Origin of the sequence: Polaromonas sp. A23, from assembly GCF_002001015.1 — a bacterium.
GTDB lineage: Bacteria > Pseudomonadota > Gammaproteobacteria > Burkholderiales > Burkholderiaceae_C > Polaromonas.
The window spans coordinates 112,443-161,117 of the sequence record NZ_MUNO01000005.1 but is presented as its reverse complement, the minus strand read 5'-3'; the positions used below and the strand labels follow the sequence as shown (position 1 = coordinate 161,117).

Below are 48,675 nucleotides of genomic sequence, written 5' to 3'. Positions count from 1 at the left end.
GTGTGATTTCGAGCCCCCGCGCCGCCTGCCCCGCCAGCGCCAGCGCGCCTGCTCGAAATCACACAGGGTGAAACTGAATACATCCGGCCGCCCAAACCGGTCTATCCGTCGCGCAGCAAAAACAGCGGTGAGACCGGTGTGGTCATCATTGCCGTCTACTACAGCACTGCCGGCCACGCTAAACGCGCCGAGGTCTTCAAGTCCAGCGGCTTCGAACGCCTGGACCGTGCTGCGCTGGAGGCCGTACTGGCCTCGCAGGTCACCCCCTTCAGAAGGGCTGGTGTCAATGAAGACACCCAGTTCCTGCTCAAAGCCCCGATTAATTTTGTTTTGGAGTAACTCATGAATTCACAATTCGGCTTGATGAACGTCTGGACGCAGGGCGACTTCGTCACCCGGGCGGTCGCCCTGTTGCTGATCGGCATGTCACTGGCGTCATGGATGGTCATCATCATCAAGACGCTGGATGTCCTGAAGTACAAGAAAATCGCCAATGTCGCTGAAGACTTCTGGCACAGCGAAGACTTCGCCGCCGGTCTGGGCAAACTGGGCAGCGACCCCGCCAACCCCTTCCGCCAGTTGGCCATCGAAGGGCGTGAAGCCACCGCCCACCACCGCAACACCAAGGCGCACCTGCATGATGCGCTGGACGTGAGCGACTGGGTCACGCGCAGCCTGCGCAACACCATGGACGAATTCACTTCGCGCCTGCAGTCGGGCCTGGCCATCCTCGCCTCGGTCGGCTCCACCGCGCCATTCATCGGCCTGTTCGGCACAGTCTGGGGCATCTACCACGCGCTGCTGAGCATCGGTACCGCCGGCCAGGCAACGATCGACAAAGTGGCAGGTCCCATCGGCGAGGCGCTGATCATGACGGCACTGGGTTTGGCGGTCGCCATTCCGGCGGTGCTGGGCTACAACGCGCTGGTGCGTGGCAACAAGGGCGTGCTGCAAAAGCTCAACCGCTTTGCACATGACCTGCACGCCTACTTTGTGACGGGCGCACGCGTCGGCGTCAGCGGGCAGGCCAATGTTGTGCCGATGAAAAAAGCCTGAGCAGGCAAAAGGATCCACCATGGCCTTTGGAACACAGGACGACACCGACGAGGTGATGAACGAGATCAACATGACGCCGCTGGTCGACGTGATGCTGGTCCTGTTGATCATCTTTATCATCACCGTGCCGGTGATGAAACACTCGGTCAACATTGACTTGCCGCGCGCGACCAACGAGGCGCAAAACGTCAAGCCCGAAACCGTGCGCCTGACCGTCGATGCCGACGGTGCCTATTACCTCAACGAGGCGAAGGTCGAAGACCCGGATCTGGCGCCGCGCTTCAAGGCAGCCGCAGCTCAGGAGCCGCAGCCGGAGCTGCACATCCGCGGCGACAAGTCGGTGCGTTACGAACGCGTGGCGCAAGCCATGGCTGCAGCGCAGCAAGCGGGACTGCGCAAAATCGGCTTCATCACAGAGCCCGTGACGCCCTGAATGAATGCCGGCAACACCTGCAAGCCTGGCCATCAAACCTGGCACTGAGCCAGGCTTTTTTCATGCGGCGTCCGAAGTGTGACCTCTCGTAAGTTTTCGAGAAAAGACCGCTTCTTTCTTGACTTTTAATTGAGAATAATTATCATTACGATAACGACATCCAACCGGTAAATCATCATGTCTTTTACCCTGACCGCCCCCTCCACCCTCCGTCTGCCTTCGCGCCAAGTTCAGCAGGAGACGGTATCTCCAAACGTCTCCAACCGAGGCGACTCCGGTTGCGCAGTTGACAGCACCGAGCTCCTGCGCGGCCAGAAGGCCGTGGACATCGTGCACAACGGCTCAACCTATCGCCTCCAGGCCACACGCCTGGGCAAACTCATCCTCACCAAGTAACAGGTTTCATCGTGGGACGATCCGAGACCGGCAACGGTCTCAAAGGTCGTTTTTGCCAGCCAGCCAGTCGCTTTCGGGCAGTTGTATTAGCCAGGCTTTTTTTCCACGCCGCCATGCAAAAAGCCGACCTTGCGTCGGCTTTCTTCTTAAATAGGCTTTCGCCCTCGTGTGGCGGTCGTCACGCGCTATCTGTTCGATAGCAAACCCCCTATCTACAACCCAATGGCAGCCAGGCCCGCACGCGCGATTTGTGCGTCTTCACTGGACTTCACGCCACTGACACCTATCGCACCCAGGCACTGGCCGTCTTTCAGGATAGGCACGCCGCCTTCGAGCAGGCCGTGCAGCGCTGGCGCGCTCAGGAATGAAAAGCGGCCGCCATTGACCATGTCTTCATAAATCTTGCTTTCGCGGCGCCCCATGGCCGAAGTGTTGGCCTTGGCCGGTGCGATATGGGCAGAAATCGGCGCAGCACCGTCCAGGCGCTGAAGGTGAAGCAGGTGTCCACCGTCATCGACAATGGCAATCGTCACTGCCCAGCTGTTTTTGGTCGCTTCGGCCACGGCGGCCGTTGCAATCGCCTGCACATCGGAAAATTCCAGCATTGTTTTTGATTTCATGATGATTTCAGTTATTGGCAAAAACGCCAAGCATACGCAACTTTTCGGCTGCCACCGTGTCCCATTACCACCCGTACGATTCCTATAACCCTGACAAAAGTGGCATCCGGATGGGGTTAATGCTTGAAAATCGCGGTAGACCCCTAAAATAACAGTGCCCGCATATGCAGGCCCATTGGAGAAGACTTCATGAATGACAATGTTCAAACGCTTGACCATGGCTACGTTGCCTCTGCGGAGCAGCGCAACCGCGTTCTGCGCAACACTTACTGGCTTCTGTCGCTGAGCCTGCTGCCTACCGTGCTGGGCGCATGGCTGGGCGTGGCCACAGGTATCACCGCCTCGCTGACGGGTGGCTTGGGACTGATCGTGTTCCTCGGCGGCGCATTCGGTTTCCTGTACGCCATTGAAAAGACCAAGAATTCCGCCGCTGGCGTGCCGGTGCTGCTGGCCTTCACTTTCTTCATGGGCCTGATGCTCTCGCGCATGATCGGCTTGATTCTGGGCTTCAAGAACGGCAGTGAGCTCATCATGATCGCCATGGGCGGCACCGCCGGCATCTTCTTTGTGATGGCCACTGTGGCCAGCGTCATCAAGCGTGACATCTCCGGCATGGGCAAATGGCTGTTTGTTGGCGCCCTGGTCGTGATGGTCGGCGGCATCATCAATGTGTTTGTCGGCTCCACCGCCGGCATGATGGCGCTTTCCGTGGCTGTCATCGGCATCTTCAGCGCCTACATGCTGTACGACCTCAAGCAGATCCTGGACGGCGGCGAAACCAACTACATCAGCGCCACGCTGGCCTTGTACCTGGACCTGTTCAATGTGTTCCAGGCGCTGCTGGCGCTGCTGGGCATCATGGGCGGCGAGCGCGACTAAGAAGCGCTTCACGCCACAACCAAAAGGGCCTTCGGGCCCTTTTTTCATGCCCTCACGGCCTGCGTCCGCACAAAACAGGCCCGTCGGCAGATGCTACATATTCAGTAGCGAACTATCGTTTCAGCATATGGGCCAAGGCCGTATTTTTCTTGAAAAATGGTGCGACACCGATTTGCGCTGCATCAAGCAATTCAGCGTTAACCCTTAAAAAGATGCTTACAAAATACATCTTCTGATTAAACTTTCCACAGACCCCCGGGCAATACAGATCAGGAGGTCTTTAAAGAAGAAAGAAGGTTGTATGCGTACCCGTCATTCAAGAAATTTTTCTCTGCTGGCGCTCGCCGCCGCGATAGCCCTGGCTACTGTAGGCGCTGCTGCAGCTCCGCCCACGGCGGTAGCCCAAGCCAGCGCAGCCCCCGTCCCGGCAGCAACGCAGGCCAAGGGCACTGTCAAGAAGTACACGCTCGAAACCGGCATCATCAACGGCAAGATGGTGTTCATCGATGACCGCGGCCAGGCCAACCCGGTACTGCGCGCCCATGTGGGCGACACGGTTGAAATCCGCCTCAAAAGCGGCGAAGGTGCGCAGCACGACATCGCCATCCCCGAGCTGAAGGTGCAGTCGCAAAAGTTCGATGCCGCCAGCGGTCCCACCACGGTACGTTTCACCGTCACGCAGGCCGGCAGCTTCACCTACTATTGCACCATCGCAGGCCACCGCCAGATCGGCATGGAAGGCACGTTTGAAGTGGCGGGTACCAGTGTGGCCAGCGCGGAGCCAAAAACTGCTGCGAAGACCACCGGCGTTCCCGGTGCCGAACTGTATGCCGCACCTGCGGTGCGGCCCGCCGATGCGGCCGCGGTGAGCGTGGCCATGGACCCGGCAGCTGTGCCCGCCCCGATTGGCGCCCGTGCGCCGCAGCATCTGAAATACCGCATCGAGACTGTGGAGCTGACCGGCAAGCTCGACAACGGCACCAGCTTCACTTACTGGACCTTTGACCGCAAGGTACCCGGCCCGATGCTGCGCGCCCGCATCGGCGACACGATTGAGCTGACCCTGGCCAATGCGCGGGACAGCAAGATGATCCATTCCATCGACCTTCACGCGGTGACCGGCGGCCACGGCGGCGGCGAACACACCCAGGTCGGTCCCGGCCAGGAAAAAACCATCACATTCAAGGCACTGAACGCCGGGCTGTATGTGTACCACTGCGCCACGCCGCTGGTGCCGCAGCACATCTCGGCCGGCATGTACGGCATGATCCTGGTCGAGCCCGAAGGCGGCCTGTCGAAAGTGGACCGCGAGTACTACGTGATGCAGGGCGATATGTACACCACCCGGCCGCACGGCGCCAAAACACACCAGGAGTTCGACCTGGACAAGCTGGCGGCCGAACTGCCTGACTACTACGTTTTCAACGGCGCGGTGGGCTCGCTGACCAAGGAGCACAAGCTCACCGCGAAGGTGGGCGAAACCGTGCGTATCTTCTTCGGTGTTGGCGGGCCCAACAAGATCTCTTCGTTCCACGTGATCGGCGAGATTTTCGACAAGGTCTACAGCGAAGGCTCGATCAGTTCGCCAAAACGCGACGTGCAGACCACGCTGGTCGCACCCGGCGGCGCGACGATTGTCGAGTTCAAGGTGGACTACCCAGGCAGCTACCTGCTGGTGGACCACGCACTGTCGCGTGCCGGCAAGGGTCTGGTCGGCATGCTGGAGGTCACCGGTGCCGCCGACGCGACCATCTACAAGGCAGACACGACAGGCAAGGCAGCCGCCACGCACTGAGTTGCCAGGCCCAAGGCCGAGCCCGGGCTGTCCGCTGTCATGGCGGGCAGCCTTTTTTCCTCATCTGCCTGGGCCGGCCTGCACCCGTTCAAACACGGCCATCGACTCCACATGCGCCGTATGCGGAAACATGTTGACCACGCCGGCCGCCGTGCAGCGGTAACCCGCGTCGTTGACCAGCACGCCGGCATCACGCGCCAGCGTCGCCGGGTTGCAGCTCACATACACGATGCGTTGAGGCGGCGTCCAGTCGCCGATCTGCAGGTTTTGCTGCCCGCCCGCATCGTCGCAAGGCACGCCGGTGACGATCTGCTGGTGCAAGGCGGCCAGCGCCTTGAACAACTCGTAGGCGCCTTCGCGCGGCGGATCGACCAGCCACTTGTTGGCAGTGCCGTCTTTCACCAGCATGCCGGGCGTCATCTCGAACAGGTTGCGTGCTACAAATTTAGTAGCTGCCAGCGCCCGCCCCTTCTGGGCTGAAGTCTTGTTTGATTGATAGTTTTCGCGTGACCGAGCCACCAGCACCTCGCTGCCTTCAATGCCCAGTACCTCACGGGCCTGCGTCGCCAGCGGAAGCGTGAAGTTGCCCAGGCCGCAAAACCAGTCGATCACGCGCTCATCCGGCTGCACGCCCAGCAAGCGCAAAGCGCGCGACACCAGCACCTGATTGATGTGCGGGTTGACCTGCGTGAAATCGGTGGGCCTGAAAGGCATGGTGATGCCGTAGGCGGGCAAGCCGTAGGCGAGCTGCTGCGCAGGATCGGTCAGCTCATCGAGCAGCTTGACTGTCTCCAGCCCGCCAGGCTGCAGCCACCACTGAATACCCGGGTGGGCCAGCGCAAAAGCACGCAGCTTTTCAAGGTCGCCCGCGGACAGCGGCTCCATGTGGCGCAGCACCATGGCCGTCACCGTGTCGCCGCAGGCCAGCTCGATCTGCGGCAGGGTTTCTTTCGCATCCATACCTGCAATCAGTGCGCGCAGGGGCAGCAGCAGATCACTCACATGGCGCGGCAACACGTGACACTCGCGCATGTCAGCCACGTAGCCACTCTTGCGCTCGTGAAAACCGACCAGAACCTCACCCTTCTTGCGCACATAACGCACCGACAGCCGCGCCCGGTAGCGATAGTTCCAGGCCGGGCCTTCAATGGGCCTGAGGATGGTTTCAGCCCTGAGCTTGCCGATGTGCCGCAGGTTGTCTTCCAGCACACGTTGCTTGACCGCCACCTGCGCGCCTACATGCAGGTGCTGCATCTTGCAGCCGCCGCAGGCGCCGGTGTGCAGGCCAAAATGCGGGCACTGCGGCCGCACGCGTTGTGATGACTCACGCAGCACCGCCATCAGGGTGGCTTTTTCGAAGCTGGGCTTTTTCCGGTACACGCTGGCACTGACGGTTTCGAACGGCAATGCGCCTTCAATAAACACCACCTTGCCATCTTCCCGGTGGGCAATGCCCTGGGCTTCGATGTCGAGCGATTCGATGGTGAGCAGGTCGGGCGGATAGTCCGCTGCGGCCAATGCCGATACCGCTCGTTCAGGTGTTTTGTTGCTATGCTGTTTTCTTCTGGACATCCCTCATTGTCTCAGGCTACGTTACGATTTTTGGCAGGTTCAACCAGCAGGAAAAACAAAGCCATGGAACTGCGTATCTGCATTGACGTGAACGACATGGACCGCGCCGTCGCGTTCTACACCGAAGGGCTCGGCCTTCACTGCGGCCGGCGTTTCCAGAGCGGGTTTGTCGAGCTGCTGGGCGCCGGCAGTCCGATCGACCTGCTGCTGCAGGCCGAAGGCAGCGCCCCGCTGCCCGACCAGCCCGACACGCGCAGCTTCCGGCGCCACTGGACGCCGGTGCACCTGGACTTCGTTGTCAGCGACATCGATGCGGCCGTCAAGCGGCTGCTACAGCACGGCGCGATACTCGAGCAACCCGTCACCGATCGGGTCTGGGGCCGCATTGCCGGCCTGGCGGACCCTTTTGGCCACGGCATCGACCTGCTGGAGTTCAACGATGGTGGCTACGACAACATCCCGTCCGGACAGGATGCGCTACCAACTTGATAGCTGCTTGCGTCCTTAAAACAAGGGCTGCAGGCCTATTTGGCACATAAGAACGGGGTTAAGCCCAAGTTTGGAGGTATTCATCGCAATGCGCTTCGTCGAGCGCCAGCTGGCCCAGCGCAATTCGCCTTGCGAGGCTCCCCTTCAGAAGCGGGCAACAAAAAGGGAGCCATGCGCAGCAGGCTCCCCCTTGGACATCACCACGGATGTCAGCTTACTTGGCAGGAAGAAACTTTGACGGATCTACCGGCTTGCCCTGGCGGCGGATTTCAAAGTGCAGCTTCACACGGTCAGCGTCGCTGGCGCCCATCTCTGCAATTTTCTGGCCCTTGCGCACCGACTGGTCTTCCTTGACCAGCAGCGTCTGGTTGTGCGCATAGGCCGTCAGGAAAGTGTTGTTGTGCTTGAGGATGATCAGGTTGCCATAGCCGCGCAGGCCGGCGCCGGCGTAGACCACGCGGCCGTCGGCCGAAGCCATGATGGGATCGCCGGCCTTGCCAGCGATATCCATGCCTTTGTTTTTTGCCTCGTCAAAGCCGGCCAGCACCGGGCCTTGCGCCGGCCAGATCCACGCGACCTCTTCGTCACTGCCTGAGCCCGCGGCGGGTGCAGAAGCCGCTGGTTTGGCAGCGCTGGCAGACTGGGTTGGTGCGCTGGAAGCGGAAGCCGGGCCGGTGGCTGCGGGCGTGGCCGAGCCAGAGGTCACGGGCCGGGCCACGGCGACGGAGGTTTCGACCGGCGGCGCCACACGCAGCACCTGGCCTACTTCAATCAGGTTCGGGTTTTCAAGATTGCTCCAGCGCCCGATGTCGCGCCAGTTCTGGCCTGTGTCCAGGCCAATGCGGATCAATGTGTCCCCGGGCTTGACCGTGTAATAACCTGGCTTGCCTGCGTTTTCATAGCCGGGCAGCAACTTGGGGTCAACAACCGCCGGCGCGGGACGCCCCATGCCGGCCCCACGATCTTCCACCGGCGCACGGCCACCGCTGCGGGTTCCGCAGGCTGCCAGCAGCAAAACGGAAGTAGCCAGCAGGCAAGACATGAGCAGACGGCCCGCCCGCTTTTGAGGGCGACGCGATTGATAGGCCGAAGAGAGAGAGGCTGCCATGGCTAACCCTGCTTGTTCATTCATTGCTTGATTCACCTTTTACAACTGCTGCGTGTCAATGTGGAAATTCAGCTGCGCCGTCGGCGCCATGAATGCTTTGGGTTCACGGTGGTTCAGCTGGTTCCCGATTTTAAAGGTACAAAGTGAACAGCCTCCAAAACAGTCTGTGTAACACCCTGTGGCGTCTTGTCCAGTACCACCAGCGCCTGGGCGCCTCCAGCCACATGCATGGGCGCCACCAGGCGCCCGCCGACAGCCAGTTGCTCGACCCAGGCCGGCGGAATGGCCTCGCCGCCCGCGGCAGCCACGATGGCCGCATAAGGCGCCCCCTTGGCATAACCCGCCATGCCGTCACCAAACAGCAGGTGCACGTTGGCCAGCCGGAAGACGCGCAGGTTCTCACGTGCCTTCTCGTGCAGGCCGCGCAGTCGCTCGATGCTGTAGACCTCACGGGCGAGCTCGCTGAGCACTGCCGCCTGGTAGCCGCAACCGGTACCGATTTCCAGCACACGGCCGAGCTTGCCGCCAGAACCCGCAGCGCCCTGGCGCAGCAACTCAAGCATGCGGGCCACCACATTGGGTTTTGAAATCGTCTGCCCCAGCCCGATAGGCAGGCTGGTGTCTTCGTAGGCCTGGTTGACCAGCGCGGTATCAACGAAGCGATGGCGTTCGACATGCCCCATGGCGGCAAGCACCTGCGCATCCGAAATTCCCTGCGCTGCAAGCTTTTGCACCATGCGCGCACGAACCGCTTTTGAATCCAGTCCGACGCCGCCGGGAACCACGGCTTTGACCTGTTTTTTGGAGTCAATAATGCCTGTAGCCCTTTCCGGATGGGCGCGACCAGCTACCTTTTTTGTAGCGGATGGCGTGCCCGCATCGGGTTCCAGACGAACCGGGAAACCGGGCCGTTTGGCGGCCACAGGCGAAACCGGCTTGGCGGAAGAACTGAAAGGCGGCTTCACCGGAGGCTTCATGCCGCCTGCACCGCGTTCTGCCCCGGTACCTGGTGAACGCTCTGCGTCAATTTGGCGGCCATCTGGGCCCAGTAGGGCAGGCGCTCATGGTCTGTGAGGTCCACCTGCAACGGCGTGATGGAGATGAAGCGCTGCCGAGTGGCAAAAAAATCGGTGCCCTCGCCCTCTTCCTTGGCCGGGCCGGCACCACCTATCCAGTACATGGTCTCGCCGCGCGGGCTGGTCTGCGTGATCACGCGCTCCGCAGCATGGCGCCGACCCAGCCGGCAAACCTTGAAGCCCTGGATCTGTTCATCGGGCAGGTTGGGAATGTTCACATTGAGCAGCCAGGGCGCCACAGTGGGTTGCGCACCTTCGGCAATCTTTTCGAGCGAAGGCATGAGTTGCTGCACCAGATCACGCGCGCGCCGGCCGGCGACGTCGATATGAGCCCAACCTTTTTCGGTTTGTGAAAAGGCAATCGAAGGGATGCCGAACAGGTAACCCTCCATGGCGGCCCCTACGGTGCCGGAGTAAATCGTGTCGTCGCCCATGTTGGCGCCGTTGTTGATGCCGGAAACCACCAGATCGGGCCGGTAACCCAGCAGGCCGGTGAGCGCAATATGCACGCAGTCGGCCGGTGTGCCGTTGATGTAGCGAAAACCGTTGGCGGCCGTCTGCACATACATCGGCGAATGCAGGGTCAGCGCATTCGATTTCGCGCTGTTGTTCTGCTCTGGAGCGACCACTTCAACGTCTGCAATGTCCTTGAGTGCTTCGTAGAGGGCGATGATGCCGGAGGCTTGGTAACCGTCGTCGTTGCAGATCAGGATTTTCATGGATTGATTTTAGGGCTTTAGGGAAGCGCTGAATAAGTCCTTGCGGATGTGCGGCAGCCGGATCGGGATGGGATGCAAGGCGAATGTCACAGCCAATAGCTGGCTATTGGCAAGAAATTCAACGCAGCAGATCGCCCGAGCCCGGCTGATCGCGCGCCGCAGGGGACTTGTTCAGCGCTTCCTCAGGTCTCTAGGGTGACAAACGACGCCGTTTTCGAGCGCAACCTCCCTATCATTCATTACCCCCACGTTTTTCACTTCGTGTAATGCTCTGCCCCCCGAGGGAGCTATTTTTCCTAGGGGCGGCTCGTCGGAAAAATGATTGCAGTTTGCGCCGCGACAACCAATAACGGAGACCCCTTATGCATGCCTGGCTTTGCGAAAACCCCACCGGCGTTGATGCCCTGCAATGGAAAGAGCTGCCCACGCCCCAACCCGCTGCTGGTGAAGTGCTGATCGAGATCAAAGCCGCCAGCCTGAACTTCCCCGACCTGCTGATCGTCCAGAACAAATACCAGATCAAGCCGCCATTGCCCTTTGTGCCCGGCTCCGAATACGCCGGCGTGGTCCAGGCCGTCGGAGAAGGTGTCAAGCATCTGAAGGTCGGCCAGAACGTGGCCTGCCTCTCGGGAACCGGCGGCTTTGGGACTCACACCATTGCACCCGCGGCCCTTTGCATGCCCCTGCCTGACGGGTTTCCTTATGTTGACGCTGCAGCCTTCATCATGATCTACGCCACGTCGCACCATGCGCTGGTGGACCGCGCGCAGCTCAAGGCCGGCGAGACGGTGCTGGTACTGGGCGCGGCAGGTGGTGTCGGTACCTCCGCCATCCAGATCGCCAAGGCCATGGGTGCCACAGTGATTGCAGCCGCGTCCACCGACGAAAAATGCGCCCTGTGCAAATCCATTGGCGCCGATTCCACCATCAACTACAGCACAGAGAACCTGCGCGAAGCCATCAAGGCACTCACCGGCGGCAAGGGGCCGGACGTGATTTATGACCCCGTAGGCGGCGACTTCGCCGAACCGGCCTTTCGCTCCATCGCCTGGCGCGGCCGTTACCTGGTGGTGGGCTTTGCGTCGGGGCCCATCCCCTCGCTGCCACTGAATCTGACACTGCTCAAAGGCGCCTCCATCGTTGGCGTGTTCTGGGGAGGTTTCGCCAAAAATGAACCCAAAGCCAGCGCCGCAGCCATGGCCGAACTGGCGCAGTGGTATGCACAGGGCAAGATCAAGCCCGTCATCGACCGCACCATGCCCATGGCCGACCTCAAGGCGGCCTACGCCCACATGGGCTCACGTGGCGTCAAGGGCAAACTGGTGATGGTGAACTGAGCAGTACCCATTTATGCGCTGCAGCAATGGTAATTTCGCACAACAATCGAATCAACACATTTAGTTACATGGAGTGCTTTAGGCGTATATTGAATTTTCTTACCAAGGGGAAAGTATGAACGCCTCAACCATGCTTGTCGTGGAAGACAATCCGGACCACCTTGAATTGACCTTGGCCACTTTGGAGCAAAACGAAGTGCCTCACCACATCGTGGTCGCCCGTGATGGCCTGGAAGCCCTGGATTACCTGTTTTGCCAAGGCCCTTATTGCGATCGCAATCCGGATGAACAGCCCGAACTGGTCCTGCTGGACCTGGGACTTCCCAAAATAAATGGCCTGGAAGTCTTGCGACGCATGCGTGAGGACTCCCGCACCTTCTTCGTGCCTGTTGTCATGCTGACCTGCGCCAACGAACAGTCTGACGTCATACTCGCCCTTAAAGGGGGGCTCAACAGCTATATCTCCAAACCCCTGGAACTCGAAGAGTTTGAATCCAGGCTGGAAGAAATACGCGAGTACTGGCGGACTTCCAACCTCGCCCCCTTGGGCCACTGAGTCGTCCACATTCCCCGAGATCGCGCCCCGCTGCCGTGGGGTTCTTCTCCTGACAGTGGGGCGGTGCTCGCAGCTTGCGTAATTTTTCGGGTCGTCCAGAGTCAATAGACATCCTGTCCGGCGATTCAAGTGTGAGGGCTGCCGCCGGATCTGTTTCCCGCGTTTGGAGATGCTGCGGCAAAAGCCCTCGGCCGCTGATCTCGAACCTTCGCCAGGATTCGGCACATCCACCGCGGCACGACATTACTACGATTACTACGCCGCTTTTGCAAGCGCACAAGCATTGCTTTCAATCCGGGCACAAAAAAGCCCGGGTTGAAAGCCGGGCTTGAGATGTTATTTGGGGTGGCTGATGGGGCTCGAACCCACGACAACAGGAATCACAATCCTGGACTCTACCAACTGAGCTACAGCCACCGAAGCGTCGAATTATACCGGTAACCGCCTGCCTTGTTGCAGGCTCATGCCGCTTTATGCGCCGGCTTTCGCCGCGACGGGACGCGTCACCTTGATGTCTGCCTTGAAACGCTCTTTCAAAACATTGAAATAGGCCAGGCTTTCCGCGGAAGTCCACCATTCGGTGTACTGCCCCTGCTCCTGCAGGGCAAGGGCTGGCGCTTGTTCAGGTCGCGCCAATACCTTGAGGACTTTGACAATGGCATAGCCCTGCGTGCCGAGATCCACACCCAGCAGCACGGGCAGCGCCGATGCGTCTGCGCTCAAAGTAGCGCCAACGATGGACGTGGGCAGCTTCTGCGTCTGATCGCGTGAAATAAGGACCGCCGCCGGCATTGCAGCCGTCGCCGGGCTGGCTTTCCATGCGGCGAGTTTTTCGGCGCCTTCCTTGCGGGCCATTTCGGCGCCGAGTTGCAGCTGCAGGGCAGCACGCACCCGGTCCCGGATTTCAGCCAACGGCAGCGTCCTTGCGGCCGTGTATTGGGTGATTCGGCCCGATACAAGGACACTGGGTCCGGCTTCCAATGCCTCGGTATTGCGCTTCTTCTCGATCGCATCGGGAGAAAACAGGGCATTGAGAAATTTCGGGTTGGCCAACACGCCGGTGGCTCCCGCCGCGGGTACACGCGTCAGCTTTGCTGCTGTTTTGACTTCCAGCTTCAAGCGGTCCGCGATAGGGCGGAGGCTGTCAGACTGCTCGTACACCGCGTTACTGAAAGTTTCGGCTGTTTCCGCAAATTTTTTCTGCGCAAGCTGCTGCTTCACTTCGGCCTCAAGACCGGGCTTCATCTCTTCGTAGCTTTTCTGTTTCGGCGCCTTGATGTCCGTCAGTTTGATGACGTGATAACCGAACTCGGATTCCACAACATCGCTCACGTCGCCCTTCTTCATTGCAAAAACGGCATCCGCAAAAGGCTTGACCATGGCATTGCGAGCAAAGAAATTCAGGTCACCCCCTGCAGGGGCAGAGCCGGTGTCCTGCGAATTTTTTCGGGCCAGATCTGCAAACGAATTAGGCTCTTTTTTCACCGCGGCGAGCAGCTGTTGCGCCTTTTCCTTGGCTTTTTCGCGATCTGCAGCAGGTGCAGAAGCCGGCGCCTCGATCAGGATGTGGCTGGCGCGCCGCTCTTCAGTACCTGCCAGTTGCTGCGCATTCTGTTCGTAATAAGTCTTCAGATCCTGTTCATTGACCGTGATGGTTTTCTTCACGGAATCCAGATCAAGCACCACATACTCAACACTGGCTTCTTCCGGCGCCTGGAACAGCGCTTGGTTGTCCTTGTAAAACTGCTCCAGCTGCGCATCGCTCAGGTTGACCCGAGAGGCATAGTCAGTGGCATTGAAACGGGCCACCTGGATTTCACGCTTTTCGAAAAAGGCGTTAAGCGAAACATCGGCTACAGCCTTCGAAGCGAAGCCAGTACCTGCAACACCAACCATGACCTGGCGGGTGGCAAGGTCTGCGCGCAAACGTGCTTCGTATTGCTCAGGCAACATGCCAGTCTGGGCAATAAAACCTGCCCGGTCAAACTTTCCGTCCGGCAATCTGAAAGCGGCGATGGCCTTGTCTTCGGCATACAGCCTTTGCAATTTCTGGTCGGCCACAACGAGACCTCCCTTTGCGGCCGCTGCTGCCAACACCCGGTCGCGAACAAGGCGCTCCAGCGTGCCGTAACGGGCTTCGGGCGAGTCCAGCAGTTTGATATCCAGCGTCGGCATGGAAGCCCTGAGGCGGTTAACCTCGTTCTGATGCGCCGCATCCCATTCCGGCTGCGTAATGTCCTTGCCGTCGACAACCGCAACGACTCCGCCATTTGCTTCTGAGCGACCGCTGCTGTTCATACCGACCAAAACAAAGGACGGAACAATCAGCAAAAACAGCAATGCCATCGTGACCTTGGTGTGCTTGCGAATGAAATCAAACATCTCGAATTTCCTGTGCGGCTGTCAATCGGCCATTTACGTTAAGCCATCAATGAAAAAGGCGAACATCTGTTCGCCTTTTTGTCCAGTCGGTGGTGGGTGCTGACGGGCTCGAACCGCCGACCTACGCCGTGTAAGGGCGCTGCTCTACCAACTGAGCTAAGCACCCCACCTCAACTTTTACTTCATGTGTTTCAGTTCAGTGCGTCCTTGAGCGCTTTGCCTGGACGGAACTTGGGCACTTTGGCTGCCTTGATTTTAATCGCATCGCCGGTACGCGGGTTGCGGCCTGTGCGGGCAGCACGTTTGCCCACTGCAAAAGTTCCAAAACCCACCAGAGACACAGAGCCTCCTTTTTTCAGGGTTGTTTTGACAGCAGCGATGGTTGACTCCAGTGCGCGCGTTGCGGCAGCTTTGGAAATATCAGCGTTTTTGGCAATGTGCTCGATCAGTTCAGTCTTGTTCACAAGGAGCCCCTCGTTGGTAATGAGTTAATCTGGTTGTCTCTTGAAATATCTCCCCGGGCATCTGTCAAAAGATGGCAGCAGGAGGCGGCATGTGCAGATCGTCTGCTGATTCCAATTAGAGCCATGGACTCCCATCGTGTCAATACAACATCAGATTTTTACAACGTGCGGTGGCGGATTCTAGCCCTTTTTTTCACGCTTTCCCGCCATATTCGTAAGCACACCCTGCATTTCAGCCACACCCGTCACATGCTGGACAAACCGTTTCAACCCAGTGCCGCAGCAATGGCTTTGCCTACATCGGTCGTGCTCGCAGTGCCGCCCAGGTCGGGCGTTCTGGGCGCACCACTTTTGGGAGCCAGTACTTTTTCTATGGCCGCGAGAACCGCATCGTGCGCATTTTTATGTCCCAAAAATTCCAGCATCATCGCGCCGCACCAGATCTGCCCGATGGGGTTGGCGATATTACGTCCTGCAATATCGGGCGCCGAACCATGCACGGGCTCGAACAGCGAAGGGAACTTGCGATCAGGATTCAGATTGGCACTTGGCGCAATGCCGATGGTGCCGGTGCAGGCCGGGCCGAGATCGCTGAGAATGTCGCCGAACAGATTGCTGGCAACGACCACATCGAAAAAGTCGGGGCGCTGGACAAAGTGCGCGGTCAGGATGTCGATGTGAAATTTGTCGAGCTTCAGGCCGGGATATCCTTTTGCCATCTCCACCACGCGTTCATCCCAGTAAGGCATGGAGAGGGAAATACCGTTGGACTTGGTCGCGCTGGTCAGGTGTTTTTTTGGACGCGACTGGGCCAGCTCAAATGCAAACTTGAGAACCCGGTCCACACCGATGCGTGTGAAAACTGATTCCTGCAGTACAAATTCACGCTCCGTTCCCGGGAAGGCCCTGCCGCCGATGCTGGAGTATTCGCCTTCGGTGTTTTCGCGCACGATGTAAAAATCGATCTCACCGGCTTCGCGCGCCGAGCCATCGCGCCGCACAACCGGCGCAATGATGCCGGGCATCAGGCGGGCCGGCCGCAGGTTGATGTACTGGTCGAACTCGCGGCGGAAGAGCAGTAGCGAACCCCATAGCGACACATGGTCCGCAATTTTGTCGGGCCAACCCACGGCGCCGAAATAAATCGCGTCATGTCCGCCGATCTGGTCCTTCCAGTTGTCCGGCATCATCTGGCCGTGTTTCTCGTAGTAGTCCCAGCTCGAAAAATCGAAATGGTCAAACTGCAGGTCAATGCCGAATTTCGAAGCGGCCGCTTCCATCACGCGGATGCCTTCGGGCATCACTTCCTTGCCGATGCCATCGCCGGCGATGACCGCAATTCTCTTTTTGCCGGTGCTCTTGCTCATGTCTGTTTTCCTTGGGTTGAGGGTTTGAAAAAATCAAGGGCTTGCGCCAGCAGCAGCGACGGCGCTTCTTCCGCAACATAGTGTCCGCAGGGCAGACACAGGCCTGACACATCCATGGCACGCGCGCGCCACAAATCCAGCACATCAAAACACTGGCCGACGGCGCCATGTTCGCCCCAGAGCACACGCAGAGGCTGCGTCAGCTGCCGTCCTTCTGCCACGTCGGTGCGGTCATGCAGCAGATCGACCGTTGCCGAGGCCCGGTAGTCTTCACAGATGCTCACGGCCGTCCCGAGAATCCGGACACAACGCTCGTACTCAGCCAGCGCAGCCGGTATAAAAGCGTCAAGACCCGCATGGCGCTTGCCCATCACACTGCGCAGATAGCGCACTGGGTCGGACTCAATCAGTGCTTCGGGCAGCGGCGGCGGCTGAATCAAAAAGAACCAGTGCCAGTAGGCGCGGGCAAAAGCCTCCGAGGTGTTTTCGTACATGGCCAGCGTGGGGGCAATGTCCAGCAACATCAACCGTTGGACAGCGGCAGGATGATCGGCCGCCAGCCGGTGCGCGACCCGTGCACCGCGGTCGTGTGCCAGCACCTGAAAAGTATCGAAGCCATGGTGCTGCATCACAGCCAACGCGTCCATGGCCATCTCACGTTTCGAATAAGCCAGGTGGCCGGCGTCTGCAGGCGGGCGGCCGGAATCACCATAACCGCGCAAATCCATCATGACCACCGTGAAGTGCCTGGCCAGTTCGGGCGCCACCGCATGCCACATCGCATGGGTTTGTGGGTGGCCATGCAACAGCAGCAGCGGTGCACCCTGCCCGCCCTTGCGGCCATGCAGAAAAACTGCCCCGCGGCCGGCTTCGAAAGTCTCGAAAGCTTCAAACATGCAGCGATTGTGATTGCCAATCTCTGCCGAATCAAGAAATAATCATCGAATTGATTATTCTGAAATTGGAAATTATGGAACGTGCAGACCTGGCCCTGGTGGTCGCGATTCAACAGCATGGCAGTCTGGTGGCGACAGCGGACGCACTTCAGATGGCGCCTTCCGCCGTGACCAAACGCCTGGCACAGTTGGAGGCCGAACTTGGCCTGCTGCTGTTTCAGCGCACAACGCGGCGGGTGGCTGCCACTCTGGAAGGTGAGTTGCTGTGCGAGCGTGCACGGGCCATGCTGGCCCAGTTCGATGCGCTGGAGCAGTCGCTGCAGGAACGCAAATCGGAAGCTTCGGGATTGATTCGCCTGGCGGCCACTTTCGGCTTCGGCCGCATCTGGCTGGGTCCGGTGCTGGCGGAGTTTCAGGCCAGGCATCCTGCCATCCAGATTCAGCTGCAGCTTTATGAACAGTTGCCGGATCTGTCTGCGGAAGGTTTTGACGGCGCCGTGTGGCTCTGGTCACCCCGGCCACAGCGCGCCGCCGAGTGGACGGCGCGCAAGCTGGCCAGCAACCAGCGGGTGGTGGTGGCGGCACCCGCCTATGTGCGCAAACACGGCAAACCGGCCACGCCCGCGGAGCTGGCGCAACACAACTGCCTGATTGCACGCGAAAACGAGCGCCAGTTTGACACCTGGCACCTGCAGACGATGCGCGGCACGCGCAGAAAAGCCTCAAGTGCTACAGATACCCTTTCCGACCAGCGTGTTCGCGTGCAGGGAACACTGTCTTCCAACTCGGGCGAACTGGTGCGCGACTGGTGTTTGCAGGGGCGCGGCGTGATGCTCAGAAGCCTGTGGGACGTGCAACCTCAGCTCGATTCCGGCAAGCTGGTGCGATTGCTGCCTGAATACGCCATGCTGGATGCCGACATCCAGTGGCTGGCGCCCTATCGGTCGCAAACACCGAAGCGGGTGCGCCTGCTGATTGATTGCCTCGCAGAAAAATTCAGGCATGAGCCCTGGCGCGCCCCCGCCTGAGGGCAAAACACCGCGCTTCAGGCAGCCCTGGCCCCGTTGCGCACCACCAGCCAGACACCCAGGGCCGTCAACGCCGTTCCCAGCACCGTCACCACCGTGATAGCTTCACCGAACAACAGCCAGGCCATCAGCGCGGTGGTGGGCGGCACCAGGTAGAGCAGGCTGGTCACGGCGGTCGCAGCACCGCGCTGGATCAGCATGTAGAGCAGTGAGCTGCCGCCCAGCGTGAGCGCCAGCACCGACCACGCCAGCGCCCCCACGAACTCTGCCGTCGGCACCACCGGCTCGGTTTCCATCCAGGCGAACGGCAAGCTCACCAGCAAGGCGGCACCCAGCTGGATGGCGTTGGCACTGCGCACATCGGTCTGCGCGACAAAGCGCTTCTGGTACAGGGTACCAACGGTGATGCTGAGCAGGGCAAACACCGCAAAAGCCAGGGTAACGGGGGTGGCCTCATTGCCCGCGCCAAATTTGCGCGACACCACCAACAGCAATCCAGCCAACCCGAGCGCCAGGCCCAGCCACTGGCGCGCGCTGACGCGGTTGTCGCTCTGACTGCTATCGCCCATGCGTGAAACCCAGACAGCCGTCAGCACGGGCTGCAGGCCAACGATCAATGCCGTCAGGCCCGAGCCCATGCCGCCCTTGATGGCCGACCAGACACCGCCGAGGTAGCCTGCATGAATCAGGATGCCGGTGACACCCAGGTGCAGCCACAGCGCCCCGCTGCGCGGCCAGGCCACACGCGCGATGGCAATCCAGACCAGGAAGCAAGCCAGCGACAGCGCATAACGGATGGCCAGAAAGCTCAAAGGCGGCGCATAAGGCAAGCCGTATTTGGCAACGATAAAACCGGTGCTCCAGATCAGCACAAACACGGCGGGCATCGCCCTGATCAGGGCGCCGGGGGACGCAGGCGCGGTCATTTAGCCCGCGCGCGGATTTCAGGAATGGCTTTTTTAAGGTAATAGGCCATGGACCAGACTGTCAGGATGGCAGACAGCCAGATCAGCCAGGTGCCCCAGACGTTGGTATTGACGATGCCGAACAGGATGCCGTCGAACAGCAGGAAGGGAATCGCCACCATCTGCACGGTGGTCTTGACCTTGCCCAGCATGTGCACCGCCACGCTTTTGGTGGCACCTATCAGTGCCATCCATTCACGCAATGCGGAAATGGCGATCTCGCGCCCGATGATGATGAGCGCCACAAACACATCGGTGCGCTGCAAGTGCACCAGCACCAGCAGAGCGGCGCAGACCAGGAACTTGTCGGCCACCGGATCGAGAAAGGCGCCGAAGGACGAGGTCTGGTTCAACCTGCGCGCCAGGAAGCCATCCAGCCAGTCGGTGGCGGCGAAGACCACGAACATGATGGTCGCAATCAGGTTCTGGCTGGCCGGTGTTATGTCGAGGTAGAAAATGCCCACGATCAGAGGAATCGCAACAATGCGGGTCCAGGTCATCAAGGTGGGTATGGTCAGGAACATTAGCTGATTTTGACATGCCCCATGGCGGTGCAACCGGGACGACCCGGAGCAGCCCCCAAATACCGTTGCTTTACCGCTGCTTTCCCGCTGCTCCGTGGCGCAAATACATCTCACCCCGCCACCAAGGCTCAGTGCAGCGCGCGGTAGATTTCCTCCGCCAGTTCGCGGGAAATGCCTTCTACCGTGGCAATGTCCTCCGCACTGGCCGAACTCACGCCGCGTATGCCGCCAAAACGCTGCAGCAGGTTGGCGCGCCGCTTCGGGCCGATGCCGGCGATGTCTTCCAGGCGGCTGGCACCCACACGCACCTTGGCGCGCCGGGCGCGCATGCCGGTGATCGCGAAACGGTGGGCTTCGTCACGGATCTGGGCAATCAGCATCAACGCGGCCGAGTCGCGGCCCAGGTAAACCTTTTCGCGTCCGTCCGCGAACACCAGTTCCTCGAGCCCTACCTTGCGGCCCTCGCCTTTTTCCACACCGGCAATCAGGCCGAGGTCGAGGCCCAGTTCCTCGAACACCTCGCGCGCCATCGACACCTGGCCCTTGCCGCCGTCGATCAGCACCAGATCGGGAAGGCGGGCCGTGTTGTTGCGCGCTGCTTCGGCGAGTTTGCTGTAGCGGCGCATCAGCACCTGCCGCATGGCCGCGTAGTCATCGCCCGGCGTGATGCCCTCGATGTTGTAGCGCCGGTATTCGGCGCTCTGCATCTTGTGGCCATGGAACACAACGCACGAAGCCTGGGTGGATTCGCCCGCCGTGTGGGAGATATCAAAACATTCAATGCGCAAGACGTCGAGCTTGTCGATCGACAAGTCCAGCGCCTCGGCCAGCGCACGGGTGCGGGCCTGCTGCGAGCCCTGCTCGGCCAGCAGTCGGGCGAGCTGCAGGTCGGCATTTTTCTGCGCCATTTCGAGCCAGATGCGGCGCTGCTCGCGCGGCTGGTGAATCGCCGTGACCTTGTTGCCGGTCTGCATGACCAGCGCGGCTATCAGATCCTTGTCGACTGGCTCGCTGCAGACCAGCACGGGCGGCACCGGCACACCGACATAGTGCTGGGCAATAAAGGCTTCCAGCACCAGGGCTTCCAGGCTTTTGGTTTTGCCGGGCAACACGCCCTCCCCGCCTTCCGTGCTGTCTTCGTCCAGCGCAGCCAGGTCGACGGCGTGCTCGACATGGGTGGGGAAATACGCTCTGTCGCCAAGATGCCGGCCGCCGCGCACCATCGCCAGGTTCACGCACGCTTTGCCGCCATGCATCTTCACCGCCAGGATGTCCACGTCCTTGTCGCCACCGGTTTCCATGGACTGCTGGTGCAACACCTTGGACAGCGCCGAGATCTGGTTGCGCAGTTCGGCCGCCTGCTCGAACTCCAGCTTTTCCGCATGGCCGCGCATCTGTTTTTCCAGTTCGGTCAGGATGTCTTCAGCCTGCCCTTGCAGGAAGCGCTCGGCGTTCGCCACATCAAGTGCGTATTGCTCGGGTGTCACATGGCCAACGCAGGGCGCGGAACAGCGCTTGATCTGGTACAGCAGGCAGGGCCGCGTGCGGTTGTTGAACACCGTGTCTTCACAGGTGCGCAGCTTAAAGACCTTTTGCAGCAGCAAAATGGTTTCCTTCACCGCCCAGGCACTGGGGTAAGGCCCGAAGTAGCGGTGCTTTTTCTCCACCGAGCCGCGGTAATAGGCCACGCGCGGAAAACTGTGCGACGCCAGCTTGAGGTAGGGATAACTCTTGTCGTCCCGGAACAGGATGTTGTACTTCGGGTTGAGCGTCTTGATCAGGTTGTTTTCGAGCAGCAGCGCCTCGGCCTCGGAGCGAACCACCGTGGTTTCCATGCGCACGATCTTGGTCACCATGTGGCCGATGCGCGTGCCGCCATGGTTTTTCTGGAAGTAGCTTGATACGCGCTTCTTCAGGTCGCGCGCCTTGCCGACATAAAGCACCGCGCCTTCGGCATCGAAATAGCGGTAAACGCCCGGCATGGCCGGCAGCGCCGCGACTTCGCTGAGCAGTTGGGGATCAAATTCGTGGGTCATGCATATGCCTGGATAGCCGTATTGTGGACAATCCCGGGATGGATCATCGCCCGCAATGGGACATTTTTTGCAAAGTCATCGACAACCATGGCGACATCGGTGTCTGCTGGCGCCTCAGCGCCGAACTGGCCGCGCGCGGCCAGCGCGTGCGGCTCTGGGTCGACGATGACTCCGCCCTGCAGTGGATGGCACCTGAAGGTTGCGACGATGTCACTGTGCTGCCCTGGCTGGAGCCGCTGGGCATGAACCTCGTGCGCCTTGATGCCGCGCCCTGTGATGTGCTGGTGGAGGCTTTCGGCTGCGAGATTGCTCCTGAATTCATAGCTGCCTGCTCAGAAGGTACGGGAGCTACAGGCCAAAAACCTGTATGGATCAACCTCGAATACCTGTCCGCAGAGCCGTATGTGGAGCGTTGCCATGCCATGCCTTCACCGGTGCTGCGCGGGCCGGCCGCTGGCTGGACCAAGTGGTTCTTCTACCCCGGGTTCACCCCGGCGACCGGGGGCTTGCTGCGCGAAGCAGCACTGCCGGCGCGCCAGGCAGCTTTCGACCGCGAGGCCTGGCTGGCCGGCTGCGGCATCCCGTGGAAGGGAGAAACGCTGGTGTCGCTGTTCTGTTACGAACCCCCTGCCCTGGCACAGTTGCTGGAGCATCTGGCGGAGCTCGGCACAAGTTCGGCGCCGGTCCGGCTTCTCGTGACGGCAGGCCGTGCCACCAGCGCCGTCAGGGCCATTGCCAATGATCAAAAGTGGCTCCAGCCAAATCAGGACGGGCGCCAGCAACTATCAATTTCATACCTTCCCTGGCTCAGCCAGAGCGAGTTTGACCATCTGCTCTGGGCCTGCGACCTCAACTTTGTGCGGGGAGAAGACTCGGTGGTACGCGCACTCTGGGCTGGCCGGGCCTTCATCTGGCAGATTTACCCCCAGGCCGATCAGGCCCACCTGCCCAAGCTGGAAGCCTTCCTGGACATGCTGGAGGCGCCCCCTACGCTGCGGCATTTTCACCAGGTGTGGAACAGCCTGCCGGGCGAATTACCGGCACCCGACCTGCTGCTGTGGTCGGACTCCACCCGTGCAGCGCGCCAACGCCTGCAAAACCAGACCGAACTGGCAACGCAGCTGCTGGACTTTGTCATGCGCAAACGCCTGGCCCCGGCATGAGCTGCCGCCCGCAAACAACAGGCACCGTAGCCTGGCCCGGGAGCAGGATTTCTGGCGGCTGACAAAAAAACGCTAAAATACAGGGCTTTGCACGGCCCCCTTGGGCCATGCCGCACTCCCGCCGCGGACTCGCATCATCCCAGACGCATGGGCGGCCAACTCACTACTAGAAACTGTTATGAAAATCGCTCAAGAAATACGCGCTGGTAACGTCATCATGCACGGCAAGGACCCGATGGTCGTGCTCAAAACCGAATACAGCCGCGGCGGCCGCAACTCCGCCACCGTGCGCATGAAGCTCAAAAGCCTGATCGCCAACTTCAACACCGAGCAAGTGTTCAAGGCCGACGACAAGATTGACCAGGTCATCCTGGACAAGAAGGACTGCACCTACTCCTACTTCGCCGACCCGATGTACATCTGCATGGACGCCGAGTACAACCAGTACGAAGTCGAAGCTGAAAACATGGGTGACTCGCTGAATTACCTGCAAGACGGCATGGAACTCGAAGTCGTGTTTTACGACGGCAAGGCCATCTCGGTCGAGCTGCCCACCAGCGTCAACCGCGAAATCACCTGGACCGAGCCAGCTGTCAAAGGCGACACGTCCGGCAAGGTGCTCAAGCCCGCCAAACTTGCCACAGGCTTTGAGATCGGCGTGCCGATTTTTGTGGCGCAGGGCGACGTTGTTGAAATCGACACGCGTACCGGCGAATACCGCAAACGCGTCTGACCCGCACATCTGACATTCCGTTAAAAAGGCTCCTGACGGAGCCTTTTTGCATCCCAAAACTCTCAACCACGGCTTATGGAACAAACAGACGATCACACTGGCAGACGGCTCGCTGACGCCTGGGCTGAATTGCAGTCGCACGCCGACAAAGGCAACCCGCTGGACGCCAACGCGTACCGGCTGGCCTTTGCCGACCCTGAATTTTTACTGCGCCGCGAGACCCGCGGTATTCGCTTCCAGCTGGAGATGTTGAAGCCGGACATGGAACAGCAGGCCCAGGGCATAGAAAACACCATCGTGGTTTTTGGCAGCGCCCGCTTTCCGGCACCGGAGCAGGCAGAGGAAAGCCTGAAGCTGGCCCGTGAATCAGGGGATCCGCAGGCCCTGGCATTGGCCGAACGGCAGGCGCGTAACGCCCGCTTTTACGATCAGGCTCGCCTCTTTTCACGCCTGGTTGGCGCTTACAGCAAACCCAGGCCTGCGCAGGAGCAGCTCTTTGTCTGCACCGGCGGCGGCCCGGGCATCATGGAGGCAGCAAACCGCGGGGCGCAGGAGATGGGCGTACCCACAGTGGGCCTCAATATTGCCCTGCCCCACGAACAAGGCTCCAACCCCTATGTCACCCCGTCGCTGAGCTTCAAGTTTCACTACTTCGCGCTGCGGAAAATGCATTTCATGATGCGGGCCAAAGCTTTGGTGGCTTTTCCGGGCGGGTTCGGTACCCTCGACGAACTGTTCGAGGTGATGACACTGGTACAGACGAACAAGGCCAAGCCGGTACCCATCATCCTGTTCGGCTCGGACTACTGGAAGCGCCTGATCAACTTCGACGTGATGATCGAGGAAGGCGCGATATCCCCTGAAGATCTCAAGTTGTTCCAATATGTCGATGATCCCCAGGATGCCTGGGATGCGATCAAGACGTTCTACCAGTTGTAGCCCTAGGTAAAGGCCTCCACGGTCGCTCACTACGTGTAGCTCCCGAGGCCTTGCAGGCCGCGGCTCGCGAGACGCTTCGCCTCTGTCGCCTGTCCAAACCTGCGCAGGCAGGTTTGGAGCCGCAGGCTCCAGCCCCTCTGGGGGCGCTGCGCCTGCGGACCGGCAAAGCCGGATCCGCGGCCCCTGCTTGATTGAAGTCTCCCCGCGTCACTAATCCCTGAGCAGCCACGCTGCACGTGCGCCAGCACCCACGACCGCCCCTGTAGCCCAGAACACGCCGGCAATGCCGATCACGGCGCCGAGGGTACCGAACAGCATGGGCATCACCACGCTTGACGCGTTGATGGCCATCAAGCGAAGGCCCAGTGCTTCGCCGTGCCGTGCTTCTGGCGTGATCTGGTGCAGCATGCTCATGATCATGGGCTGCACGGTGCCCAAGGCAAAACCCAGCAGGACGGAGCAGACACCCATGCCAAGCGCCGTGCCCATGAATGGATAGACCGCAAACAGCGCGGAGGTGACGAGCATCGCCCCCACCAGCACACGCCACTCGCGCAGGTGCGCGGCCAGCAGCGGCATCATCATGCGGATAGCGGCCGCTGCCACGGCAAATGCGCCCAAGATGGAGCCGATGACCGAAGCGCTGATACCTTTTTCGAAGCCCAGCACCGGCACCACGAAGGTGTGCACATCCCAGCAGGAAGACAAGAACCAGTTCACCAACATCAGCCGGCGGAAGGTGGGTTCGCGCAGCAGGCCCCAGGCATTGGGCGGCGCGCTGCCCGGCACTGCCAGCATAGGCGGCAACTCGCGGGTGGGCCGCACCAGCAACCAGCAGGCCAGCGGCAGCACGGCCATCAGGAAAAACGCAGCCCGGTAACCGGTCGTGCTATTGGGCAAAGCGCCCGCGTGGTCGATCAGCAGGCCCGCGGTGAACGGGCCGAGAAAATTGGACACTGCAGGGCCGATCGACAACCAGCTGAATACACGCCGCAATTGCAACGCACCGACTGCCGCGCGCCCCACATGACGCTGCAGGGAAATGACTGCCGCGCCGGTGGCCCCACCGGTCAGCAATGCCGCCAGGCACAGAACCGGGAACACCGGAAAGGCCACTGCCAAACCTGCGCCCAGCATGGCAGCCATGACGCTGTAGCCGATGGGGCGTTTGAGGCCATGGCGATCGGCAAACCGGCCCGCCGGCAGTGCGAGAAAAACCTGCGTCAGGGCAAACAGCGCCAGAAGCACACCGACTGCCGCCGGGCTATACCCCTCACGCAGCGCGAGCAGCGGCGCCGCCATGCGGGTGCCGGCCATACAAGCATGAAGGCAAACCTGGGCCAGAATCAGACGGGCCAGTTCAGGTGTCATGAATAGTAGTCAAATCAAGCTCTAGCCCTTATTCCACGGGCGCAAGCAGCTATCAAATCAGAAGCATCTTCAAAAATCGTCACTCGTCCGGCATATCGATGTCAGCCACCGGCGGCAGCAGCACCTGGCTCTCGGCATCAGGCAGGGCTTCAACCTTGCGCAGGGCCAGGCGCATCTGTTTGGCGCGAGTGTCGGCCTTGTCCAGCGTGTCGGAGGCCTTGGCCACCTGCTCCTTGATGCGCGCGACCCATTCACCATAGCGCTCGAACTCTGTCTTGACGGCCCCCAGCACTTTCCAGACTTCGGATGCCTGCTGCTCCAGGGCCAGCGTACGGAAACCCATGTGCAAGCTGTTGAGCATGGCCAGTAGCGTCGTCGGGCCGGCCAGCGTCACGCGGTGCTGGCGCTGAATGGCATCCATCAGGCCGGGCCGACGCAACACCTCGGCGTAGAGGCTTTCAACCGGCAGGAAGAGGATGGCGAAGTCGGTGGTGTGCGGCGCAGCTAAATAGTTCTCGGCGATCGATTTTGCTTCGCTGCGAATGCGCACCTCCAATGCCTTGCCGCACGCTTCAACGGCCACGGGATCGACCCGCTCATGCGCATCCAGCAGGCGTTCATAGTCATCGCGCGGGAATTTCGCGTCAATCGGCAGCCACACCGGTGATCCGTCGTCACCGCGGCCTGGAAAGCGGATCGCAAAATCCACTCGCTGGCCGCTGCGTGGCTTGGTTTCGACCTGCTTGGCGTACTGGTCGGCGGTCAGCACCTGCTCGAGCAGGGCTTCGAGCTGCACCTCGCCGAACATGCCGCGGGTCTTGACGTTGGTCAGCACACGCTGCAGGCTGCCCACGCCGACCGCCAGCGACTGCATCTCGCCCAAGCCTTTATGCACCTGCTCGAGCCTGTCGGCCACCTGCTTGAAGCTTTCGCCCAGGCGTGTTTCGAGCGTGGTCTGCAACTTCTCGTCCACGGTCTTGCGCATTTCGTCGAGCTTGGCCGCGTTGGTTTGCTGCAGCTGCGCGAGCTGCTGCTCCAGTGTCTCGCGCACTTCCACCATGCGTCTGGCGTTTGACTCGCTGAGCGATTGGAGCTGGGTGCTAAGAGTGTCAGAGAGCGTTTTCTGCAGCAGGGTCAGCTGCTGCGCAAATGCGTCGATTTGCGTGTTCTGCGTACGGATGGCTTCGGCGCTTTGCTGCACCAGGGTTTGCTGAAAGGTCGCAAATGTGCCGGCGAGCTCCTGTCGGCCGCTGCGTGCGCTGTCGGTGATTTCGCGGCGCAACTCTCTCTCGAGCTTGTCGTTGCCAGCCGCAAGGCCGGCCAGCAATTCTTCCCGGCCGCTTGCAGGCTTGCGCAGCAGCAGCCAAACCAGCAAAAGCAGGTTGGCGAGTAAAAGAGAGAGTACCAGCCAGGCTTGGAGGGAATCCATATCTGCTATTTATTTCGTAGCTAGTACCGCTGGATTCAAAGGGGTCAGCGGCTTGTTTTCCTTGAAGAATCCGATCAGGTTGTCGGCGGCCAGCTTCGCCATGGCCAAGCGTGTGGGCACGGTGGCGCTTGCGATGTGCGGCGTCAGCACGACGTTGGGAACGGTGAGGAGATCAGGATGGACTTTGGGCTCTCCCTCGAACACATCCAGCCCCGCGGCAGCAATGCGCTTTTCGCGCAGAGCCACGGCCAGGGCTGCGTCGTCCACAATGCCACCACGCGCAATGTTGACCAGGGTCGCAGTCGGTTTCATCATAGCCAACTCTGAGGCACCAATCGTGTGGTGTGAGGCGGGCGAATACGGCAAGACCAGCACCACATGGTCAGCAGTTCGCAGCAGCTCTTCCTTGCTGGCGTAACTCGCCTTGCATTCGGCTTCCAGCGCGGCGTCGAGCCGCGAGCGGTTGTGGTAGATCACCTTCATGCCAAAGCCGTGCGCGCCGCGCTTTGCAATGCCCTGCCCGATGCGACCCATCCCCAGAATGCCAAGCGTGCTGCCGTGGACGTCGGAGCCGGCGAACATGTCAAAGCTCCATTTGGTCCACTTGCCCGCGCGCAGAAAATGCTCGCTCTCGCTGATACGCCGGGCTGTGGCCATGAGCAGGGCAAAGCCGAAGTCGGCTGTAGTTTCCGTCAGCACGTCGGGTGCATTGGTGGCCAGCACTCCTGCAGCCGTCATGGCATCCAAGTCAAAGTTGTTGTAGCCCACCGCCATGTTCGCGCAGATTTTCAGCCCGGGGCAGGCAGCCAGCACCTCGGCGTCTATGCGGTCCCCTCCCGTCGTGAACGCACCGTCCTTGCCTTGAAGTTTTTCAATCAGCTGCGATTTCGACCAGGACTCGTCCTGCTGATTGGCTTCAACTTCAAAGTGCCTCTCCAGATAGGTAATCATTTCGGGAAAGATCTCACGGGCGACGAGAATTTTTGGTTTGCTCATGGATGTTTTTTCGATGCCTGAATGAATTTACCGGAACCAGATGAAGGTCATCAGGATAAACAGGGGTATCAGCACCGCGCCCGACCATGCCATATAGCCAAAGAAACTGGGCATCTTCACGCCACGGTCTTCAGCGATGGCCTTGACCATGAGGTTGGGTGCATTGCCGATGTAGGTGTTGGCGCCCATGAACACCGCACCGGCTGAAATGGCGGCCAGCGTGGGCGCCAGGGTGGTCATCAATACCGCCGGGTCCCCCCCTGCGGTGTTGAAAAACACCAGGTAAGTCGGCGCGTTGTCCAGGAAGGAGCTCAAGGCACCCGCAGCCCAGAAGTACATCGCAGGATCTGGCTGTCCGTCTGGACGGGTCACGGCAGAAACCACGGCACCGAAAGGCCCACTGGTGCCCGCCTTGAGCATGGCTATCACCGGGATGATGGTCAGGAAAATGCCGGCGAACAACTTGGCCACCTCGGCCATTGGTCCCCAGGAGAACTGGTTGTCTTCATGAACCTTGTCCGCGGTGATCTTCAGGGACAGGAAGGTGATGGCAATCAGTCCGGCGTCACGCACCAGGCCGGGCAAGCCTACCTCGGTACCAAAAACATCGAAGGCCACGGTTGACTTCCAGATGCCACTGAGCAACACCAGGCCGGCCACACAGACCAGCAGCACAAAGTTGAGGCTGCCGTCAAACCCCAGACGCGGTGTGTCGGGGGTCGGGTCGACCGGCTGCACACCTTCCTTCTTGTAGTACCAGCTGTCAAGCAGATAAAAAATGACCAGCAGGCTACCGATCAGAAAAAGTGTTTCCGGAAAAATGTGCTTGACCGTCCAGAAGAAATCCACGCCCTTCAGGAAGCCGAGGAACAGTGGAGGATCCCCCAGGGGCGTGAGCGAGCCGCCGGCATTGGACACGATGAAAATAAAGAAGACAACAATGTGGGCGGAATGCTTGCGGTTGTCGTTGGCCCGGATCAGCGGCCGGATCATCAGCATGGACGCACCTGTGGTGCCCATGAAGCTGGCGAGCACGGCGCCAATGAGCAACAGACCCGCATTAAGCATGGGACTGCCGTGCAGATTGCCTCTGATGAAAATGCCGCCCGCCACCGTGAACAAAGCGGTCAGCAGGATGATGAAGGGAATGTATTCAGCCGCCAGCGCGTGCACGAGGCTGGTCCCGGCAAGCGCAGGGCCGAACATGAAGGCAAATGGGAGAAAAAAAGCCAGCGTCCAGGCTGCGGACACCTTGCCAAAATGTTGGTGCCAGAACGACGGCACCAACAGCGGCAGGACAGCGATCGAAAGGAGCAGCCCGGCAAACGGCACGCCCCAAAGCGGCGAAAGCCGGCTTCCATCAAAGTCGGCGGCCAGTGCCAGGCCTGGCGCCAAAAAAAACAGGGTCGCGGCTGCGGCCCAGCGTGAAGTTTTCATGGTGTCTCCATTGTTATTGCGGGCCCCGGTAGCGGCCGTTCACCCCTCATTATCAGGTCAGGCAATGTCAAAAACCTGACGCAGGTAGGCCAGGTATTTCTCGTCATCGCACATGTTCTTGGAGGGTGTATCCGAGAGTTTTGCCACCGGCTGGCCATTGCAGCGCACCATCTTGATGACGATCTGCAGGGGCTCGTACCCCAGGTCATTGGTCAGGTTGGTACCTATCCCGAAGGCCAGTTGGCAACGGCCCCTGAACTGCTGGTAGAGCTCGATGATTCGCGGCACCGTCAGCGCATCACTGAAGATCAGGGTTTTGGTTTTGGGGTCCACCCGGTTTTTGCGATAGTGCTCGATCAGGCGCTCACCCCAGGCAAAAGGATCACCGCTGTCGTGACGCGCGCCATCGAACAACTTGCAGAAATAGAGGTCGAAGTCGCGCAGGAAAGCGCTCATGCCGTAGACATCGCTAAGCGCAATGCCCAGGTCGCCGCGGTACTCCTTGGCCCAGGACTCGAAGCCAAACACCTGGCTGTCCCGCAGGCGCGGCCCCAGGGCCTGGCAGGCCTGCAGATACTCGTGGGCCATGGTGCCCAGCGGCGTCAGACCCAGCTTCATGGCGAACAGCACATTGCTGGTCCCGGCGAACTGCCCCTCGCTACCGGCGCCCAGGCGCGCAATCAGGGTACGCAGCACTTCTTCGTGCCAGGCCTGGCCAAAGCGGCGGCGCGTACCGTAGTCGGCAATCTTCAGGGTGGCCAGGCCTTCCGCTTTCAGCAGCCCGATCTTGGCGTCCAGGCGCTTGCGCCCTTCCATCACATCGGCGAGCTTCTGCGTGTTGCGGAAATAAACCTCATTGATGATGGCCAGCACCGGAATTTCGAACAGGATGGTGTGCAGCCACGGCCCTTCGATCACGACCTCGATTTCACCGGAAGGCAGTGCCTTCACGCTGACGTATTTTTCGTTGAGGCGGAACAGGCCCAGAAAGTCGACAAAGTCGCTTTTGATGAAACGCATGCCGCGCAGGTAAGACAGTTCGGCGTCCTGAAAATGCAGGCTGCACAGCGCGCGAATTTCCTCACGGATTTCGCGGATATAGGGCGCGAGATCACTCACCCCTGATGCACCGGCGTTGCGGCACTTGAAACGGTACTCGACCTGGGCGCCCGGAAACTGGTGCAGCACCACCTGCATCATGGTGAACTTGTACAGGTCGGTGTCAAGCAGGCTGGTGATGATCATGGTCGGGCACCTCCATAAATCCATTTTTTGGGCGAATTGCTTCGTTGCGCGGTGCTCGGAATCCTCATGCACCCAAGTGCATTCCGGTATCCTCCGCGCCGCGCGCCTTGCACTTCATCCCAAAAAACTGAATTTCTGGAAGTGCCCGGGCCGCGTGGAATCACAGAATACTTAACCCAGAAAATCGACTTCGAACAGCAGCGTGGCGTTCGGCGGAATCACGCCACCGGCGCCGCGGGCGCCATAACCGAGTTCGGCCGGAATCACCAGGCGGCGCGTACCGCCCACCGACATGCCCTGCACGCCTTCGTCCCAGCCCTTGATCACCTGACCCGCGCCAAGCGAAAACTGGAACGGGTCACCACGGTCCTTGCTGGAATCGAACTTGGCGCCCTGCACGCCATCGTTGTACAGCCAGCCGGTGTAATGCACGCGGACGTTCTGGCCAGCTTTTGCAATCGCACCGGTGCCAAGCACGGTGTCTTCGTATTGGAGGCCAGAGGGGGTGGTGGTCAGTGCCATAAAAGTCTTTCAAAAAATGGGGGGAAGATGCGCTTTTGCGCGAACCCCTGACTTTACCCGCAAGTGGCACTACGGAGGCACGTTCAGGAGGCGATAGAGCGCCAGCACGATGACAGACGTGCCCCCTCTTCATACAAGCAGGGGCCGCGGATCTGGCTTCGCCAGTCCGCAGGCGCAGCGGCCCCCTCGGGGGGCAGGAAGCGACACGAAGTGCGCGACCGTGGGGGCCTTTCATTCCAGCCAGGTCGTGAAGGCCTGCTGGCTCACGCGCGGCGTGCGGAAGGTATTGACCAGGGCTGTTTCGTCGGCATATCCCAACGCCATGCCGCACACCAGCATTTCGTCGTCGCCTGCACCAACGTGCGGCAGGATGATTTTGGCAAAGCCATTCCAGGCCGCCTGCGGACAGGTATGGAGCCCATGGCCGCGGGCAGCCACCATGATGTTTTGCATGAACATGCCGTAGTCCACCAAACTGCCGCGGCCCATCACGCGGTCCAGCGTGAACATCAGGCCAACCGGTGCATCGAAAAACCGGTAGTTGCGCTGGTGCTGGGCATGCATCTTGTCCTTGTCACCCTTGCCTATACCGAGCAGGCCGTAAAGGCCCCAGCCGTTTTCACGGCGCCGGTCGATATAGGGGGACACCCACTTTTCAGGGTAGTAGTCGTACTCTTCCCTGTATTCGGCCGCAAGCTCGGGATTGGCGCGGATGGCGTCATGGGCTGCACAAACCTTGTCCGCAAGGCTGTCGCGGCTGGCGCCCTGCAACACATACACCTTCCACGGTTGGGTATTGGTGCCAGAGGGCGCACGGCTGGCTATTTCCAGCAGATGCTCAAGAGTGGAACGCGGTACGGCTTTGGGCAGGAATGCGCGCGTTGACATACGGCTGTGGATGGCGGCATCCACAGCATTCAGGGCTTCGGTCACTTGAGGGTCTCCAATACAGTCAACAGCCGGGGCGGCAGGGGCACGGGGCGGCGCGTCTGCCGGTCAACATACACATGAATGAAATGGCCTTTGGCGGCGCTCAGGGCCTCGCTCTCCGGCCCGGCGAACAGCCCCACCTCGTAACGCACGCTGGACGAGCCCACGTGTGCCACGCGGATCCCCGCGACCACGGGTTGCGGAAAAGACAGGGGCGAAAAATAGTTGCACTGCGTCTCGATCACCAGCCCGATCACAGCGCCGTCATGGATGTCTATCGCGCCGGACTCGATCAGGTAGCCATTGACCGCCGTATCGAACCAGCTGTAATACACGACGTTGTTGACATGGCCATACACATCGTTATCGGACCAGCGCGTGCCGATGGGGCGAAAGATCCGGTAAGCGCTACGAGGCTCGGCTTGAGGACGTGTCGATGAGGTCATGAGGCCCTATTTTGCCAGCGCGCAAGGTGCCGGGCCCGCGGTCGCTTGCCGGCCTGATCGGACTGGGCGCCCGTCCCAGCAGTTCGGGCAGCCGGTTGGGCACGGGAACATTGTCCCGTTGCAGCAAAATCCAGTGACCGAAAGAAAACGGCGAAAAATGCAGCGCATCGCAGAGATGCGCGCCCAGGCGAGCCATCCAGTCGGGCAAGGGAAGCTGGAGCGCCCTGGAACCCGTGTAGCAGCTACGCAATTCGCGCAAATACTCGGCGTAGCCGTAGTGATGAACACCGCCCAGCTCGACGTCCCGGTGCCCGGCCAATGAAGGCAGGACAGCCAGCGCGGCGTACGCCTTTCCCAGGTCGTCGGCAGTCATCGCGGCAATGCCGCCGCGCGCGCCGCGGGGAATGAAGTGAAACGGGGAGCGCGACAGGCCGCGCAACCAGCGGGCGCCGAATCCTCCCTCGCCATCCAGCAGGGAAGGACGCACCAGGCTGTAGTCGCAGGCCGAAGCCCGTATGGCGCGCTCACCAAGCAGCTTGCTGGACAAAAAACGACTCCTGGCGCTCTCATGCAAACCGAGGGCAGACGTGTGGATCAGCCGTATGCCGGCTTGCGCACAGGCCACGGCCAGAGCAGCGGGCGCGCAGTGATGCACATGGTCGTAAGACTCATGCGGCCTCTGGCGCAGGATTCCCACGCAATTGACAACTACGTCGATATCTTCCAGCAGACCAGCCCATGCGCCTGGCTGCAGCAGCTGCTCGAAACGCGCAAGCCGCAAGGCAGCAAATGGATAGGCGCTTTCATGGCGCGTGGGGTGGCGGCTGCCTATCGCGACCAGCGCCCCTGCGGCATGCAGTGCCGCCACGGCATGGCGGCCGATGAAGCCGGTGCCGCCCAGCACCAGCACGCGGCCGGCGGGCTTTTTTTCCAGAGCGTCGGGGACAGGCGCCATGCTTTTTCTTGTGCTGCTGAGTTTTGTTCTTGTTCCTGGCCGTGACGGCCCTGGGGCAATGTAGCAGCTATCCCCTCATGCCCGCCCGTCAGGAATTCCAGCGTTTCCAGTACTCGAGCGCAACACGGTAGGTATTGATCTGGACCTGCACGGTCTCGTCGATGTTGACTCCATATCCACCGGCCATCGCAAGGGCCAGTGGGATGCGGCGCTGCCAGGCCCAGTCAAAGACGCGCCGGTCCCTGGCCTCCAGGCCGTCGTAACTCAGCTTGAGCCGCCCCAGCCGGTCGCCCTCGAAGGGATCCGCCCCTGCAAGGTAAATCACCAGGCCCGGCTGGAAGCGCCGATCGAGTTCGTCGAGCGCATGTTCCAGCGCCTGCAGGTAAGGATCGTCAGTGCAGCCGTCAGGCAGGTCCACATCCAGATTGCTCGCCTCTTTGCGAAAAGGGAAGTTTTTCTGCCCATGCAGGGAAAGTGTGAAAACGCTGGGGTCTGTGCTGAAGATGCTGGCTGTTCCATTGCCCTGGTGCACGTCCAGGTCAATGATGGCCACTTGAAGCGCAGGTACGTTCCGCAGGCGCGCGCGCGCATGTTCGGCCTGCATGAGGCGGGTGGCAACGGCAGCATCATTGAAGACGCAAAAACCCCCACCCTTGTTTTTGGACGCATGGTGGGTACCGCCCGCCATGTTGCCGGCCACGCCCTCCCCTCGTCCACCCAAGCCCAAAGCGGCACGAGCCGCCGCAATGGTCGCACCGGCCGAGCGGCGCGAGCGCTCGACCATTTCCGGGCTCCAGGGGAAGCCTATCTCGCGCATCGCCATCGCATCCAGCGTTCCGTCGGCCACGGCCTGAATGTATGCCGGGGCATGGGCCAGCGCCAGTTCACCGTCGCTGGCGCGTGGTGCCACACCCATGCTCACCTCCGGCAACTCCCGAGCCACGCGGTCCCGCAGGCGCTGGTACTTGGCCATGGGAAACCGGTTCCCCGGGGGCAGAGGCAGCACAAAGTTGTCGGCGTAAAAAGCTTGCAAGGTAATTCGAAGGCAGATAAGCCAGACGGGTCCTTCACCCGCAACGCGGAAAAACCGACCTGAGGCGGTATTACAAGGGTAACTCCTAAGTGTTAACAAGGGAATGGTCTCTTGTTTTAGTTATACAAAATAGCTATGTTTGATAACCATAAAGAACTCTTTCTGCTTCGTGACTCACTGATCAATCAGGATCCGCCGTTCAATCACACCAAAGTGCACACCATGTCCTGGCTTACACCAAACCCCACAGCCCGTGCGCAAGGCCTGAAGTCACCCCGGCTCGGGGATGCAGAACAAGCGGTCACGATTGAAAAAATACGCTCCTCGATGCTCGCAGCCCTTGACGACGGCAGCAGCAGCGGTGACAGGCAACACCGGCTCGAAAGGCGCATCCACCATGCGGAAGATGCGCAAGGCCTGTGGGCGCTGCGAGGCGATTTGATGGCAGTTCTGGCAAGCGTCCACGGCGAGGAGCGCGCAGTCAAAAAGCTGCTGCAGCTCACCAGCCTGTTTCGGGACGTGCTGCCGCAGGGTCTGGCGTCAGGACTGGATCACCGCGGTCATGGGAAAAGCCATGCAGGCAACGACGCTTAGATGAAATTCGGCAGCAGAGATAACAGATAAGACACCAGCCAAGACACGGCAAACGTTCCCAAGGAGACAAACATGTTTCGTTCCATCTTCATTGCACTGATGCTCACCACCGGCGCTCATGCACTTGCAAGTGACAAGGGCGTCACCCCAATCGAAATCCGGCTCGGCGCCTCGGCCGTTCTCAGCGGTCCGCTGGGGCCGCAGACCAAGGACTACGGCGTGGGCTCACGGCTGTACTTCGATGCGGTCAATGCCGCAGGCGGCGTGCATGGCCGCAAGATCAGCTACGTCACGCTCGACGACGCTTTTGACGTCAAACGCGCCGTTGAAAACACCCGAAAGCTGATAGAGGAAGACAACGTCTTCATAATCTACAACAGCACCGGCACCGCACAAACCGGTGCCATCCTGCCGCTGCTGGAAGAAACCCGGACCATCGCCTTCGGCCCGGTGACGGGGGCTTCAGCGTTCAGGGACAAGTTCAATCCCTACCTCTTCCACGTGCGGGCCAGCTACGCCAATGAAGCGCGGCGCATTCTTTCGCAGTTGAAACAGATGGGCATTTCGCGCATTGCAGTGTTCTACCAAGACGACGGACTTGGCAAAACCCTTCTCGCCGAATTGCGCCTGGCCGCAACCCTCGAAAAAATCACCTTCGTGGTTGAAACAAAGATCGATCCAGCCAAGCCGGACTTTGCTGCTGCTGCCGCCGCCACCGAGAAGGCTCAGCCACAGGCCGTGATCCTGGGCACGGCAGGAACGACGTTCACCAGCTACATCAAAGCGGTCCAGCAGACTTCCATCAAACCTAATTTTTACGGGTTTTCAGTGGCGAGCCTGGATGTCATCAACCGCGAGCTTAAAGAACAGGCGCGCGGGATCGTCTTGACGCAAATCATGCCGTCGCTGCGCAACGCGACCATCCCCGTGGTGGCCGAATACCTGAAACTGCTCCGCGAAACAACACCGGGCGCCAAGCCCTCCGCCTCGCAATTCGAGGGATTTGTGCATGCCAAGCTGCTGGTTGAGGGGCTGCGCAGGGCGGGACGTTCATTGACCACCGAGTCCTTCATCAAGGCCATGGAAGCGGCAGGGGAAATAAGTTTCGGGCGGTTTGTCGCGAAATACTCGCCGCAATCCCACAACGGCTCGTCCTATGTGGAAATGGCGATCATCGACAACGAAGGGCAGCTCCGCTACTGACCAGATTGTCCGGGGGCCTTGCTGTCGCACGCCAAGGCTCCTAGGGCTTCAACCCTAAAATGCTGCACTGCAGCAAAAAGCGCTTGCAATCTCCCGGGTTATCCCTATACTTCAGTTATGTTGCAGTGCAGCAATCGCCAGAGAAGGCCAGCAGATTGTCCAGCAGAGCAACTACTTGAGTTTTAACCCACCTATATTGGAGATTTGAATATGTTGACCGCTGAACAAGTTATGGCTTCCCACAAAGCAAACGTCGAAACCCTGTTTGGTCTGACCAGCAAAGCCTTCGAAGGCGTTGAGAAACTGGTTGAACTGAATGTGCAGGCCTCCAAGGCTGCCCTGGCTGAAACCGCCAACCACACCCAATCCGTTCTGGGTGCCAAAGACGCACAAGAACTGCTGGCCCTGCAAGCGAGCCTGATGCAGCCCCTGGCTGAAAAAACAGCCGCTTACAGCCGTCACCTGTACGACATCGCCACCGGTACCGGTGCTGAAGTCGGCAAGGCATTTGAAGGCCAGGCTGCTGAAGTCCAAGCCAAGTTCATGGGCCTGGTTGACAGCGCCGCCAAAAACGCACCAGCCGGTTCCGAAACCGCTGTTGCCGTCATGAAAAGCGCCGTCGCCGCTGCCAACAACGCTTTCGAGTCGGTCCAGAAAGCCGTCAAGCAAGCCAGCGACATGGCCGAAGCCAACATCACCGCAGTGACCGCGACTGCCGTGAACGCTTCGAAGACAGCTTCGAAAAAGCGTTAATGCCCAGGGCTTGAATTTGCCGGCCTGACCGCCAGCTGATTCAAGCCAGAGCCTGGCAAACGGGAAGCTGCAAAGTTTTCCTCTGGAGTGCCGGCTCTACCCAATCAGGGGTGTGGCTCCGATAATTCAACCATTGGAGCCCCGCTCCAGCCAGTTGTCTCCTCGGGTCCTTCCAGAAATCCAGTTTCACGGACCCCTTAAAGCCTGATTGCAAAATCAGGCTTTTTTTTGCGTCAAAAATGGCTTACGCCCTTGTGGAATGGGGCGAGACAGCTATCAAAAACAGAGTGTCAGCGAGCGGCCGCCCGTATGGACTCCATCTTCGCCCGCAACGCCGGAAGCGCAGCCAGCATCGCCGCCCTGCCCGCATCAATGGCGCGCTGGCGGGCTGAAAAGTCGGCACTTTTAAGGCCCAGTTGCGAGGGCTGCACCACCACATCAGCATCCTTGAGCTCGTACTGGTTGATGCTTTTGCCCATGATGGCAAAGGTCTGCAGCAGGATCTGCAGCGTGCCATCGGCCGGGTTGGCCTCTGGCGGGCTGGAGATATCGACCGCCACCACAACGTCGGCACCCATCTGGCGCGCGAAACGCACCGGCACAGGCGATACCAAGCCGCCGTCCACATACTCGCGCCCATTGATCTTGACCGGCACAAACACCGCCGGCACCGCGCTGGACGCCCGCACCGCCGTGCCCGTGTCCCCCCGCTGGAACAGCACCGCCCGGCCACTGTTCAGGTCGGTCGCCACAATGCCCAGCGGGATCGCCATGTTTTCGATAAGCCGCCCCGCGACCAGCTCGTTCACATACCGGCCCAGCGCCTCGCCGCGAAACATGCCACGGCCAAAGATGGGCAGCATCCAGTCGGTGATGGCCACTTCCTCCATGTTCAGGGCCGTCTGCTGCAGCTGGGCGCTGGTTTTTCCGCTGGCGTAAAGCGCCGCCACCAGACTGCCAGCCGAAGTGCCCACCACCACCGAAGGTTTGAGTCCGGCCTCTTCCAGCACCGCGATGACACCCACATGGGCAAAACCACGCGCCGCGCCGCCACCCAGCGCCAGCCCCAGGCGCAGCGGCCGCTGCGTGCCGGTATCGGCAATAGGCGGCAAAACCGGCGGTACCGCGCCGCCAGGGGCTGTTTTGATCCCGGCGCAGCCAGCCAGAAGCGCCACCCCGAGCGCGCTGCCGACAAGCGCGAGTTTGCGCCGCATCAACGCTGCCCGAAAAATGCCTCTAATCGAAAACGCAAAGATATTGAGAACAATTCGCGTTTGTATTAAACTCAATCGCATTCCAACCTTCACAAACTAAAGACATGTACAAAAAAGCTTCGTCTCTGGCCTGCCTTGCAGCCGCTGCCATCTCCCTTGGCTCTGCGGGCGGCGTCCTTGCGCAGGACCAGGTTGTCAACCTCTATTCTGCCCGCCACTACCAGACAGACGAGGCGCTTTACAGCAATTTCACCAAGGCCACGGGCATCAAGATCAATCGTGTGGACGCTGACGACGCCGGCATTCTTGCGCGCCTGAAAGCCGAAGGCGCGGCCTCGCCCGCCGACGTGATTCTGCTGGTCGACGCCGCCCGCCTGGCCAAAGGCGACAGCGACGGCCTGTTCCGCCCCATCAAGTCGCCGGCCCTGGAAGCGGCCATCCCCGCGCAACTGCGTGCCCAGGCCACGCCCGAAGGCACCACCTGGTTTGGTTTTTCCACCCGCGCGCGCGTCATCGTTTATGACAAGATCAAGGTCAAGAAGGCCGACGTCGACACCTACGAAGAGCTGGGCGATCCGAAGAACAAGGGCCTGCTGTGCACACGCTCGGGCACCCACCCCTACAACCTGTCGCTGTTCGGCGCGGTCACCGAGCACGTCGGCGAAGCCAAAGCCGAAGAGTGGCTCAAGGGCATGGTGGCCAACATGGCCCGCCCACCCAAGGGCGGCGACACCGACCAGATCAAAGGCGTAGCCAGCGGTGAATGCGGCATTGCCATCACCAACACCTACTACCTCGCCCGCATCATGCGATCGTCCACGCCAGAAGACAAAGCCATCGCAGACAAGGTCGGAGTGGTGTTCCCCAACCAGCAGTCCTGGGGCACGCATGTGAACATCGCAGGCGCAGCCGTCGCCAAAAATGCCAAGAACAGTGCCAACGCGGTCAAGTTCATGGAATACCTTGCCAGCCCCGACGCGCAGAACTACTTTGCCAACGGCAACAACGAGTGGCCCGCGGTGGCTAGCGTGAAGGTCAGCAACCCCGCGCTGCAAGCCATGACAGGCGGCAGCTTCAAGTCTGAAACCATCCCGATCAGCGTGATTGGCGGCAACCAGGTCAAGGTGCAGCAGATGCTGGACCGGGTCGGCTACAAATAACGCCCCCACGTTCGCTCGCTTCGAGCCTGCGGCAGCTCGCTGCCCCTTGCACGGAATAAAGGGGCGCTGCGCCTGCAGGCCGGCAGAGCCGGACCCGGGGCCCCTGCTTGAAAAGAGAGCAGCGCTCATCGAAAAAGCCCGACCGTTGAACGATGGTTGGGCTTTTTTTATGCCCGATAATCGGAGTTGACGTTGACGTTCACGTCAACTCCGCAACATCCCCCTCTTCTTCATCTTCCCAAGGAATTTTCATGGACATCGCAGGCAAAGTATTCATCGTCACCGGCGGCGCATCGGGCCTCGGCGAAGGCACGGCACGCATGCTGGCGGCCAAGGGCGGCAAGGTGGTCATTGCCGACATGCAGGTTGAAAAAGGCGAAACCATTGCCAAGGACATCGGCGGTGCTTTTGTCAAATGCGATGTCAGCCAGGAAGCCGACGGTCAGGCCGTGGTCGCCAAGGCTGTCTCCATGGGCAAGCTCATGGGTCTGGTCAACTGCGCCGGCATTGCGCCGGCCGAGAAAACCGTCGGCAAAAACGGCGCGCACAACCTCGGCGTGTTCAACAAGACCATCACCGTTAACCTGGTCGGCAGCTTCAACATGATCCGCCTGGCGGCCGATGCCATGTGCAAGAACGAGCCCGAGGCCACCGGCGAACGCGGCGTGATGATCTCCACCGCCTCCGTGGCAGCCTACGACGGCCAGATCGGCCAGGCCGCCTACAGCGCCTCCAAAGGCGGCATCGTCGGCATGACTTTGCCGATTGCCCGCGACCTCGCTCGCAACGGCATCCGCAACATGACGATTGCGCCGGGCATTTTCGGCACGCCCATGATGTTCGGCATGCCCCAGGAAGTGCAGGACTCGCTGGCCGCCTCCGTGCCCTTCCCCAGCCGCCTGGGCACACCGCAGGACTACGCCAAGCTGGCGCAGCACATCTTTGAAAACGACATGCTCAACGGAGAAGTGATCCGCCTGGACGGCGCGATCCGACTGGCACCTCGCTAAGCCTTGCCACCTCCATTGCTACTTATTTGGTAGCAGCTAGCCCATATTTCCAAAGGGCTAACGGCCGATTGACTCACAAGAAAGTCAATCGGCCGTTTTTTCAGCTACTTACAAAAATCAACGCACCCCCCGGGCATGCCCGCGCTGCGCACTGCGGAGCTTGGGTTTACCATGGCACCTCACCCACCCCCCGGAGAAGCCATGAAAAACAATGTTCTCGCGCGCACGCGCCCCGCTTTCCAGACCCCTCTTCTTGCCACCACACTAGCTGCCGCCCTGTTGGCCGCCGGTTGCGCATCGGCACCGCCTTTTGCCTACAGCGTGCCCCAGCAGCCCGAGGGCGCTTCCGGCTACACCGAAAAGCCGGGCTGGGCCACCACCAAATTTGCCGTCGCCGCGGCCAACCCGCTGGCCACCGATGCGGGCTACCAGGTGCTCAAAGCCGGCGGCTCCGCGATTGACGCCGCCATTGCCGTGCAAATGGTGCTGACACTGGTCGAGCCGCAATCGAGCGGCATTGGCGGCGGCGCATTCATGCTGCATTCCAGCGGAAGCAAGGTCGAAGCCTTTGACGGCCGTGAAACCGCACCGGCGGCCGTTGATGAAAAGCTTTTCATTGGCGCAGACGGCAAACCCCTGGCCTTCATCGACGGAGTGGTCGGTGGCCGTTCGGTCGGCGTGCCTGGCACCGTCCGCATGCTGGAGGTCGCGCACAAGCAATACGGCCGCCTGCCGTGGGCACAGCTGTTTGTTCCTGCCATCACCCTGGCCGAAGGCGGCTTCAAGGTTAGCGCGCGGCTGAATACCCTGCTGAAGACCGAGCAGCACCTGAAAAAAGACCCGGTCGCCGCGGCCTACTTCTACAAACCCAACGGTGATCCGCACGACGTAGGTGCCACGCTGCGCAATCAGCCCCTCGCTGATGTGCTGAAGAAAATCGCATCCTCCGGCTCCAAAGGCCTGCTCGAAGGCGACGTGGCCCAGGCCATCGTTGCCAAGGTACAGGGCCATCCCACCAATCCCGGCAAGCTGAGCATGGCCGACATGGCTGGCTACCAGGTCAAAAAGCGCGAACCGATCTGCCACGACTACCGCGCCCAGACACGCGACTACCGTATCTGCGGCATGCCCCCGCCAAGCTCCGGCGCCATCGCCGTCGGCCAGATTCTCGGCATTCTGGGCAACACCGCCGCCGCCAGCCAGCCTTTGGTGACGGGCACCAGCGGTGTTGCGGGCGTTCCCGGACCCACACCTTCCGCAGACTGGCTGCATCTGTACACCGAGGCCTCGCGCCTGGCTTTTGCCGACCGCGCGCAGTACCTGGGCGACCCTGACTTTGTGCAGGCCCCGGGCGGCAACTGGATGAGCCTGCTGGACCCTGCCTACCTGGCTGACCGCGCGAAACTCATTGCTGCCCAGCCCGGCGGACAGAGCATGAAGGTCGCCAAGCCCGGCCTGCCCGGCGGCATGAAAAGCGCCTACGCGCCCATGCCCGACCAGCCCGAATACGGCACCTCGCACATCAGCATTGTTGATGCCTACGGAAACGCCATTGCCATGACCACCACGATTGAAGACGCGTTTGGCGCGCGCCAGATGGTCAGGGGCTTTCTGCTGAACAACGAGCTGACCGACTTCAGCTTTGCGCCCACCGATGCCGAAGGCAAGCCGGTCGCCAACCGCGTGCAGCCCAACAAGCGCCCGCGTTCGTCGATGGCGCCGACACTGGTGTTCGACAAGGCCACCGGCCAGCTGGTGATGAGCGGCGGCAGCCCCGGCGGCGCGCTGATCATCCACTACACCGCCAAGACGATCTACGGCGTGCTCAACTGGGGAATGATGCCGCAGCAGGCCATCAACCTGCCCAATTTCGGCTCGCTCAACGGCCCGTCACTGCTTGAAGAAAAGCGCTTTGCGCCCGCCACGGTGGAAGCATTGAAAGCCCGCGGCGCCGAGGTCCGCGAGATGAACATGACCAGCGGCCTGCAAGCCATCACACGCGGCCAGGCGCACGGCACACCCCTGTGGCTAGGCGGCGCCGATCCACGCCGCGAAGGCGTGGTGATGGGAGACTGAGAGTAAAAAGTGGCTTTCGCCCTTATTCCACGGGCGCAAGCAGCTACTTTTTTAATAGCATATCGGGCTGGCCGGCGTTTCGCGCTGGCCAGCACGCCACCATCGCTGCGCGAGTGAGCACGACCCGCGAGCAAGTGACGCGCGAAATGTCCTTGCTGGCGAAGCGGGGCCTACTCATAAAACATCCAGAAGGACTGCTGATCAGCGACGTGTACACGCTCGAACGGATGGTGGAGCGGGCAAGCTACGACGCGTAAGCGTTCTCCAGAAGAACTGAGCAACTGCCGCCACAGCCTGGCAATCGGGCGGTTGTCTTCAGTGCGATCGCGTGGGTCGTTGTATTCGGAGTGACCGCCTTGGCTCCTGGCTTGCTGGCCCTGCAAAAGCGCAACGCCGCCGCCGTCTTTTATTTGAGCGGCTCGGTGGCTGGTCTGGTGGGCTCATCCATCACCGCGTTCACCGTGATGGGAATCCTGCCTTACTCGTTCTGGGCGTGCCGGCAACCAGGAAGTGCGACACTATGGGCATTCCGATGCGCTGCGCCAACTGCCACCACGAAAACCCGGACACCGCCCGCTTCTGCAACCAGTGCGGGGCGTCGGTCACTGTGGCCGTGGCGCCCGAGTTCAGGCGCCTCACCATCATGTTCTGCGACCTGGTCGGCTCGGTTGGACTGGCCAGCCAGCTTGACCTCGAGGACTGGCACACCCTGCTGGGCGCCTACCAACTGGCGGCGGGCGACGCGATCCGCAGGCGCCAGGGGCACATTGCGCAGCACCTGGGCGACGGCATAGTGGCCTATTTCGGCTACCCGTTGGCTGGCGAGGACGACGCGGCCCGCGCCGTGCAGGCTGCGCTGGACCTGGTGGCGGCCGTCGGTGCACTGCCCGTGCGGCAAGGCCACCCGGCACTGCAGGTGCGGGTGGGTCTGCACACTGGGCCGGTGGTCATGGGCGACGTGGGCAGCGGCAGCCAGCGCGAATACCTTGCGCTGGGGGATACCCCCAACATCGCCGCCCGCCTGCAGGCGCTGGCCCCAGCCAACGGTGTACTGGTCACCGCGGCCACGCAGGGTGCCGTGAAGTCGAAGTTTCGCTGCCTGGATCTGGGCGGCCAGAGCCTCAAGGGGATTGCGGCACCGATCCGGCTGTACAAGGTCATTGGCCCGCTGCAGACCGATGGTGACGACGATCCTGCCGCGGTTGGGCAGGCCCCTCTGCTTGGCCGTGCCCGCGAACTGGACCTGTTGCGCGGGCAGTGGCGCGCGGCTTCAACGCAGGCTGGCAACTGCCTGCTGCTGGTCGGCGACCCGGGCATCGGAAAGTCGCGCCTGGCGCGCGAGCTGCGGGCGCATGTGGCCGGCAACGGCAGCAATGTCTGGCTGGTGCGCTGCTCGGCCCATGGCGTCAACACGCCTTTCGCCCCCCTGGCCCAGTTGCTGGTCCGCGTCATCGGGGCCGCGTCCACCGACAGCCATGAGGCCCGCATCGCCGCGCTGGCCTCGACGCTGGCAAGCGTGGGCATCACCGATCCGGCCGCGCTGGCAGCACTGGCCGGGATGCTGGCAATCGAATTGCCGCCCGACCCGTCGGCGCCGCCGCTGAGCGCTCGGGCGTTACGTGAACGCACTTTCAGCGCGGCCAGCAGGGTGGTGAGCGCGGTGGCGTCGCAACGGCCTACCTTGCTGATTGTCGAAGACCTGCATTGGTCCGATCCCTCTACGCTGGAATGGTTGGGCCGCCTGTTGCAGCGCGACCTCGGCCGAGGGCTGATGCTGCTGCTGACCGCGCGCGGCGAGTTCCGGGCCCCCTGGCCGGACAGCGGCCGGGTGCAGCAACTCACGCTGGAGCCCTGCACGCCCGGCGAAGCGGCCGAGATGGTGCGCGCGCTGGACCCTGCGCGGGGCTTGGCTGATGAGGCCGTGGCCCGTATCGTCGCGCGCTCCGAAGGCAACCCCCTGTTCGTCGAGGAGTTCACCCGTTCGGTCCTGGAGGCCGGGGGCGACGAGATCCCGGCGACGCTGCATGAACAGACGCTGGCGCGGCTGGACCGCCTAGGGCTGACCGCCAAGCAGGTGCTGCAGCAGGCCGCGGTGATCGGTCGCCATTTCGGGCAGGAACGCCTGCGCGCCGTGTGCGGACTGGTCGACGAGATGCTGGCGCTGGCGCTGCAATGCAGCGTCGAGGCGCACCTGCTCAGGCCGGTGGCCGGGGACGGCGGCGAGGCCTTCGCGTTCCGCCACGCGCTGCTGCAGGACGCGGCCTATACCTCCCTGCTGCGCAGCGCGCGCCAGGCTTGCCATTTGCGCGTTGCGCAGGCCTTGCTGGCCGAAGACGCCGCCGCCGGCGAACACCAGCCTGAAGTGCTGGCTCACCACTATGCCGAGGCGGGCCAGGTGCAGGCGGCGGCAGGTCACTTCCTGCGCGCCGGCCAGATCGCGCTGTCCAGTTCGGCCTGCATGGAAGCAGCCGCCCATGCCCGCCGCGCGCTGGCGCTGCTAGGCGATGCGCGCACGGACGAAGCCTCCCTGGCGCTGGAGCTGGAGCTCCAGCTGGTACTCGCTCCGGCCCTGATGGCCGTGCATAGCGTGCTGGACTCGCGGGTCGAGCAGGCCTACATGCGTGCCAGGCGGTTGTGCGAAAGCATCGGCAACGCGCCCAAGCTGCTGGTGCCCCTGTGGGGCCTGTGGGGCTATGAACTGATGCGCGGCCGCTTCGATGAGGCGCGCACCGTCAGCGGCCAGCTCGGCGCCTTGGCCCGGCAGGCGTCGCAGCCCATGCCCAGCCTGGTGGCGGCCACCACTGCGGGCATGACATTGTTCTACCAAGGCGACCTGGGTCCGGCGCGCGTCGAGTTCGCGAAGGGAATCGCGCTGTACAGCACGCCGCAGCATGCCGCCCGCAGCGTGCGCGCCATGACCGACCCGGGCGTGATGTGCCATGCCTTCGACATGCTGGCATGCTGGCTGATGGGCGACACGGCCGCCGCCCACGCCGGCGCGGCGCGCCTGCGCAGCATGGCGCCAGCACTGGCCCAGTATGACGCGGCTTTCCTGTGGTGCGGCGACGCGCTGCTGGCGGTGCTGGAGGGTGACACCACCAGCGCGCGCGCGTCGGCCGCCCAGGCCATCGCCATCGCCCAGGAACAGGCTTTCAGCGCCTGGCAGGTGATGGGCTCGGTGCTACAGGGCTGGGGCGCGGCCCGGGAAGGGCCGGCGGCGCCCGGTATCGAGCAGATGCAGCGGGGCTTCGATGCCTGGTGCGCTACCGGTGCGCGCAACTTGCGCCCGCTGTTCAGCGCGCTGCTGGCCGATGCCTGGCTCGCAGCCGGCGACACAGTCCGTGCGTTGGAGGCGGCTGACGCGGGCCTGGACATCGCCGCCACCGGCGAACGCTGCTGGGTGCCCGAACTGCACCGGCTGCGCGGCATGGCGCTGGCCGGCCTGGGCGAACGCACTCGTGCGCTGGAATGCCTGCGCGCCGCCGTCGCCAGCGCAGAACAGATGGGCGCCCAGGCCTGGCGCGACCGCGCCGTCGCCAGCCTGGAGCGTATCGACCAAGACCCTGGAAACCCCACATGAAGAATGAAGACAGCACCCGCATCCGGTTCGTCATCGCCGCCATGGCGCTGGTGGTCGCCAGCAATATCTATGGCGCGCTGACGCACGCCGGGCCGCGCTTTGCGTTGGCCAGCACGGCGTTCAGCTTCGCCGTGATGGTGGCCTGGACTGCATACCGGCGCGACCCCGTGCTGGCACGCTGGCTCGTCATCGGCTTCGTGGCCGGCTGGCTGGAGATCGCCACCGACGCCTGGCTGGTCGCCAACACCCGAACGCTGCTGTACCCCAGGGACGAGCCGATGGTGTGGGATTCGCCGCTGTATATGCCGTTCGCCTGGACCATCGTGCTGGCCCAGATCGGCGTCATCGGCGGCTGGTTGTCGCAACGCATGTCGACCGCCCGCGCCACCTTGCTGTGCGCGCTGCTGGGCGGCAGCAGCATCCCGTTGTACGAGCACCTGGCGCACGACGCGCTCTACTGGTCGTACGTGAACACGCCGATGATCCTGAACGCGCCGCTGTACATCATCGTCTCCGAATTCCTGCTCTCGCTGCCGCTGGTGTGGATCCACCGGCAGGCGGTGGCGCACAGCTGGCCGTGGAGCATCGGCCTGGGCGTGCTGGCAGGCCTGTGGATGATCCCTTCCGTAGTGATCGCCTGGCGGCTGGTCGGCCCTTGCGCCGGTGCCATGATCCAGTTTTCCTGCCGTTGAAACCAAGCGAGGTACGCACTATGCGTGAATGGACCCCCGAACTTCTGGAAGCCATGCGCCGTTGCGGCGACGAGGCGGCCGACCGCACGCTGGAGCAGGCCTCCGCGCTGCAGGGCGAGGTTTCGCGCATCAGCGCCGTTTTCCGTTCCTTCGCCGCTGACGACGCGCAAATTCCGGCCGACGCGCCGCCCGAGCTGCTCGATTTTGTCGCCGCCACGCGCGACCTGCCGGCCGGCCTGGACCTGGCGCGCATCGAGCGGGGCGCGCTGGTGATGATGGACAACGCGATGCTGTGCGCCCTGGCGCTGCTGCTCAAGAGCCTGCCCAGCGGCTATGCCGCGCCGCGCCTGTCCCATGTCCTGCACCTGACGCACAACCTGGAGCGGCGCCCGTACAAGCGCGCCCTGGGCGTGCTGCAGATGCTGGTCAACATCGCCCAGCCCGGGGCTTTCGCTCCCGGCGCGCGCGCCGTGGTCACTGCGCAGAAAATGCGGTTGCTGCACGCGGGGGTCCGACAGGTCGTGCGGCGCCGCTTGCCCGGCTTCGAGGCGCAGTTCGGTGTTCCGGTGAGTCAGCTCGACCTGACTTTCACCATCATGACGTTCTCGGTGCATGTGATCGACGGCCTGGCCGAGCTTGGCGTGCAGTTGTCCGAGGCGGATGCCGAAGACTACTTCTACCTCTGGCGCATGTACGGCCAGATGCAGGGCATTCGCCCCGAGTGGATGCCGGCCACCCTGCAGGAGGGACGTGATTTCTGCAACGCCTTCCAGCCCGAGCTCAGCACGGCGGCCCAAAACCCCGATGGCGTGCTGTTGACGAGCGCCGACCTGGACATGATGCGCGGCCTGCTGCCCTGGCCATTGCGCCTGCTGGGGCTGGGCCTGGCGCCGCGCGTGTATCTGCTGCGCCTGCTGGGCGAGGAAGGCGCGGCCCGTGTGGGCGTGGCGCCGGTGGCAGGCCACGCGTTGCTCGACTGGTTGATCCTGAAGTTACCGGTCCTCTGGCATCGCTTCTGGAACGCCGCCGCGCCCGACAGACAGGCCCACGCACGCCTGTCGCGCCTCTTCTTCAGCGCGCTGATCGACGAGGCCTGGGGCGGTGAGGTGCGCTTCAGCGTGCCGGAGCACTTGCGCGATCTGCGCAGCCTGGCCTGAACCGGGGAGACCCCCATGAATCCGCGCATGCCCCGCCTTTGCCGCGGGTGTTTGCACAAAACGGTGCCTTTTCGCACATCCGAACCAGGCCGGCCTTCCTAAGCTTGACTCACGCGCCGATAGGTCCGGCGGGACTGCACTGCGCTCTGGCTAGTCCGTCCGCATCGGCTCGGCCGGCGCGTCCTGCTTTGCCGTGCCGATGCGCTCGTATTCCGAGATCACCTGCGCACCCAACAGGAGCAGCGTGGCGGCCAGCTCCAGGCTCAGCAGCACCACGATCGCCGTCGTCAGCGAGCCGTACACCAGGCCCACCTGCGACAGCGTGCCAAAGTACCAGAC

The 48,675-nt window shown here is 61.6% G+C and carries 46 protein-coding genes and 2 tRNA genes (1 of these 48 cut by a window edge); 22 read left to right on the top strand and 26 right to left on the bottom strand.

Features of this window, described 5'->3' with window-relative positions:
* Window positions 1-48 precede the first annotated feature (48 nt).
* The 4 genes from B0B52_RS22635 to B0B52_RS02230 all read left to right on the top strand — a co-directional run bounded on the left by B0B52_RS22635 (window position 49) and on the right by B0B52_RS02230 (window position 1,885).
* Window positions 49-339 (top strand): energy transducer TonB, encoded by a 291-nt coding sequence (locus tag B0B52_RS22635; protein WP_371327353.1) that lies wholly within the window; start codon window positions 49-51, stop codon window positions 337-339.
* A gap of 3 nt (window positions 340-342) precedes the next feature.
* The gene (locus tag B0B52_RS02240; protein ID WP_077591974.1) at window positions 343-1,056 is read left to right on the top strand and encodes a MotA/TolQ/ExbB proton channel family protein; all 714 of its coding nucleotides are present in this window, start codon (window positions 343-345) and stop codon (window positions 1,054-1,056) included.
* A 19-nt stretch (window positions 1,057-1,075) separates the two neighbouring features.
* A complete protein-coding gene (locus tag B0B52_RS02235) occupies window positions 1,076-1,489 on the top strand; it encodes a biopolymer transporter ExbD (protein WP_077591973.1) in 414 nt (137 codons plus the stop codon).
* Window positions 1,490-1,666: 177 nt separating this feature from the next.
* Entirely contained in the window at window positions 1,667-1,885 is a 219-nt protein-coding gene (locus B0B52_RS02230; RefSeq protein ID WP_139351783.1) for a hemin uptake protein HemP, read from the top strand.
* Between the two features lie 212 nt (window positions 1,886-2,097).
* Here the strand turns inward: B0B52_RS02230 and B0B52_RS02225 are convergent, their stop codons facing one another.
* Complete coding sequence (locus B0B52_RS02225; RefSeq protein ID WP_077591972.1) at window positions 2,098-2,505, bottom strand: heme-binding protein; 408 nt, start codon at window positions 2,503-2,505, stop codon at window positions 2,098-2,100.
* A gap of 189 nt (window positions 2,506-2,694) precedes the next feature.
* Here B0B52_RS02225 and B0B52_RS02220 point away from each other — a divergent pair, with 189 nt between their 5' ends.
* Complete coding sequence (locus tag B0B52_RS02220; protein WP_077591971.1) at window positions 2,695-3,384, top strand: Bax inhibitor-1/YccA family protein; 690 nt, start codon at window positions 2,695-2,697, stop codon at window positions 3,382-3,384.
* Window positions 3,385-3,685: 301 nt separating this feature from the next.
* Complete coding sequence (gene nirK / locus B0B52_RS02215; RefSeq protein WP_077591970.1) at window positions 3,686-5,179, top strand: copper-containing nitrite reductase; 1,494 nt, start codon at window positions 3,686-3,688, stop codon at window positions 5,177-5,179.
* 60 nt (window positions 5,180-5,239) lie between these two features.
* Here the strand turns inward: nirK and rlmD are convergent, their stop codons facing one another.
* On the bottom strand, window positions 5,240-6,751 hold the full coding sequence (gene rlmD / locus B0B52_RS02210; RefSeq protein ID WP_077591969.1) for a 23S rRNA (uracil(1939)-C(5))-methyltransferase RlmD: 1,512 nt from the start codon (window positions 6,749-6,751) through the stop codon (window positions 5,240-5,242).
* A 63-nt stretch (window positions 6,752-6,814) separates the two neighbouring features.
* Between rlmD and B0B52_RS02205 the strand changes: the two genes are divergently transcribed.
* Window positions 6,815-7,240, top strand: coding sequence for a VOC family protein (locus B0B52_RS02205; protein WP_077591968.1), 426 nt, complete (start codon window positions 6,815-6,817; stop codon window positions 7,238-7,240).
* Window positions 7,241-7,454: 214 nt separating this feature from the next.
* Here B0B52_RS02205 and B0B52_RS02200 read toward each other — a convergent pair whose 3' ends face one another.
* The 3 genes from B0B52_RS02200 to surE all read right to left on the bottom strand — a co-directional run bounded on the left by B0B52_RS02200 (window position 7,455) and on the right by surE (window position 10,143).
* Window positions 7,455-8,282: a peptidoglycan DD-metalloendopeptidase family protein gene (locus B0B52_RS02200; RefSeq protein WP_139351786.1), complete on the bottom strand. Its 828-nt coding sequence runs from the start codon at window positions 8,280-8,282 to the stop codon at window positions 7,455-7,457.
* A 179-nt stretch (window positions 8,283-8,461) separates the two neighbouring features.
* Window positions 8,462-9,325, bottom strand: coding sequence for a protein-L-isoaspartate(D-aspartate) O-methyltransferase (locus tag B0B52_RS02195; RefSeq protein WP_174575462.1), 864 nt, complete (start codon window positions 9,323-9,325; stop codon window positions 8,462-8,464).
* Window positions 9,322-10,143, bottom strand: coding sequence for a 5'/3'-nucleotidase SurE (gene surE / locus B0B52_RS02190; RefSeq protein ID WP_077591967.1), 822 nt, complete (start codon window positions 10,141-10,143; stop codon window positions 9,322-9,324). The genes B0B52_RS02195 and surE overlap by 4 nt, the downstream gene beginning before the upstream one ends.
* A 362-nt stretch (window positions 10,144-10,505) precedes the next feature.
* On the opposite strand from surE, the gene B0B52_RS02185 reads away from it, so the two are divergent.
* Complete coding sequence (locus B0B52_RS02185) at window positions 10,506-11,480, top strand: NADPH:quinone oxidoreductase family protein (protein WP_077591966.1); 975 nt, start codon at window positions 10,506-10,508, stop codon at window positions 11,478-11,480.
* A 115-nt stretch (window positions 11,481-11,595) separates the two neighbouring features.
* Window positions 11,596-12,036: a response regulator gene (locus tag B0B52_RS02180; protein ID WP_077591965.1), complete on the top strand. Its 441-nt coding sequence runs from the start codon at window positions 11,596-11,598 to the stop codon at window positions 12,034-12,036.
* 341 nt (window positions 12,037-12,377) lie between these two features.
* Here B0B52_RS02180 and B0B52_RS02175 read toward each other — a convergent pair.
* The 6 genes from B0B52_RS02175 to B0B52_RS02150 all read right to left on the bottom strand — a co-directional run bounded on the left by B0B52_RS02175 (window position 12,378) and on the right by B0B52_RS02150 (window position 17,145).
* A tRNA-His gene (locus tag B0B52_RS02175) sits at window positions 12,378-12,453 on the bottom strand.
* A 54-nt stretch (window positions 12,454-12,507) separates the two neighbouring features.
* Entirely contained in the window at window positions 12,508-14,418 is a 1,911-nt protein-coding gene (locus tag B0B52_RS02170; RefSeq protein ID WP_077591964.1) for a SurA N-terminal domain-containing protein, read from the bottom strand.
* Window positions 14,419-14,508: 90 nt separating this feature from the next.
* Window positions 14,509-14,584, bottom strand: a tRNA-Val gene (locus B0B52_RS02165).
* A gap of 25 nt (window positions 14,585-14,609) precedes the next feature.
* On the bottom strand, window positions 14,610-14,882 hold the full coding sequence (locus tag B0B52_RS02160; RefSeq protein ID WP_077591963.1) for an HU family DNA-binding protein: 273 nt from the start codon (window positions 14,880-14,882) through the stop codon (window positions 14,610-14,612).
* Window positions 14,883-15,148: 266 nt separating this feature from the next.
* Entirely contained in the window at window positions 15,149-16,249 is a 1,101-nt protein-coding gene (locus B0B52_RS02155) for a tartrate dehydrogenase (RefSeq protein WP_077591962.1), read from the bottom strand.
* Window positions 16,246-17,145 carry an alpha/beta fold hydrolase gene (locus tag B0B52_RS02150; protein ID WP_077591961.1) on the bottom strand — a complete coding sequence of 300 codons (900 nt, stop codon included), beginning with the start codon at window positions 17,143-17,145 and terminating at the stop codon, window positions 16,246-16,248. The genes B0B52_RS02155 and B0B52_RS02150 overlap by 4 nt, the downstream gene beginning before the upstream one ends.
* Before the next feature lie 74 nt (window positions 17,146-17,219).
* Between B0B52_RS02150 and B0B52_RS02145 the strand changes: the two genes are divergently transcribed.
* Entirely contained in the window at window positions 17,220-18,173 is a 954-nt protein-coding gene (locus B0B52_RS02145; RefSeq protein WP_077591960.1) for a LysR family transcriptional regulator, read from the top strand.
* Window positions 18,174-18,190: 17 nt separating this feature from the next.
* Here the strand turns inward: B0B52_RS02145 and B0B52_RS02140 are convergent, their stop codons facing one another.
* From B0B52_RS02140 to uvrC, 3 genes are all read right to left on the bottom strand, one after another.
* Window positions 18,191-19,099 (bottom strand): DMT family transporter, encoded by a 909-nt coding sequence (locus B0B52_RS02140; protein WP_077591959.1) that lies wholly within the window; start codon window positions 19,097-19,099, stop codon window positions 18,191-18,193.
* Window positions 19,096-19,662, bottom strand: coding sequence for a CDP-diacylglycerol--glycerol-3-phosphate 3-phosphatidyltransferase (pgsA, locus tag B0B52_RS02135; protein ID WP_077591958.1), 567 nt, complete (start codon window positions 19,660-19,662; stop codon window positions 19,096-19,098). Before pgsA ends, B0B52_RS02140 begins: the two co-directional genes overlap by 4 nt.
* A gap of 128 nt (window positions 19,663-19,790) precedes the next feature.
* Window positions 19,791-21,698 (bottom strand): excinuclease ABC subunit UvrC, encoded by a 1,908-nt coding sequence (gene uvrC, locus B0B52_RS02130; RefSeq protein ID WP_077591957.1) that lies wholly within the window; start codon window positions 21,696-21,698, stop codon window positions 19,791-19,793.
* A gap of 38 nt (window positions 21,699-21,736) precedes the next feature.
* Here uvrC and earP point away from each other — a divergent pair, with 38 nt between their 5' ends.
* From earP to B0B52_RS02115, 3 genes are all read left to right on the top strand, one after another.
* Window positions 21,737-22,861, top strand: coding sequence for an elongation factor P maturation arginine rhamnosyltransferase EarP (gene earP / locus B0B52_RS02125; RefSeq protein WP_077591956.1), 1,125 nt, complete (start codon window positions 21,737-21,739; stop codon window positions 22,859-22,861).
* Between the two features lie 178 nt (window positions 22,862-23,039).
* The gene (gene efp, locus B0B52_RS02120) at window positions 23,040-23,594 is read left to right on the top strand and encodes an elongation factor P (RefSeq protein WP_077591955.1); all 555 of its coding nucleotides are present in this window, start codon (window positions 23,040-23,042) and stop codon (window positions 23,592-23,594) included.
* A 75-nt stretch (window positions 23,595-23,669) separates the two neighbouring features.
* Window positions 23,670-24,533: a TIGR00730 family Rossman fold protein gene (locus B0B52_RS02115; protein WP_077591954.1), complete on the top strand. Its 864-nt coding sequence runs from the start codon at window positions 23,670-23,672 to the stop codon at window positions 24,531-24,533.
* A gap of 210 nt (window positions 24,534-24,743) precedes the next feature.
* On the opposite strand, the gene B0B52_RS02110 is transcribed toward B0B52_RS02115, so the two are convergent.
* From B0B52_RS02110 to B0B52_RS02065, 10 genes are all read right to left on the bottom strand, one after another.
* On the bottom strand, window positions 24,744-25,904 hold the full coding sequence (locus B0B52_RS02110; protein ID WP_077591953.1) for an MFS transporter: 1,161 nt from the start codon (window positions 25,902-25,904) through the stop codon (window positions 24,744-24,746).
* A 79-nt stretch (window positions 25,905-25,983) separates the two neighbouring features.
* Complete coding sequence (locus B0B52_RS02105; RefSeq protein ID WP_077591952.1) at window positions 25,984-27,333, bottom strand: DNA recombination protein RmuC; 1,350 nt, start codon at window positions 27,331-27,333, stop codon at window positions 25,984-25,986.
* A gap of 9 nt (window positions 27,334-27,342) precedes the next feature.
* The gene (locus tag B0B52_RS02100; protein ID WP_077591951.1) at window positions 27,343-28,329 is read right to left on the bottom strand and encodes a D-glycerate dehydrogenase; all 987 of its coding nucleotides are present in this window, start codon (window positions 28,327-28,329) and stop codon (window positions 27,343-27,345) included.
* A gap of 27 nt (window positions 28,330-28,356) precedes the next feature.
* The gene (locus B0B52_RS02095) at window positions 28,357-29,766 is read right to left on the bottom strand and encodes a sodium:proton antiporter (RefSeq protein ID WP_077591950.1); all 1,410 of its coding nucleotides are present in this window, start codon (window positions 29,764-29,766) and stop codon (window positions 28,357-28,359) included.
* Between the two features lie 57 nt (window positions 29,767-29,823).
* Window positions 29,824-31,011, bottom strand: coding sequence for a nicotinate phosphoribosyltransferase (gene pncB, locus B0B52_RS02090; protein ID WP_077591949.1), 1,188 nt, complete (start codon window positions 31,009-31,011; stop codon window positions 29,824-29,826).
* 171 nt (window positions 31,012-31,182) lie between these two features.
* Window positions 31,183-31,533: an FKBP-type peptidyl-prolyl cis-trans isomerase gene (locus tag B0B52_RS02085; protein ID WP_077591948.1), complete on the bottom strand. Its 351-nt coding sequence runs from the start codon at window positions 31,531-31,533 to the stop codon at window positions 31,183-31,185.
* A gap of 231 nt (window positions 31,534-31,764) precedes the next feature.
* Window positions 31,765-32,421, bottom strand: a complete 657-nt coding sequence (locus B0B52_RS02080) for a nitroreductase (RefSeq protein WP_077591987.1) — start codon at window positions 32,419-32,421, stop codon at window positions 31,765-31,767.
* 41 nt (window positions 32,422-32,462) lie between these two features.
* The gene (locus tag B0B52_RS02075) at window positions 32,463-32,909 is read right to left on the bottom strand and encodes a thioesterase family protein (RefSeq protein ID WP_077591947.1); all 447 of its coding nucleotides are present in this window, start codon (window positions 32,907-32,909) and stop codon (window positions 32,463-32,465) included.
* Window positions 32,872-33,864, bottom strand: coding sequence for an NAD(P)H-binding protein (locus tag B0B52_RS02070; protein WP_077591946.1), 993 nt, complete (start codon window positions 33,862-33,864; stop codon window positions 32,872-32,874). The genes B0B52_RS02075 and B0B52_RS02070 overlap by 38 nt, the downstream gene beginning before the upstream one ends.
* Window positions 33,865-33,952: 88 nt before the next feature.
* A complete protein-coding gene (locus tag B0B52_RS02065; protein WP_077591986.1) occupies window positions 33,953-34,837 on the bottom strand; it encodes a histone deacetylase in 885 nt (294 codons plus the stop codon).
* A 282-nt stretch (window positions 34,838-35,119) separates the two neighbouring features.
* On the opposite strand from B0B52_RS02065, the gene B0B52_RS02060 reads away from it, so the two are divergent.
* The 3 genes from B0B52_RS02060 (at window position 35,120) to phaP (ending at window position 37,447) form a co-directional block, all read left to right on the top strand.
* Entirely contained in the window at window positions 35,120-35,491 is a 372-nt protein-coding gene (locus B0B52_RS02060; protein WP_139351782.1) for a hypothetical protein, read from the top strand.
* 72 nt (window positions 35,492-35,563) lie between these two features.
* Complete coding sequence (locus tag B0B52_RS02055; protein WP_077591944.1) at window positions 35,564-36,694, top strand: ABC transporter substrate-binding protein; 1,131 nt, start codon at window positions 35,564-35,566, stop codon at window positions 36,692-36,694.
* Between the two features lie 210 nt (window positions 36,695-36,904).
* Window positions 36,905-37,447, top strand: coding sequence for a TIGR01841 family phasin (gene phaP, locus B0B52_RS02050; RefSeq protein WP_077591943.1), 543 nt, complete (start codon window positions 36,905-36,907; stop codon window positions 37,445-37,447).
* 290 nt (window positions 37,448-37,737) lie between these two features.
* On the opposite strand, the gene B0B52_RS02045 is transcribed toward phaP, so the two are convergent.
* Complete coding sequence (locus B0B52_RS02045) at window positions 37,738-38,661, bottom strand: patatin-like phospholipase family protein (RefSeq protein ID WP_077591942.1); 924 nt, start codon at window positions 38,659-38,661, stop codon at window positions 37,738-37,740.
* Between the two features lie 104 nt (window positions 38,662-38,765).
* Between B0B52_RS02045 and B0B52_RS02040 the strand changes: the two genes are divergently transcribed.
* The 6 genes from B0B52_RS02040 (at window position 38,766) to B0B52_RS02015 (ending at window position 48,336) form a co-directional block, all read left to right on the top strand.
* The gene (locus tag B0B52_RS02040) at window positions 38,766-39,821 is read left to right on the top strand and encodes an extracellular solute-binding protein (RefSeq protein WP_077591941.1); all 1,056 of its coding nucleotides are present in this window, start codon (window positions 38,766-38,768) and stop codon (window positions 39,819-39,821) included.
* A 251-nt stretch (window positions 39,822-40,072) separates the two neighbouring features.
* Window positions 40,073-40,831, top strand: a complete 759-nt coding sequence (locus tag B0B52_RS02035) for a 3-hydroxyacyl-CoA dehydrogenase (protein ID WP_077591940.1) — start codon at window positions 40,073-40,075, stop codon at window positions 40,829-40,831.
* A gap of 201 nt (window positions 40,832-41,032) precedes the next feature.
* Window positions 41,033-42,907 carry a gamma-glutamyltransferase gene (gene ggt, locus B0B52_RS02030; protein ID WP_077591939.1) on the top strand — a complete coding sequence of 625 codons (1,875 nt, stop codon included), beginning with the start codon at window positions 41,033-41,035 and terminating at the stop codon, window positions 42,905-42,907.
* 520 nt (window positions 42,908-43,427) lie between these two features.
* Window positions 43,428-46,487 (top strand): adenylate/guanylate cyclase domain-containing protein, encoded by a 3,060-nt coding sequence (locus B0B52_RS02025; RefSeq protein ID WP_077591938.1) that lies wholly within the window; start codon window positions 43,428-43,430, stop codon window positions 46,485-46,487.
* A complete protein-coding gene (locus tag B0B52_RS02020) occupies window positions 46,484-47,179 on the top strand; it encodes a hypothetical protein (protein WP_077591937.1) in 696 nt (231 codons plus the stop codon). Before B0B52_RS02025 ends, B0B52_RS02020 begins: the two co-directional genes overlap by 4 nt.
* A 20-nt stretch (window positions 47,180-47,199) precedes the next feature.
* Complete coding sequence (locus tag B0B52_RS02015) at window positions 47,200-48,336, top strand: oxygenase MpaB family protein (protein WP_077591936.1); 1,137 nt, start codon at window positions 47,200-47,202, stop codon at window positions 48,334-48,336.
* A 150-nt stretch (window positions 48,337-48,486) separates the two neighbouring features.
* Here B0B52_RS02015 and B0B52_RS02010 read toward each other — a convergent pair whose 3' ends face one another.
* Window positions 48,487-48,675, bottom strand: partial view of a YihY/virulence factor BrkB family protein gene (locus tag B0B52_RS02010; protein ID WP_077591935.1) — the 3' portion only. The gene runs 708 nt beyond the window's last position; 189 of the gene's 897 nt are visible here — the last part of the coding sequence; its start codon lies off the right edge, out of view — the gene reads right to left on this strand; the stop codon is at window positions 48,487-48,489.

Coding starts and splice junctions, on each gene's coding strand:
- B0B52_RS02220 (WP_077591971.1), top strand. CDS start 2,695: ATGAATGACAATGTTCAAACGCTTGACCATGGCTACGTTGCCTCTGCG.
- nirK (WP_077591970.1), top strand. CDS start 3,686: ATGCGTACCCGTCATTCAAGAAATTTTTCTCTGCTGGCGCTCGCCGCC.
- B0B52_RS02110 (WP_077591953.1), bottom strand. CDS start 25,904: ATGACACCTGAACTGGCCCGTCTGATTCTGGCCCAGGTTTGCCTTCAT.
- surE (WP_077591967.1), bottom strand. CDS start 10,143: ATGAAAATCCTGATCTGCAACGACGACGGTTACCAAGCCTCCGGCATC.
- B0B52_RS02045 (WP_077591942.1), bottom strand. CDS start 38,661: ATGCGGCGCAAACTCGCGCTTGTCGGCAGCGCGCTCGGGGTGGCGCTT.
- B0B52_RS02070 (WP_077591946.1), bottom strand. CDS start 33,864: ATGGCGCCTGTCCCCGACGCTCTGGAAAAAAAGCCCGCCGGCCGCGTG.
- B0B52_RS02185 (WP_077591966.1), top strand. CDS start 10,506: ATGCATGCCTGGCTTTGCGAAAACCCCACCGGCGTTGATGCCCTGCAA.
- phaP (WP_077591943.1), top strand. CDS start 36,905: ATGTTGACCGCTGAACAAGTTATGGCTTCCCACAAAGCAAACGTCGAA.
- efp (WP_077591955.1), top strand. CDS start 23,040: ATGAAAATCGCTCAAGAAATACGCGCTGGTAACGTCATCATGCACGGC.
- B0B52_RS02020 (WP_077591937.1), top strand. CDS start 46,484: ATGAAGAATGAAGACAGCACCCGCATCCGGTTCGTCATCGCCGCCATG.
- B0B52_RS02075 (WP_077591947.1), bottom strand. CDS start 32,909: ATGACCTCATCGACACGTCCTCAAGCCGAGCCTCGTAGCGCTTACCGG.
- ggt (WP_077591939.1), top strand. CDS start 41,033: ATGAAAAACAATGTTCTCGCGCGCACGCGCCCCGCTTTCCAGACCCCT.
- uvrC (WP_077591957.1), bottom strand. CDS start 21,698: ATGACCCACGAATTTGATCCCCAACTGCTCAGCGAAGTCGCGGCGCTG.
- B0B52_RS02140 (WP_077591959.1), bottom strand. CDS start 19,099: ATGACCGCGCCTGCGTCCCCCGGCGCCCTGATCAGGGCGATGCCCGCC.
- B0B52_RS02105 (WP_077591952.1), bottom strand. CDS start 27,333: ATGGATTCCCTCCAAGCCTGGCTGGTACTCTCTCTTTTACTCGCCAAC.
- pncB (WP_077591949.1), bottom strand. CDS start 31,011: ATGATCATCACCAGCCTGCTTGACACCGACCTGTACAAGTTCACCATG.
- B0B52_RS02035 (WP_077591940.1), top strand. CDS start 40,073: ATGGACATCGCAGGCAAAGTATTCATCGTCACCGGCGGCGCATCGGGC.
- B0B52_RS02040 (WP_077591941.1), top strand. CDS start 38,766: ATGTACAAAAAAGCTTCGTCTCTGGCCTGCCTTGCAGCCGCTGCCATC.
- B0B52_RS02145 (WP_077591960.1), top strand. CDS start 17,220: ATGGAACGTGCAGACCTGGCCCTGGTGGTCGCGATTCAACAGCATGGC.
- B0B52_RS02200 (WP_139351786.1), bottom strand. CDS start 8,282: ATGTCTTGCCTGCTGGCTACTTCCGTTTTGCTGCTGGCAGCCTGCGGA.
- B0B52_RS02060 (WP_139351782.1), top strand. CDS start 35,120: ATGTCCTGGCTTACACCAAACCCCACAGCCCGTGCGCAAGGCCTGAAG.
- B0B52_RS02080 (WP_077591987.1), bottom strand. CDS start 32,421: ATGTCAACGCGCGCATTCCTGCCCAAAGCCGTACCGCGTTCCACTCTT.
- B0B52_RS02155 (WP_077591962.1), bottom strand. CDS start 16,249: ATGAGCAAGAGCACCGGCAAAAAGAGAATTGCGGTCATCGCCGGCGAT.
- B0B52_RS02235 (WP_077591973.1), top strand. CDS start 1,076: ATGGCCTTTGGAACACAGGACGACACCGACGAGGTGATGAACGAGATC.
- B0B52_RS02115 (WP_077591954.1), top strand. CDS start 23,670: ATGGAACAAACAGACGATCACACTGGCAGACGGCTCGCTGACGCCTGG.
- B0B52_RS02095 (WP_077591950.1), bottom strand. CDS start 29,766: ATGAAAACTTCACGCTGGGCCGCAGCCGCGACCCTGTTTTTTTTGGCG.
- rlmD (WP_077591969.1), bottom strand. CDS start 6,751: ATGTCCAGAAGAAAACAGCATAGCAACAAAACACCTGAACGAGCGGTA.
- B0B52_RS02230 (WP_139351783.1), top strand. CDS start 1,667: ATGTCTTTTACCCTGACCGCCCCCTCCACCCTCCGTCTGCCTTCGCGC.
- B0B52_RS02180 (WP_077591965.1), top strand. CDS start 11,596: ATGAACGCCTCAACCATGCTTGTCGTGGAAGACAATCCGGACCACCTT.
- B0B52_RS02055 (WP_077591944.1), top strand. CDS start 35,564: ATGTTTCGTTCCATCTTCATTGCACTGATGCTCACCACCGGCGCTCAT.
- pgsA (WP_077591958.1), bottom strand. CDS start 19,662: ATGTTCCTGACCATACCCACCTTGATGACCTGGACCCGCATTGTTGCG.
- B0B52_RS02195 (WP_174575462.1), bottom strand. CDS start 9,325: ATGAAGCCTCCGGTGAAGCCGCCTTTCAGTTCTTCCGCCAAGCCGGTT.
- B0B52_RS02065 (WP_077591986.1), bottom strand. CDS start 34,837: ATGGCCAAGTACCAGCGCCTGCGGGACCGCGTGGCTCGGGAGTTGCCG.
- B0B52_RS02085 (WP_077591948.1), bottom strand. CDS start 31,533: ATGGCACTGACCACCACCCCCTCTGGCCTCCAATACGAAGACACCGTG.
- B0B52_RS02205 (WP_077591968.1), top strand. CDS start 6,815: ATGGAACTGCGTATCTGCATTGACGTGAACGACATGGACCGCGCCGTC.
- B0B52_RS02170 (WP_077591964.1), bottom strand. CDS start 14,418: ATGTTTGATTTCATTCGCAAGCACACCAAGGTCACGATGGCATTGCTG.
- B0B52_RS02100 (WP_077591951.1), bottom strand. CDS start 28,329: ATGAGCAAACCAAAAATTCTCGTCGCCCGTGAGATCTTTCCCGAAATG.
- earP (WP_077591956.1), top strand. CDS start 21,737: ATGGATCATCGCCCGCAATGGGACATTTTTTGCAAAGTCATCGACAAC.
- B0B52_RS02240 (WP_077591974.1), top strand. CDS start 343: ATGAATTCACAATTCGGCTTGATGAACGTCTGGACGCAGGGCGACTTC.
- B0B52_RS02225 (WP_077591972.1), bottom strand. CDS start 2,505: ATGAAATCAAAAACAATGCTGGAATTTTCCGATGTGCAGGCGATTGCA.
- B0B52_RS02015 (WP_077591936.1), top strand. CDS start 47,200: ATGCGTGAATGGACCCCCGAACTTCTGGAAGCCATGCGCCGTTGCGGC.
- B0B52_RS02150 (WP_077591961.1), bottom strand. CDS start 17,145: ATGTTTGAAGCTTTCGAGACTTTCGAAGCCGGCCGCGGGGCAGTTTTT.
- B0B52_RS02025 (WP_077591938.1), top strand. CDS start 43,428: ATGGGCATTCCGATGCGCTGCGCCAACTGCCACCACGAAAACCCGGAC.